The organism is Faecalibacterium sp. 3, assembly GCF_048323735.1.
Lineage (GTDB): Bacteria > Bacillota > Clostridia > Oscillospirales > Ruminococcaceae > Faecalibacterium > Faecalibacterium wellingii.
This window is the reverse complement of record NZ_JBLWFN010000001.1, coordinates 1,162,372-1,219,796: the sequence shown is the minus strand read 5'-3', so window position 1 is coordinate 1,219,796 and position 57,425 is coordinate 1,162,372. Positions and strand designations below refer to the sequence as shown.

Annotated in this window: 51 protein-coding genes, 1 tRNA gene and 2 pseudogenes (2 of these 54 only partly in view); 31 read left to right on the top strand and 23 right to left on the bottom strand. The window is 56.2% G+C overall.

Going from position 1 to position 57,425, the window contains the following annotated elements; genetic code table 11:
• Positions 1-253 carry the 3' portion of an AAA family ATPase gene (locus ACNSPV_RS05705; RefSeq protein ID WP_348584237.1) on the top strand. 1,100 nt of this gene lie to the left of the window's left edge, so the window shows 253 of its 1,353 coding nt (coding positions 1,101-1,353); its start codon lies off the left edge, out of view; its stop codon occupies positions 251-253.
• Positions 254-647: 394 nt separating this feature from the next.
• Here the strand turns inward: ACNSPV_RS05705 and ACNSPV_RS05700 are convergent, their stop codons facing one another.
• Both ACNSPV_RS05700 and ACNSPV_RS05695 read right to left on the bottom strand, forming a co-directional pair.
• A complete protein-coding gene (locus ACNSPV_RS05700; RefSeq protein ID WP_348584238.1) occupies positions 648-896 on the bottom strand; it encodes a DUF6061 family protein in 249 nt (82 codons plus the stop codon).
• A gap of 895 nt (positions 897-1,791) precedes the next feature.
• The gene (locus ACNSPV_RS05695; protein WP_348584240.1) at positions 1,792-3,684 is read right to left on the bottom strand and encodes a BglG family transcription antiterminator; all 1,893 of its coding nucleotides are present in this window, start codon (positions 3,682-3,684) and stop codon (positions 1,792-1,794) included.
• 253 nt (positions 3,685-3,937) lie between these two features.
• On the opposite strand from ACNSPV_RS05695, the gene ACNSPV_RS05690 reads away from it, so the two are divergent.
• The 9 genes from ACNSPV_RS05690 to ACNSPV_RS05650 all read left to right on the top strand — a co-directional run bounded on the left by ACNSPV_RS05690 (position 3,938) and on the right by ACNSPV_RS05650 (position 13,768).
• Complete coding sequence (locus tag ACNSPV_RS05690) at positions 3,938-4,249, top strand: PTS sugar transporter subunit IIB (RefSeq protein ID WP_118529269.1); 312 nt, start codon at positions 3,938-3,940, stop codon at positions 4,247-4,249.
• Between the two features lie 17 nt (positions 4,250-4,266).
• Positions 4,267-5,541 (top strand): PTS sugar transporter subunit IIC, encoded by a 1,275-nt coding sequence (locus tag ACNSPV_RS05685; protein ID WP_348584241.1) that lies wholly within the window; start codon positions 4,267-4,269, stop codon positions 5,539-5,541.
• Between the two features lie 46 nt (positions 5,542-5,587).
• Complete coding sequence (locus tag ACNSPV_RS05680; RefSeq protein ID WP_348584242.1) at positions 5,588-5,926, top strand: PTS lactose/cellobiose transporter subunit IIA; 339 nt, start codon at positions 5,588-5,590, stop codon at positions 5,924-5,926.
• A gap of 3 nt (positions 5,927-5,929) precedes the next feature.
• Entirely contained in the window at positions 5,930-7,456 is a 1,527-nt protein-coding gene (locus tag ACNSPV_RS05675) for a glycoside hydrolase family 1 protein (protein WP_097781092.1), read from the top strand.
• 107 nt (positions 7,457-7,563) lie between these two features.
• Positions 7,564-8,697, top strand: a complete 1,134-nt coding sequence (locus ACNSPV_RS05670) for a M20/M25/M40 family metallo-hydrolase (RefSeq protein WP_348584245.1) — start codon at positions 7,564-7,566, stop codon at positions 8,695-8,697.
• A gap of 196 nt (positions 8,698-8,893) precedes the next feature.
• Positions 8,894-10,231, top strand: a complete 1,338-nt coding sequence (locus ACNSPV_RS05665; protein WP_348584246.1) for a TrkH family potassium uptake protein — start codon at positions 8,894-8,896, stop codon at positions 10,229-10,231.
• Between the two features lie 11 nt (positions 10,232-10,242).
• On the top strand, positions 10,243-10,890 hold the full coding sequence (locus ACNSPV_RS05660; RefSeq protein WP_298638328.1) for a potassium channel family protein: 648 nt from the start codon (positions 10,243-10,245) through the stop codon (positions 10,888-10,890).
• Between the two features lie 279 nt (positions 10,891-11,169).
• A complete protein-coding gene (locus ACNSPV_RS05655; protein ID WP_418268297.1) occupies positions 11,170-13,053 on the top strand; it encodes a DUF4118 domain-containing protein in 1,884 nt (627 codons plus the stop codon).
• A complete protein-coding gene (locus ACNSPV_RS05650) occupies positions 13,046-13,768 on the top strand; it encodes a response regulator (protein ID WP_249237702.1) in 723 nt (240 codons plus the stop codon). The genes ACNSPV_RS05655 and ACNSPV_RS05650 overlap by 8 nt, the downstream gene beginning before the upstream one ends.
• Positions 13,769-13,899: 131 nt before the next feature.
• Here the strand turns inward: ACNSPV_RS05650 and pyrB are convergent, their stop codons facing one another.
• The 5 genes from pyrB to ACNSPV_RS05625 form a co-directional block, all read right to left on the bottom strand.
• Positions 13,900-14,847 carry an aspartate carbamoyltransferase gene (pyrB, locus tag ACNSPV_RS05645; protein ID WP_418268258.1) on the bottom strand — a complete coding sequence of 316 codons (948 nt, stop codon included), beginning with the start codon at positions 14,845-14,847 and terminating at the stop codon, positions 13,900-13,902.
• Complete coding sequence (locus ACNSPV_RS05640; RefSeq protein WP_348584249.1) at positions 14,844-16,145, bottom strand: adenylosuccinate synthase; 1,302 nt, start codon at positions 16,143-16,145, stop codon at positions 14,844-14,846. The genes pyrB and ACNSPV_RS05640 overlap by 4 nt, the downstream gene beginning before the upstream one ends.
• 6 nt (positions 16,146-16,151) lie before the next feature.
• Positions 16,152-17,375, bottom strand: coding sequence for an argininosuccinate synthase (locus ACNSPV_RS05635; RefSeq protein WP_348584250.1), 1,224 nt, complete (start codon positions 17,373-17,375; stop codon positions 16,152-16,154).
• Positions 17,376-17,600: 225 nt separating this feature from the next.
• Positions 17,601-18,401, bottom strand: coding sequence for a YoaK family protein (locus ACNSPV_RS05630; RefSeq protein WP_348584252.1), 801 nt, complete (start codon positions 18,399-18,401; stop codon positions 17,601-17,603).
• A 138-nt stretch (positions 18,402-18,539) separates the two neighbouring features.
• Positions 18,540-19,193, bottom strand: a complete 654-nt coding sequence (locus ACNSPV_RS05625) for an HAD family phosphatase (RefSeq protein WP_348584253.1) — start codon at positions 19,191-19,193, stop codon at positions 18,540-18,542.
• Between the two features lie 241 nt (positions 19,194-19,434).
• Between ACNSPV_RS05625 and ACNSPV_RS05620 the strand changes: the two genes are divergently transcribed.
• The 16 genes from ACNSPV_RS05620 to ACNSPV_RS05545 all read left to right on the top strand — a co-directional run bounded on the left by ACNSPV_RS05620 (position 19,435) and on the right by ACNSPV_RS05545 (position 38,347).
• Positions 19,435-20,511 (top strand): branched-chain amino acid aminotransferase, encoded by a 1,077-nt coding sequence (locus tag ACNSPV_RS05620; RefSeq protein ID WP_339394493.1) that lies wholly within the window; start codon positions 19,435-19,437, stop codon positions 20,509-20,511.
• 342 nt (positions 20,512-20,853) lie between these two features.
• Positions 20,854-21,624, top strand: a complete 771-nt coding sequence (locus tag ACNSPV_RS05615; protein WP_348584254.1) for an alpha/beta hydrolase — start codon at positions 20,854-20,856, stop codon at positions 21,622-21,624.
• Positions 21,625-21,883: 259 nt separating this feature from the next.
• Positions 21,884-22,642: an esterase family protein gene (locus tag ACNSPV_RS05610; protein ID WP_339394495.1), complete on the top strand. Its 759-nt coding sequence runs from the start codon at positions 21,884-21,886 to the stop codon at positions 22,640-22,642.
• A gap of 161 nt (positions 22,643-22,803) precedes the next feature.
• Positions 22,804-24,135, top strand: coding sequence for a carbamoylphosphate synthase large subunit (locus tag ACNSPV_RS05605; protein WP_348584255.1), 1,332 nt, complete (start codon positions 22,804-22,806; stop codon positions 24,133-24,135).
• A 129-nt stretch (positions 24,136-24,264) separates the two neighbouring features.
• Positions 24,265-25,092, top strand: coding sequence for an MYG1 family protein (locus ACNSPV_RS05600; protein ID WP_348584257.1), 828 nt, complete (start codon positions 24,265-24,267; stop codon positions 25,090-25,092).
• On the top strand, positions 25,079-25,384 hold the full coding sequence (locus tag ACNSPV_RS05595) for a GIY-YIG nuclease family protein (protein WP_348584258.1): 306 nt from the start codon (positions 25,079-25,081) through the stop codon (positions 25,382-25,384). The genes ACNSPV_RS05600 and ACNSPV_RS05595 overlap by 14 nt, the downstream gene beginning before the upstream one ends.
• A 367-nt stretch (positions 25,385-25,751) precedes the next feature.
• Positions 25,752-26,984 carry an argininosuccinate synthase gene (locus ACNSPV_RS05590; RefSeq protein WP_348584259.1) on the top strand — a complete coding sequence of 411 codons (1,233 nt, stop codon included), beginning with the start codon at positions 25,752-25,754 and terminating at the stop codon, positions 26,982-26,984.
• Positions 26,985-27,188: 204 nt separating this feature from the next.
• Positions 27,189-28,589, top strand: a complete 1,401-nt coding sequence (argH, locus tag ACNSPV_RS05585) for an argininosuccinate lyase (protein WP_249237717.1) — start codon at positions 27,189-27,191, stop codon at positions 28,587-28,589.
• Complete coding sequence (argC, locus tag ACNSPV_RS05580; RefSeq protein WP_348584260.1) at positions 28,586-29,527, top strand: N-acetyl-gamma-glutamyl-phosphate reductase; 942 nt, start codon at positions 28,586-28,588, stop codon at positions 29,525-29,527. The genes argH and argC overlap by 4 nt, the downstream gene beginning before the upstream one ends.
• Before the next feature lie 157 nt (positions 29,528-29,684).
• Complete coding sequence (argJ, locus tag ACNSPV_RS05575; protein ID WP_339394501.1) at positions 29,685-30,914, top strand: bifunctional glutamate N-acetyltransferase/amino-acid acetyltransferase ArgJ; 1,230 nt, start codon at positions 29,685-29,687, stop codon at positions 30,912-30,914.
• 215 nt (positions 30,915-31,129) lie between these two features.
• Positions 31,130-31,984, top strand: coding sequence for an acetylglutamate kinase (gene argB, locus ACNSPV_RS05570; protein ID WP_249237720.1), 855 nt, complete (start codon positions 31,130-31,132; stop codon positions 31,982-31,984).
• Positions 31,985-32,104: 120 nt separating this feature from the next.
• Positions 32,105-33,307 carry an aspartate aminotransferase family protein gene (locus tag ACNSPV_RS05565; protein WP_339394503.1) on the top strand — a complete coding sequence of 401 codons (1,203 nt, stop codon included), beginning with the start codon at positions 32,105-32,107 and terminating at the stop codon, positions 33,305-33,307.
• The gene (gene argF / locus ACNSPV_RS05560) at positions 33,304-34,218 is read left to right on the top strand and encodes an ornithine carbamoyltransferase (protein WP_348584263.1); all 915 of its coding nucleotides are present in this window, start codon (positions 33,304-33,306) and stop codon (positions 34,216-34,218) included. The genes ACNSPV_RS05565 and argF overlap by 4 nt, the downstream gene beginning before the upstream one ends.
• 244 nt (positions 34,219-34,462) lie before the next feature.
• Complete coding sequence (locus ACNSPV_RS05555) at positions 34,463-35,293, top strand: PRD domain-containing protein (RefSeq protein WP_348584264.1); 831 nt, start codon at positions 34,463-34,465, stop codon at positions 35,291-35,293.
• 210 nt (positions 35,294-35,503) lie between these two features.
• Entirely contained in the window at positions 35,504-36,886 is a 1,383-nt protein-coding gene (locus ACNSPV_RS05550) for a PTS transporter subunit EIIC (RefSeq protein WP_348584265.1), read from the top strand.
• 3 nt (positions 36,887-36,889) lie between these two features.
• The gene (locus ACNSPV_RS05545) at positions 36,890-38,347 is read left to right on the top strand and encodes a glycoside hydrolase family 1 protein (protein ID WP_348584266.1); all 1,458 of its coding nucleotides are present in this window, start codon (positions 36,890-36,892) and stop codon (positions 38,345-38,347) included.
• A gap of 64 nt (positions 38,348-38,411) precedes the next feature.
• On the opposite strand, the gene ACNSPV_RS05540 is transcribed toward ACNSPV_RS05545, so the two are convergent.
• The gene (locus ACNSPV_RS05540; protein WP_348584267.1) at positions 38,412-39,779 is read right to left on the bottom strand and encodes an MATE family efflux transporter; all 1,368 of its coding nucleotides are present in this window, start codon (positions 39,777-39,779) and stop codon (positions 38,412-38,414) included.
• Between the two features lie 415 nt (positions 39,780-40,194).
• On the opposite strand from ACNSPV_RS05540, the gene ACNSPV_RS05535 reads away from it, so the two are divergent.
• A tRNA-Ser gene (locus ACNSPV_RS05535) sits at positions 40,195-40,286 on the top strand.
• A 188-nt stretch (positions 40,287-40,474) separates the two neighbouring features.
• Here the strand turns inward: ACNSPV_RS05535 and ACNSPV_RS05530 are convergent.
• Positions 40,475-40,675 (bottom strand): hypothetical protein, encoded by a 201-nt coding sequence (locus ACNSPV_RS05530; protein WP_339394521.1) that lies wholly within the window; start codon positions 40,673-40,675, stop codon positions 40,475-40,477.
• Positions 40,676-40,754: 79 nt separating this feature from the next.
• Here ACNSPV_RS05530 and ACNSPV_RS05525 point away from each other — a divergent pair, with 79 nt between their 5' ends.
• Positions 40,755-41,507, top strand: a complete 753-nt coding sequence (locus tag ACNSPV_RS05525; RefSeq protein WP_348584268.1) for a DUF4866 domain-containing protein — start codon at positions 40,755-40,757, stop codon at positions 41,505-41,507.
• 113 nt (positions 41,508-41,620) lie between these two features.
• Here the strand turns inward: ACNSPV_RS05525 and ACNSPV_RS05520 are convergent, their stop codons facing one another.
• A complete protein-coding gene (locus tag ACNSPV_RS05520) occupies positions 41,621-42,955 on the bottom strand; it encodes a threonine/serine ThrE exporter family protein (protein ID WP_098924077.1) in 1,335 nt (444 codons plus the stop codon).
• A gap of 199 nt (positions 42,956-43,154) precedes the next feature.
• Between ACNSPV_RS05520 and ACNSPV_RS05515 the strand changes: the two are divergent.
• Positions 43,155-43,265: pseudogene (locus tag ACNSPV_RS05515) on the top strand (LysR family transcriptional regulator); the annotation flags it as partial.
• A 70-nt stretch (positions 43,266-43,335) separates the two neighbouring features.
• Here ACNSPV_RS05515 and ACNSPV_RS05510 read toward each other — a convergent pair.
• The 12 genes and pseudogenes from ACNSPV_RS05510 to ACNSPV_RS05455 form a co-directional block, all read right to left on the bottom strand.
• Positions 43,336-43,617 (bottom strand): annotated as a pseudogene (locus ACNSPV_RS05510) (relaxase); the annotation flags it as partial.
• A 220-nt stretch (positions 43,618-43,837) separates the two neighbouring features.
• Positions 43,838-44,935: a glycoside hydrolase family 172 protein gene (locus tag ACNSPV_RS05505; protein WP_348584270.1), complete on the bottom strand. Its 1,098-nt coding sequence runs from the start codon at positions 44,933-44,935 to the stop codon at positions 43,838-43,840.
• A 173-nt stretch (positions 44,936-45,108) separates the two neighbouring features.
• Positions 45,109-45,852 carry an alpha/beta hydrolase gene (locus ACNSPV_RS05500; protein ID WP_348585203.1) on the bottom strand — a complete coding sequence of 248 codons (744 nt, stop codon included), beginning with the start codon at positions 45,850-45,852 and terminating at the stop codon, positions 45,109-45,111.
• 372 nt (positions 45,853-46,224) lie between these two features.
• A complete protein-coding gene (locus tag ACNSPV_RS05495) occupies positions 46,225-46,416 on the bottom strand; it encodes a hypothetical protein (RefSeq protein WP_348584273.1) in 192 nt (63 codons plus the stop codon).
• Between the two features lie 22 nt (positions 46,417-46,438).
• Positions 46,439-47,047, bottom strand: coding sequence for an HAD family phosphatase (locus ACNSPV_RS05490; RefSeq protein WP_348584274.1), 609 nt, complete (start codon positions 47,045-47,047; stop codon positions 46,439-46,441).
• Between the two features lie 27 nt (positions 47,048-47,074).
• Positions 47,075-47,464 carry a hypothetical protein gene (locus tag ACNSPV_RS05485; protein WP_348584275.1) on the bottom strand — a complete coding sequence of 130 codons (390 nt, stop codon included), beginning with the start codon at positions 47,462-47,464 and terminating at the stop codon, positions 47,075-47,077.
• Between the two features lie 160 nt (positions 47,465-47,624).
• Complete coding sequence (locus tag ACNSPV_RS05480; RefSeq protein WP_348584276.1) at positions 47,625-49,568, bottom strand: hypothetical protein; 1,944 nt, start codon at positions 49,566-49,568, stop codon at positions 47,625-47,627.
• A 15-nt stretch (positions 49,569-49,583) separates the two neighbouring features.
• Entirely contained in the window at positions 49,584-51,263 is a 1,680-nt protein-coding gene (locus ACNSPV_RS05475; RefSeq protein ID WP_348584278.1) for a prealbumin-like fold domain-containing protein, read from the bottom strand.
• Entirely contained in the window at positions 51,260-52,822 is a 1,563-nt protein-coding gene (locus tag ACNSPV_RS05470) for an EAL domain-containing protein (protein WP_249237747.1), read from the bottom strand. The genes ACNSPV_RS05475 and ACNSPV_RS05470 overlap by 4 nt, the downstream gene beginning before the upstream one ends.
• Before the next feature lie 494 nt (positions 52,823-53,316).
• Entirely contained in the window at positions 53,317-55,209 is a 1,893-nt protein-coding gene (locus ACNSPV_RS05465) for a heavy metal translocating P-type ATPase (protein WP_348584280.1), read from the bottom strand.
• Between the two features lie 293 nt (positions 55,210-55,502).
• Positions 55,503-55,724: a cation transporter gene (locus tag ACNSPV_RS05460; protein WP_249238732.1), complete on the bottom strand. Its 222-nt coding sequence runs from the start codon at positions 55,722-55,724 to the stop codon at positions 55,503-55,505.
• A 24-nt stretch (positions 55,725-55,748) separates the two neighbouring features.
• A complete protein-coding gene (locus ACNSPV_RS05455) occupies positions 55,749-56,084 on the bottom strand; it encodes an ArsR/SmtB family transcription factor (protein WP_249237749.1) in 336 nt (111 codons plus the stop codon).
• Positions 56,085-56,505: 421 nt separating this feature from the next.
• Between ACNSPV_RS05455 and ACNSPV_RS05450 the strand changes: the two genes are divergently transcribed.
• A complete protein-coding gene (locus ACNSPV_RS05450; protein WP_044953511.1) occupies positions 56,506-56,895 on the top strand; it encodes a thioesterase family protein in 390 nt (129 codons plus the stop codon).
• Positions 56,896-56,955: 60 nt separating this feature from the next.
• On the opposite strand, the gene ACNSPV_RS05445 is transcribed toward ACNSPV_RS05450, so the two are convergent.
• A complete protein-coding gene (locus tag ACNSPV_RS05445; RefSeq protein WP_256469114.1) occupies positions 56,956-57,090 on the bottom strand; it encodes a hypothetical protein in 135 nt (44 codons plus the stop codon).
• A 111-nt stretch (positions 57,091-57,201) separates the two neighbouring features.
• On the opposite strand from ACNSPV_RS05445, the gene ACNSPV_RS05440 reads away from it, so the two are divergent.
• Positions 57,202-57,425, top strand: the beginning of a protein-coding gene (locus ACNSPV_RS05440; protein WP_348584281.1) for a Na+/H+ antiporter NhaC family protein. The gene runs 1,441 nt beyond the window's last position; only the first 224 of its 1,665 coding nucleotides appear in the window; it begins with the start codon at positions 57,202-57,204; its stop codon lies beyond the right edge, outside the window.

The following is a 57,425-nucleotide window of genomic DNA, read 5'->3' as shown; positions in this document are numbered from 1 at the left end:
ACAGCTTATCATGACGACGCACAACACGCTCTTGCTTGATATACCGGAAATCAAGGATGCGGTTTATATTGTCAGAGAGAACGAAGATGCTGATAGAGAAGTTGTATCGGTATCCGAAAGCGGTGAGCGGATTTTCCAGCAAACAAGTATACGAAATAAGTATTTGACGGGTGCTTATGGTGGTGCACCTCATGTGGAGACAATCGACTTTAAGTCATTGATAGGTGTGATTGAGGATGATGAGAATCCTTGATTCGCAAAACGTATTTTTGAGCGGAAAATGTAAAACACCCGCCTATCTGTGGAAAAACCACAGTGGGCGGGTATTTTCTATGAGAAGAATAGGCGGTTGCACTGACTTTTACGCTGAAAATACGCTGACTTGGCACGGTTTACGCTGAATTTACGCTGAAAACGCGCAATCGCGCGAACAAACCGCAAACAAAAATCGCACGGGTGTGCATTCTTTGTGTGCGTGAAAGTGCGACGTGAAAGTGAAAACTTGCAAAAATAAACTGTAATACGATTGAATTTCGGAAAAGTGGAATCGCACGCTGGAATGCACGCGTGCAATGTTGCCTGAATAAAAGTCAGCGATAAAAACGCGCGTCGCGCGATTAGCGGTTTTGCCGCGCGTTTTCTAAGGCTCAATCCTCCAGTCTGCCGTGGTCACATCCCAGCGACAGGTAGTGCTCCATCTCCCCTCTCAGCACCATCTGTGTATACTCCAATGGCTTGTTCCACAGCAGCCAATCCAGTTCTGCCCGCTGTGCCGGGGTGTTGCCGTACTCGTCCTCCACAGCGATGCAGTCAATGGCAATGATGGTGCCATCCGCGAACCGGGCTTCTACCCGGTTGGTGTTCATATTGAAGCGGCAGGAAAGCAATTTTGTCATAATAGTATCCTCCAAGACTTGGTTTATGGTGTGCGGTCAATCGAACCAATGCCGTCAAGTCGTTGTCGGATGAAGTGGTTTTTAGTTTGTCCGGGAGTAAGTGCACGGTTTCTGCACGGTTTTTGCACGGTTTCAAAACGTGCAAAGGGTGCAAATCGTTGCAAAATCGGACAAAGGGTGCAGAAACTCGAAGTTCAAAACCTGCGATGTATCGCTGATAAATGACGTTAAAACGTAACTTCCAAAAATTGAGGGAATCACTCGGTGTGCGCTACGAATCAGTAGGCCGGGGGTTCGAGTCCCTTCCATCGCACCAAGAAAAACCAGTACACATTGTGTGCTGGTTTTTCTTTTTTGTTTGCGCGATGGAAGGGGCTCGAACAGGGCGGCGGCGCATAGCGCCGCAAGCAATCAGCCCAGTGCAACAACGACGACCGCAGCCTGCGGCTGAAACAGGGAGGAGTTGTTGGGGCCGCGTTCTGATTTTTCAAAGCCCTGCCAAGGGGCTGCGGAAAAATCAGCTAACGCAACCCGTTGCTGTTGCTTAGCCCGCGGGTTCCAACGCGTAGGAATGTCTACCGTGGAAGCTGTAAATCGAAAGATTTCATGGCTTTTTTGTTTTGTAAGCCATGGGTGCACGGTTTTTGCACGGTCGGTGTTTTCCATGTCCGATGATGTAGGGCGCTGTATTGCATTGCAATCAGTGCCCTTTTTTGCATCAGGTAAGCAGTGCCAGGCGGAGCTTTGCCTTCATTTCCGGGTCGGCATCCTTCAGCAACTCCAAAAGAGCCGTCATAGAGATGGTGGGTTCGCCTGCTTTGGCCCCTTTGGAAACCCATCAAAAGAGAAAAGCCGGATGCCATCTTAAAGTAGATGACACCCGGCTTTTTATAGGTTACCGCATTTGTGCACAGAATTCTTCAAAGGTATTGGTTTTAAGCAATTCAAGGGTGCGGGATGTGGAGTTGAACAATTCCACGATCCTGTCGAAGGCGGGTTTAAAGAACTTCATCTCAGCTTCGGTAATGCCGATCATCAGAACGAAATGCACCGTTTTCTTTTTCCACTGAATTGGCATATCATTATGGATAACACAGATGAAGGAACGGTCGGCGTACTGATTGATGGCGTGAGGCACAGCCAGTACATCGGTGAAGGCGGTACTGGAAAACGATTCGCGCTGCAGAACGTCCTGTACAAATTCCTCTTTCGCATAGCCATGTTTGACACACTGTTCTCCCATGAAACGAATGTAGGCTGCGGCATCAGACAGACTCACGTTGCGGAAATACAGTTCTTTGTGCAGCAGGCTCTGCAAAAACTGGTGGGCACGGGCAAGTTCCCGCTCGGTGCTGATGGAGCTTAGCTGGGCGCGGATACTTTCACAGTTGGCTTTGGTCAGGATCGGGCTGATCTGCACCACATGCGGATGCTGTATGCCCAGCGGCAGGGTTGTCAGCACAAGGTCGCATTCCGGCTGACGGTTGAGGTACCGGTTCAGGGGCAGAACTTCCTTTACGATGATCTGGTTGGCAAAAGCAACATTGATCTCGTGGATCAGCTGCCGTGCCAGCATATGGTAGGACTCCACAATCACTACACAGGTGGCGTGTTCCCGGCTCTGCTTGTTGTTCTCCAGATAGGAACCAATGTGAAACGCAATGAATGCGATCTCGTCCTCGCTCACTTCGATATGGTAGATCTGCGCAAAGCGGTGTGCAAAGTAGACCGCCATATCGTAGACAGGGGCATAGTCTTTCTTGAACTGCAGCGCAATGGGATTGGGGTAGCTGATATGGAAGGCACATCGCTGCTGCGCATAATACATGTGCAGGGAGAACTGCAGGATATAGTCGTTGTCAAATTCCGGGGTGCAGTACCGCTGGGACATCATGGAAAGGATGGAAGCCACATTGTGGATGAACTCCGGGCTGATGACGCACTGGATATCCACGGTTTCGTGCTCCACCGAAAGGGCAATCAACATCAAAATCTGTTTATAATCCCGCTCCGGGATGCGGATGCTGTATTTTTGCTCGAAATTTGCCGAGATCATGTCGGCCAGATTCACGATGTCTTCCCGATCCTGAGAGGATGCCAGCAGCTCGTCTACCGAGATGGGCGGTTCTTTGTCGTCCAGCTCGTTGCCGATGTTCAGCCGGATGAGGATGACCAGAATATGGATCAGCAGATTATTCAGCGCAAAATCGTTCAGAAATAGTTTGGACTCCTGACAGGTCGTGAACAGCTCCTGCATAATGCCATCGATATCCTGAGAGGGAAACAGCTGTTCCAACGCATCTTTAGAATTGAAAAAGCCGTAGGTGTTGCGCACGGCAAGGCTGCCGATCATTTTGCGACGGTTCTGCTCGCTGCCACGCAGATAGAACTGGTATTTCTGAGATTCGATGCGCAGGTCGTATTCTTTGGCGATCTCTTTTACCTGTGGGATGACGGTATTCAGAATGGTGCTGGAACTGACATACAGGGCTTCCGCTTCGTCAAAAGCGTTGACACCCTCCTTACTGGTCAATAGATCAGAGAGCACCTTCCAGACGCGGGATTCTGCTTCGTTGGGCAAGGTGTCCAGACTGGCAGTATGGCTTTCCAGACGGTAGCCCTCCCGGGAGGAAGTAATAACGGCCTTGCCCTCCTCGTTGATGGCTTTGATGTAGTTGCGCACCGTCCGTTCACTGGTACCAAGCATATTGGCAAGTGCTGCAGAGGAAATGCTCTGCGATGCGTCGGATAAGATCTTCAGCAGCTGCGTGCGCTTATCGGTTTTCATGCAGAGACACTCCTTCTATAAAAATACAGGTGAAAGACAGAATAAAAATTCATATTATATAGTATAGCAAATGGAAGAAGAAAACAAAACCATACTTTTTTCCGCCTTGTTGGAAAGATGAGGAATTTGCCGGAATCGGGGAAAAACTTTGTTTTGATTTCACAAACGGGCCTGATATACTGGGCACAACGAAACCCGGAAGCGATTCCGGAGAAAAGAATTGTTTCATTGGATATGGAAAGGAGCAATTGTTATGACCCGTATCTTACTTGCCTGCGGCATTGGTGCTTCCACCGGCTTTATGGCCGCCAATATGCGCAAGGCCGCAAAGGCTCAGGGTTTGGATGTTTCCATCCACGCTGTGAGCAAATCTCAGGTGCCGGAGTACGCCGACAAGATCGACGTGCTGCTGCTTGGCCCCCACTTTTCAGCCGAGGTTCCCAAGTATAAGGAGATGCTGAAGGACCACAATGTGAAGGTGACTTCCATTGATCCGGACGACTATGCTGCATTGGATGGCGAAGCCATTCTGGAGTCAGCCCTCGAGTTTTATGAAGAAGGTTGAAATGGGAGGAAAAAACTATGATGGAGAAGATTCAGGCGTGGATCGAGAAACATCTCGTTCCGGTCATTAACAAGATCACGTCGAACTTCTGGTTCGGCATCGTGGCAGATGCGGTCCTGTTCATTGTTCCGTTCTCGATGGTCAGTGCCATCCCGTCCCTGTGGGCCATCCTCCGCCGCTTTGTTCCGGTGCTGCCGGACATCAGCCCGCTGAGCACCTTCTCGTTTGGTCTGATCGGTCTGTTCGTGGTATTTGTGATCCCCTACAACTGCCTGCAGAAGATCGACAAGAAAGACCGCTCCATGATCGCAGGCTTTACCGGCATCGGTGCCTACATGATGTGCATGAACTTTCAAACGGTGGACGGCGGCTCGCTGGTTTCCATGAACAAGTTCGGCGCAGGCGGTATGTTCACTGCTATGGTGGTCGGTCTGATGGTGGCTGTCATCTACAAGCTGCTGGCCAAGTATTCCTTCTTTGGTGAGGACAGTGTGATCCCCGACTTTGTTAAGAACTGGTTCGACAACATCGCGGCCATCCTCATCAGCCTGATCATTGCCTATCTGTTCACCTACATTGCAAAGATCGATGTGTTTGCCATGGTGCAGATCCTCATGAAGCCGGTTACCAGCTTTGCACAGAGCGCACCTGGCGTCATTATGATCGTGTTCCTGCAGAATGTGTTCTACTTCTTCGGTGTCTCCGGCTGGGTGTTTACCCCTGTTACCCGCAGCATTACGCAGGCTGCTATTGCTGAGAATGCAGAACTGGTAGCTGCCGGCCTTGCGCCCAAGAATATCTACGCTTACGGTTTCAGCCGTTATCACCACATCGGCGGTCAGGGCGCTACCCTTCCGCTGGCACTGTTCATGCTGCGTGCAAAATCCAAGAAGTTCCGTCTGCTGGGCAAGGCTACGCTGGTGCCCTCCATCTTCAACATCAACGAGCCTTTGCAGTACGGTGCAGTCGTCGGCAACCCCTTTATGCTGATCCCCACCGTGCTCATCGCCATCATCCTGCCCGGCTTCTCCTACCTGTGGTTCGCCATGGGCTGGGGCACCATCAACTACGTCAACTTCGATATGAACTTTGCCCCCAACGCCGTGTCTGCCTTCTTCATGTCCGGCGGCGACTGGCGCAACGTTCTGCTGATCTGCATCAACTTCGTGCTGGCTGCGCTGATCTGGTATCCGTTCTTTAAGGCAGCGGACAAAGCAGAATGCAAGAAGGAAGCCGAGCGTGAGGCTGCCAAGGCCGCCAAGAAGGCTGCCAAGGCTGCGGCAAAGGCATAATTGTTTCGAGTAAGATAAGAGGAAAATGAGGGAGAGGTAACATCCTATGGAAGAAAACGCAAAGCGCGATATCAATATGGTGGCGATGGAAGTCATCATGAACGCAGGCGATGGCCGCGACAAGATCGACGAAGCACTGGCCGCTATGGCCGAGGGCAAGCTGGACGAGGTGGACAAGCTGCTGGAAGAGGCAGAAGCTCTGATCGTCAAGGCGCACAACGCCCAGACCGAGGTCATTCAGAGTCAGGTCAGCGGTGAGAGCATGGAGTACTCCCTGCTGTTCGTCCATGCGCAGGATACGGTCATGACCATCACCACCGAGCTGCGCATGACCCAGAAACTGCTGCCCATCGTCAAGATGCTGCTGAATAAGAAAGGAGACTAAACCATGGCAAAGACATTCCCGGAAGGATTCCTCTGGGGCGGTTCCACCGCCGCCAACCAGATCGAAGGCGCATGGAACGAGGGCGGTCGAGGCCCGGCTACTTCAGACTTCGCCCGCCTGATCACCAAACAGATCCGTGATACCGAGGGCACCTTTGATGTGCATGTGCCCCACAATGCAGCCTCCAAGGAAATGGTGGAGGACATGAAGGCTCACCCGGAAAATTGGGAGCTGCCCAAGCGCCGCGGCATCGATTTCTATCATACCTATAAGGATGATATCAAGCTGTTCGCCGAGATGGGCTTCAAGGTGTTCCGCATGAGCATCAGCTGGAGCCGCATCTTCCCCAACGGTGATGATGCCATCCCCAACGAAGAGGGCCTGAAGTTCTACGATGCAGTGTTCGACGAGCTGCACAAGTACGGCATTGAGCCGCTGGTCACCCTGTCCCATTTTGATACTCCGCTGCATCTGGCCGAGGAGTACGGCGGCTTCCTCAGCCGCCACACCGTAGAGGCCTTTGAAAAGTATGCCGAGACGGTCATCCGCCGCTACAAGGGCAAAGTTAAGTATTGGCTCACCTTCAACGAGATCAACAATGTGTTGTCCAACCCCTTTACCAGCAGCGGCGTCATCTTTGACGGCGCACCGGAACCCAGCAGCTGCAACCCCTATCTGGGCCACTGGCAGGAGAAGTTCCAGGCTGTGCACAACCAGTTCGTGGCAAGCGCACTGGCCACCAAAAAACTGCACGAGATCGACCCGGATGCCAAGATGGGCAACATGCTCTGCCGTCTGGAGAACTACGCCGAGTCCCCGAAGCCCGAGGATCAGCTGCAGGTCATGTTCGAGGATCACTTCAACTGGTTCTTCACCGATGTGCAGGCCACCGGTGAGTATCCCTACTATATGCAGCGCTTCTTTGATGAGAACAACATCCACATCGAGATGGGCAAGGATGATACGAAGATCCTCAAAGAGGGTGCGGTGGACTTCATTACCATCAGCTACTACATGACCTACATCATGCGCTATAAGGGCAGCCCGGTGCCGCAGCCCATCGGCCGTCTGTTGTCCGATATCAAGAATCCCTACCTGCCCAAGTCCGATTGGGGCTGGACCATCGACCCCATCGGCTTCCGTATCACCCTGAACCGCATTTATGACCGCTACCACAAGCCCATCTTCATCTCCGAGAACGGTCTGGGAGCCGTAGATCACTTTGATGAAAAGGGCCAGATCCAGGACGACTACCGCATCGACTACATGCGCGCCCATGTGGAGCAGCTGCGGGAGGCAATCGCAGATGGCGTGGACGTGTTCGGCTACGCATGGTGGGGCCCCATCGACCTGATCTCTTCCGGCACTTCCGAGATGACCAAGCGCTACGGCATGATCTATGTGGATCAGGATGACTACGGCAAAGGCACCGGCAAGCGCCTGCGCAAGAAGTCCTTCTACTACTATAAAAAGCTCATTGCTTCCAACGGCGCGGATCTGGAAAATGATGTGACGATCCCCGAAGAATAACCTGCATAACCGGAGATCCCCATTCTGCAAAGGAGCAGAGCTGACCAACCACAGCTCTGCTCCTTTTTTGCGGTGGTACGGCTGCTATGCGAAACGGAGGAAACTGTATGATCGAAAAAGAAGAGCTGGATCGGTTTATAGCGTCCTGCAAGGATGAACAGGCAGAACTGCTCATGACGCTGGGCCGCATCCCGGCCCCCAGCCACCACGAGGAAAAGCGTGCTGCGTTCTGCAAAAAGTGGTTCGAGCACGAGGGCTGCAACGAGGTGTGGATCGATGAAGCCAAAAACGTGATCTGCAAGTTCAACTGTGACCGGTACGATGAGATCACCGTGATGATGGCTCACATGGACGTAGTGTTCAATGACACGGAAGAACTGCCTATGCGCCGTGACGGCGACATCCTGCGGGCACCCGGCATCGGCGATGACACTGCCAATCTGGTGAACCTGATGCTGGCCACCCGCTTTCTGGTGCAGCACAAAGACCGGTTGCACACCGGTCTGATGATCGTGGCCAACAGCTGCGAAGAAGGCCTTGGCAATCTGAAGGGCTGCAAGGAGCTCTTCAATAACTACGGCGACCGTATCAGGAGGTTTTATTCCTTCGACGGTTATATGTCCCAGTGCACCAGCATCGCCGTAGGTTCCCACCGCTACCGGATGCAGGTGCAGTGCCCCGGCGGGCACTCCTATCTGGACTTCGGCAAAGACAACGCGATTCAGATCGCTGCCGAGATCATTCACGAGCTGTACCGGATCACCCCGCCGCAGCAGGAATACACCACCTACAATGTGGGCCGCATTGAGGGCGGCAGCACAGTCAATTCCATTGCACAGGAAGTTACCCTGCTGTACGAGTACCGCTCTGCCAGTGAAGCGTGCCTGCAGGTCATGAAGGGAGAACTGAACCGGGTGGTGAATGAATTCCGCGCCAAGGGCAAAAAGATCAATCTGGAAGTGCTGGGCGTTCGTCCGGGCTGCGGCGATGGAGACAAGACCGAGCTGAAAAAGTGGACATCAGAAAACGCCGCCTGCATCCGGCAGTATTATGAGGGCGAACTGGATCTTGGTCCCTATTCCACCGATGCCAACATTCCTCTCTCGCGCAATGTTCTGGCCAATACCATTGGCACCGTAAAAGGTGCCGGTGCCCACACCCGTGCCGAGTGGGTAGACCTGAAAAGTCTCCCGGCAGGACTTGGCATCGTATTGAGCCTGATGAACCGATATCTGGATTAAAAAGCAAAATGCCCGCCCACTGTGGCTTTTCCACAGATGGGCGGACATTACCGTTTTTTGCGCTGGTGATGTCCGGCATTTTTTAGTGTTGGCTGATCGATTTTAATGGAATCTTTATACTTCTACAATTTTCTTTACGGCTCTTTTATCTGTTCCATGCTAATCTTTATGCACACGGATAGGTAAAGGAGCTTTTATGATTCAATATCCTCGTTACAGGCAGCACCGTTTTTCTTCTTTTCAGGTCATTATTGCAGGTTTTGCGGCAGTTGATCTGGTGGGCGCATTGCTTCTGATGCTCCCGATCGCTGCACAGCAGCGGTGCATCACACCGTTCCATGAGGCACTGTTTACCTCCACCTCCGCCCTTTGCGTGACCGGACTTGTGGTACAGGATACCGGCAGCTACTGGTCGGCATTCGGGCAGAGCGTGATCCTTCTTCTGATCCAGATCGGAGGATTGGGCGTCATTACGGTGGGCGCTGCCTTTGCGCTGCTTTCCGGGCGAAAGATCTCCCTCAAGCAGCGCAGCACGATGCAGGAAGCTACGGCTGCCCCGCAGATGGGCGGCATCGTGCGGCTGACAGGCTTTATTCTGCGGATCACCGCCCTGTTTGAATTGGCCGGTGCGGCACTGCTGCTACCGACATTTTGCGCCGATTATGGTTTGCGCGGGATCTGGTACGCACTGTTTCATTCCATTTCGGCGTTCTGCAATGCCGGGTTTGACCTGCTGGGAACAGAGGGAGCAAAATTTGTTTCGCTGACACAGTATGCAGGAAACCCATTGCTTACCACAGTGATTGCGGCCCTGATCGTCTTTGGCGGCCTTGGCTTTCTGACATGGGAGGACATTTGTACATATCGCCTTAATTTTCACCGTTACCGGATGCAGAGCAAGGTGATCCTTGTCACAACGGCATTTCTTCTGGTACTGCCGACGCTGTACTTTTATTGCTTCGAGTTCACGGCAGGCTCTGCCCGGCAGCGCATTTTATTGTCGATGTTCCAATCCGTTACCCCTCGTACTGCCGGTTTTAACACCGCCGATCTTGCTGCGATGGGCAGCACTTCACAGGCATTGATGGTGGTTCTGATGCTGTTGGGCGGTTCGCCCGGCTCCACGGCAGGCGGCATGAAAACCACAACATTTGCCGTTCTGCTGGCCAATATGTGGGCGACCTTCCGCCGCAGAGAAGATGCCGAATTTTTCGGGCGGCGCATAGATGGTTCCGCGGTCAAGAATGCTGCCACCATTGCAGGAATGTATTTGACGCTGTTCTTCCTTGGAGCCTTTGTCATTGCTGCGGCAGAGCAGCTGCCGATGTCGGTCTGTCTGTATGAGACTGCTTCGGCTGTGGCAACGGTGGGTCTGACATTGGGCATCACGCCGCAATTGGGCATCCTTTCGCAGGGGGTGCTGATCGCACTGATGTTTTTGGGACGTGTTGGCGGATTGACGTTGATCTATGCGGCATTTGGCAGCAGCCCTGCCCACTCTCGTCTGCCGCAGGAGAAAATCGCAATCGGATAAAGGAGGCAACTATGAAATCGATTCTTTTGATTGGGCTTGGCCGTTTTGGCCGCCATATTGCGCAGGAACTGAATGAGCTGGGTCATCAGGTCATGGCGATCGACAACAACGAAGACCGTGTGAACGCCGTGCTTTCCTATGTGACGAATGCACAGATCGGTGACAGCACCAGCGAATACTTTCTGCGCTCCCTTGGTGTCGGCAATTTTGATGTGTGCATCGTAACCATCGGCGGTAATTTTCAAAACTCGCTGGAAACCACTTCACTGCTCAAGGAGCTGGGCGCAAAGCTTGTGGTCTCGCGTGCAGAGCGGGATGTACAAGCCAAGTTTCTGCTGCGCAACGGTGCGGATGAAGTGGTCTACCCGGAAAAGCAGCTGGCAAAGTGGGCGGCGATCCGATACAGCTCCGAACACATTCTGGATTATATCGAGCTGCAGGACGACCATGCCATCATGGAAGTGACCATTCCGCCGGAATGGATGGATCGCACGATCGGTGAGATCAATATCCGAAAAAAGTATAACATCAACATTCTTGCACTGAAAAAAGACGGAAAGCTCGATATGAGCATCACGCCGGATACGCAGCTGTGCCGGGACGAAAGTATGCTGGTTTTGGGAAAATACGCATCGATCCAGAAGTGTTTCCGGCTCTGAAAAGATAGGACGGATCGTATGGATGTCGTTTTGTTATTGATGGTTCTTGGAGTCATGTCGAGTGGTTTTTGGGCAGCAGATGCACTGGATCACATGCGACGGGAGATCCTTCAACAGGAAGGAAAAAGACGCGGCTGGTGGTCGTGACCATCAAATTGTGCTATACTGTGGGCAAGGCAGGTGATCTTTATGAATCAGAATGACCCACCCACTGAACATATTCTGGCGTGTCTGTCGTCCTCTCCCTCCAATGCAAAGATCGTGCGGACGGCGGCAACGATGGCAAAGGCGTTTGGCGGGACCTTTACAGCTCTGTATGTCCGGACTCCGGATTCGGATCAGATGGGAAAAGAAGATCGTCGGCGCTTGCAGCAGCACATTCGTATGGCAGAACAGGCAGGTGCCGACATTTCTACGATCTATGGGGATGATATTCCACAGCAGATCGCAGAGTTTGCCCGCATCTCCGGCATTACAAAAATCGTACTGGGGCGCTCCAGCGTACATCGCCGTCATTTCTGGAGCGGGCCGTCACTGACCGAAAAATTGACGCTGACTGCACCCAATCTGGATATTTATATCATCCCGGATGCTTCTGCAGAGAACGGCTACGGTTCGGGACGGAAGCTGTTCACCCGTCCGCTTCTGCCGTCTGTCCGTGATCTGCTGATCACCGCAGGCATCCTGAGCGGCATCACGCTCATCGGCTTCTTTTTCCTGCAGCTGGACTTTGCGCGTTATAACATTATCATGCTCTATATGCTGGGGGTGCTGTTCACCGCATGGTTTACCAGCGGCTACACCTGTGGTGTGCTGGGCTCTGTTGCCAGTGTTGCGCTGTACAATTTTTTTCTGACGGAACCGCGCCTGACATTCCATGCGTATGATCCCGGTTATCAGGTCACATTTGCCCTGATGCTGACCTCTGCAATCATTACCTGTGCGTTGACGACACGGTTGAAAGACCATGCAAAAATGTCTGCGCAGGCAGCGTTCCGGACAAAAATACTGTTTGACACAAATCAGCTTTTACAGAGAGCAAAAAGCGAGGAAGAGATCCTCTCTCAGACAGCTTCCCAGCTGATGAAGCTGCTGAACCGGAGCCTGATCGTCTACCCGGAACAAAACGGAGGTCTTGGGGCAGAACAGATTTTTTCGGTTGACGGAGAAACGGCGCAAAACATCTTTTCCGCACCGGAAGAACGGGATGCGGCAAACTGGACGTTTGCCAACAAAAAGCGTTCCGGTGCAGGCACGGATAGCTACCCGGACGCAAAGGGGCTTTATCTTGCACTTCGGACCGGAGGCGGCGTGTTTGGAGTGATCGGGATCGATCTGTCCGAAAAACCGCTGGATGCCTTTGAAAACAGCGTGCTGCTCTCCATTCTGGGCGAAGGCGCGCTGGCCATCGAAAACCGCAGAAACGCACTGGAAAAAGAGCAGGCAACCGTGCAGGCAAAAAATGAAGAGCTGCGGGCAAACCTGCTGCGCACGATCTCCCATGACCTGCGCACCCCGCTGACCTCCATTTCCGGCAATGCCAGCAATCTGCTTTCCAACGGAGAAACGCTGGATACAGACACCCGGAACAAGATCTGCACCGATATTTTTGATGATGCACAATGGCTGATCGGTCTGGTGGAAAATCTGCTTTCCATCACCCGCATTGAAGATGGGCGGATGAATCTGCAGATCTCACCGCAGCTGATGGACGAAATGATCGAAGAAGCACTGCATCATGTCAACCGGAAAAGCTGCGAACACACCATCACAACACAGTATGGGGACGAGATCCTCCTGGTCAATGTGGATGCACGGCTGATCATGCAGGTCGTTGTCAATCTGGTGGATAACGCCATCAAATACACCCCTGCGGGCTCGGTCATTCAGATCTCGGCTTACCGGAAAGACCATCAGGTCGTAGTGGAGGTGGCAGATAACGGTCCCGGCATTCCGGATCGCGCAAAAGCACAGGTGTTCGAGATGTTTTATACCGGGCAGAGCCGCATCGCAGACAGCCACCGCAGCCTTGGACTGGGCTTGCCCCTCTGCCGTGCGATCCTGACGGCTCACGGCGGAACATTGACCCTGCGTGACAACATTCCCAATGGCAGTGTCTTTTCCTTTGCATTGCCGCAAAGTGAGGTGAACATTCATGAATAAGCCGTCCATTCTGGTCGTAGAGGATGATGTTCCGGTACGGTGTCTGATCACAACGACCCTGAAGACCCACGGCTATAAATATCTGACTGCTTCCAATGGGGAAACGGCGATCATGATGGCCACCAGCCACAATCCGGACATCATGCTGCTGGATCTTGGGCTGCCCGATATAGACGGCATTGAGGTCATCCGCAGCGTCCGCACATGGTCGAACCTGCCCATCATCGTCCTGAGTGCCCGGAGCGAGGATTCTGATAAGATCGAAGCACTGGACAACGGCGCAGACGATTATCTGACAAAGCCGTTTTCCGTGGACGAGCTGCTGGCAAGACTGCGTGTAACGCAGCGCCGATTGAATCTGCTGGCTTCTGACGGCATCAATAGTCCGGTTTTTGTCAATGGCCCTTTGAAGATCGATTTCTCGGCCGGCTGCGTCTGGTTGAGCGAGAATGAATTGCATCTGACCCCCATCGAGTACAAACTGCTGTGTGTGCTGGCGCATAATGTGGGCAAGGTGCTGACGCATACCTCCCTCACGCAGAAAGTATGGGGCAGTACGCAGGAAAATGACATTGCCTCCTTGCGTGTTTATATGGCATCCCTGCGCAAAAAACTGGAACGATGCCCGGATGCGCCGCATCTGATCCAGACCCATGTTGGCGTCGGATACCGGATGCTGCGCGTGGAAAATGATGCAGCCATCCCCGAAGAATAACCTGCATAAAAGGTTCCGGTGCCCACACCCGTGCCGAGTGGATGGACCGGTATCTGGATCAAACGCAAAATGCCCGCCCACTGTGGGTTTTCCACGGTGGGCGGGCATGATCGTTTTCAGGAGAGTGAGGCTCAGCGCTGCAGGACTTTTTTCCCGGTCAGCGGGTCGGGGATGCCCAGCAGGGCCAGAATGATCGCCATGCGGATGTAAACGCCGTCGTGCACCTGATCGAAGTAGGCGGCGCGGGGGTCGTTGTCCACATCCAGCTTGATCTCATCGATGCGGGGCAGCGGATGCAGCACCGGCATATCCTGCGGTGCCTTCTGCAGCAGCGCTTCGTCCAGCTGGTAGCAGCCTTTCAGGCGCAGGTATTCTTCCTCGTTGAAAAAGCGCTCCTGCTGGATACGAGTCATGTACAGCACATCCAGATGCGGCAGCTCGGCTTCAAGGTCAGCCGTTTCCTTATAGATCTGATGGGTCGGCTCCAGCGATTCATTCTTCACATACTGCGGCAGGCGCAGATCTTCCGGCGAGATGAACACGAACCGGTTGCCCTCAAACTGGCTCAGGGCAGCGGTCAGGGAGTGGACCGTGCGCCCGAATTTGAGGTCGCCGCAGAAGCCGATGGTCAGATGATCCAGCCGCCCCCTGCGCTGGCGAATGGTCATCAGGTCGATCATGGTCTGGCTGGGGTGGGCGTGTCCGCCATCTCCTGCATTGATGACAGGCACGCGTGCATACATGGATGCACGCAGCGGCGCACCCTCTTTGGGGTGACGCATGGCAATGATGTCGGCATAGTTGCTCACAACGCGGGCGGTGTCGGCAACGGTCTCGCCCTTGCTGGCACTGGACAGCTGGGCCCCTGCAAAGCCCAGCGTCTTGCCGCCCAGCCGCAGCATGGCCGACTCAAACGAAAGGCGGGTGCGGGTGGAAGGCTCATAGAACAGGGTGGCCAGAATGCGCCCATCGCACAGGTGGGCATAGGGTGCCGGGTCGGCTTCCATCCGGTCGGCAAGATCCAGAAGGGCCAGCTGCTCTTCCAGAGAAAAGCTGTTGGGCTCAATGAAGTGTCTCACAGCCATTCTCCTTTCAGCACGAACTTCTCGCGCTCGGCACCGGTGGAAACGAACTGGATCTCATGACCCAGCTGCTTTTCCAGAAATTCCACGTAAGCCTTGGCCTCTTTGGGCAGCTCATCCCAGCTCTTGCAGCCGGAGATGTCCTTCTGCCAGCCGGGCAGCATGGTGACGACGGGCTCCACCCGGTCCAGATCGGACAGCGGGTCGAAGCTGGGGACTTGCACGCCATCCAATGTGTAACCGGTGATCACCGGGATCTCTTTCATGCTGCTGAGCACATCCAGCTTGGTGAGGGCGATCTTGTCCGCGCCCTGACAGGCCAGACCGTAGCGGCTGGCCACACAGTCAAAGGGGCCTACCCGGCGGGGACGGCCGGTGGCGGCACCGTATTCGCCGCCTGCCTTGCGTAGCTGCTCGTTCCAGCTTTCGCTCATGGCATTCTCGGCGGCAAAGGGGCCTGCACCCACACAGGTGGAGTAGGCCTTCAGCACACCTACCACGTGATCCAGCTTGCAATTGGGGATGCCTGCACCCAGCGGCGCATAGGCGGCCAGCGTGTTGGAGCTGGAAGTGAAGGGGAAGATGCCGTAATCGATATCCCGCATGGCACCCAGCTGCGCTTCCAGCACGATGCGCTTGCCGCTGTCGTGGGCCTGCTGCAGGAATGCGCCTGCATCACAGATGTAGGGAGAGAACTGTCCCGCCTGCATCCGGCACCATTCCAGCAGGGCGTCATAGCTCATGGGCTCCTGATGATAACAGCCTGCCAGCTCCAGATTCTTGGATTCCAAAATCATGTGCAGACGGTCCTGCACCCGCTTTTCGTTCAGGTGCAGCAGATCCCCCAGACGCAGGGTCTTTTTGCGGTACTTGTCGCTGTAGGCGTAAGCGATGCCGCGACGGGTGGAGCCGAAAGCGGTGCCCTTTCGGGCAAGGCGGTCTTCTTCCAGCCCGTCCTGTACCTTGTGCCACGGCATGGAAATGGTGGCCTTATCCGAGAGCTTGAGGTTTTCGGGGCCGACCCGGATGCCGCGCTGCTCGATGGCGTCCATCTCCCCGGCCAGATGGTCCAGATCGATCACCATGCCTGCGCCCAGCACACAAGTCACGTCCGGGTGCAGGATGCCGGAGGGCAGCAGGTTCAGGATGAACTTGCCCTGCTCCGTGACGACTGTGTGGCCGGCGTTGTTGCCGCCCTGATAGCGGGCCACTACATCGGCGTTTTCGGCTAACAGGTCGATGACACGGCCCTTGCCCTCATCGCCCCAATTGATACCAGTAACTGCGGTAAGCATAACTCTTTATTTACCTTCTTTTTCGTTGTTTACAATAGCCTGTACCTTAGTGGGCAGACCATAGATGCTGATGAAGCCGGTGGCATCGCTCTGCTTGTAGTCGCCGCCGGCGGCAAAGGTGGCGATGTCCTCCCGGTAGAGGGAGTAGGGCGACCAGACCCCTGCATTGATGAGGTTGCCCTTGTACAGTTCCAGACGCACCTTGCCGGTGACATGCTCCTGGGTGGAGGTGACGAAGGCACTCAGGGCCTTGCGCAGGGGGCTGAACCACTGGCCGTCGTAGACCAGCTCACCAAAGGTGATGGCCAGCTCGCGCTTCTTGTGGGCGGTGAGCTTGTCCAGCGTCAGGGTCTCCAGCACCTCGTGGGCCTTGTACAGGATGGTGCCGCCGGGGGTCTCGTAGACGCCGCGGCTCTTCATGCCCACCAGACGGTTTTCCACCACGTCGTACAGGCCGACGCCATTGCGTCCGCCGATCTCGTTCAGCTTTGCGATGATGGCGGCGGGCTTCAGCTTCTCGCCGTTCAGGGCCACCGGCACGCCCTGTTCAAATTCCAGCTCCACGAACTCGGACTTGTCCGGGGCGGTCTTGGGGCTGACGCCCAGCTCAAGGAAGCCGGGCTTTTCGTACTGGGGCTCATTGCCCGGGTCTTCCAGATCAAGGCCCTCATGGCTCAGGTGCCACAGGTTCTTGTCCTTGGAGTAGTTGGTCTCGCGGCTGATCTTCAGCGGGATGTGATGGGCCTCGGCGTAGTCGATCTCCTCATCGCGGCTCTGGATGTCCCACTCACGCCACGGGGTGATGATCTTCAGGTCGGGTGCAAAGTGCATGATAGCCAGCTCAAAGCGCACCTGATCGTTGCCCTTGCCGGTGCTGCCGTGGCAGACCGCATCCGCACCCTCGGCGCGGGCGATCTCCACCACCCGCTTTGCCAGAATGGGGCGGGCAAAGCTGGTGCCCAGCAGATAGCCCTCGTAATCGGCTCCGGCCTGCATGGTGGGGATGACGTAATCCTCCACAAATTCGTCGGTCAGGTCTTCGATGTACAGCTTGGATGCGCCGCTTGCCTTGGCGCGCTCCTCCAAGCCTTCCAGCTCACCCTTCTGGCCCACATTGCCGCACACGGCAATGACCTCGCAGTTGTTGTAGTGCTCTTTCAGCCACGGGATGATAATGGAAGTATCCAGACCGCCGGAGTAGGCCAGCACGACCTTTTTGATCTCAGACATAGGAACTGCCTCCGTTCACAAAACTACTTGATATACATTCGATTCCCTCTTGCAACGTTCGATTGCAGTGCTTATTATACGAGCAGACAAAGGATGTGTAAAAAGTATCCTGCACATGGCGACAATATGATTTTTACATAAAAAGAGGGGACAGCTGCAACAGATACGATGCAGCTGCCCCCTGCGCAGAATGCGCTCAGGCGTAAAACAAAAAATTCAGAGAGATCATCTGTGGTGCGGCGCAGCGCTCTCCCTTAATTCCTGCTGCTGTTCCTGCAGCTCCTGCCGGAGGGCGTGGTCGATCTCCCGGGTCTCCTGCCGGATCTCGGCAAGGTCTTTTTCGATCACCGGGTTCTCTTCCAGATCCTCACGAATGAACATCAGCGCAAAGCTGACCAGCAGCAGCCCGCAGGAGATCCAGATGGCCCTGCCGCCAAGCCAGACGCAGCTCTTGCTGCCAATGCCGGAGCCCAGAGCAAACAGCAGAATGATGCCAAAATAGCGCAGCATCCGGTCTTTGGCCTTGGGTTCGCGGGTGCGGCTCCAGACACACAGGGCCTCCACGCCGCTGCGCAGGTCGCCGATGCACATGGTGCTGGCAAAGGCGTAGCCGTTCACCTTGCGGAACGCCTGCACCTGCATGGCGCAGGAAAAGGAGACGATGGCGTTGGCCAGCAGGTTCTGCTCCTGCGGCAGAAAGCCCACAAGGAACAGCAGCAGCACCTCGCCCAGCACCACCAGCTGCCGCCAGTGGAGCCGCTGCATGTTCCGGAAGTGCTCCTGCATCTTTTCGGCGGTCAGCACGCCCAGCGCAAAGGCGCACAGGGGCACCAGATAATGCAGCACCCGCTCCCAGTTCCCATCCATCAGGTTGGAACTGAGCAGCACGATGTTGCCGGTCTGCGCGTTGGCAAATACCTTGCCGCGGAACAGGTAGGTGTAGGCGTCCTGCAGGCCGCCGGACAGCGACAGGAATACGGCTGTAAGAAAAGATTCGGACATTTGTCCGCGATGTTTTGGTTTCATGCTTGCACCTTCTTTTTTTGCTCTCCCATTTTTTTGCTCTCCCATTATAGTACATTTTTGCGGCCCGGCTGATATCAGTTTTACATGGCCGACATGTTTTGGGTGCAAGCTGTGCCGGAAAACGGCGGGGAAACGCCGTTACAGCTTCCCTGCTTCCAGCAGCTTCTTTACCTCGAACAGATCCCTGCACTCGGCGGTGTACCGGCTGCGCATTTCGTCATCGGCGGGGGCAAGGTCCGGCACCATCACGGTGACAAAGCCGCCCCGGGCACCGGCCCGCACGCCGTTGTAGCTGTCCTCCAGCACCAGCGTTTCAGCCGGGACGGTGCCCAGCGCCTTGGCCGCTGTGAGGAAGATCTCCGGGTCGGGCTTGGACGTGGAGAACTGCTCGCCGGAAATAAGGGCCTTGAAGTGATCGGTCATGTGCCAGTTGTTGAGGTGCCGCAGGATGGACGCCATCCGGCTGGAGGAAGCCACCACCATGGGGATGTGCTGCGCTTCCAGATAGGCGATCAGCTCATCCAGCCCCGGCTTTTTGGGCGGCGGTGTCTGAAACGCCGTCTCTGCCTGCTGGTGCAGCGCCTCTATGATGGCGTCGGTATCGCAGTCCGGGCCAAAGAAGCGGCGCAGCACCGCCCGCATGGAGTCGCCTGCCGTGCCCCGGACGGCGTCGTCCAGCCCTTCCTTATAAGAAAGGCCCAGCGTGGCCAGCGCGGGCCGCCACAGGGTGGCCCAGATGCGCTCGGTGTCGAACATCAGCCCGTCCATATCAAAAATAACACCTTTTATCATTGTGCAAAAAGCTCCTTTCTGAGCCTGTAAGATCCGGCTTATGCCCTCATTGTATCATATTTTGGGCAGATTGCACATAGAAAAGCGGGCAATTCCGCGCAACTTAACAGGGGGAAAGATGAAAGATTTTTCGTTTCCTTGTAAAACGATTTCATAATACTATAATAGAAAACAACATTCGGTGTTTGCGGGCGCGTTTTCACTCGCTGCGCCCGAGATCAGGAAAGAGGGAAAATAAATCATGTTGGATATCAAGATCACCCGTACCACTGCTCCGAAGGCAAAGCCTGACGAGAGCAATCTGGGTTTTGGCAAGAAGTTTACCGACCATATGTTCGTGATGGATTACACCGAGGGCGAAGGCTGGCACGATGCCCGCATCGTCCCCTACGGCCCCTTTGAGCTGGACCCGGCTACCGTCGTGTTCCACTACGCTCAGGAGATCTTTGAGGGCATGAAGGCATACCGCACTGCCGACGATACCGTCCAGCTGTTCCGCCCGGACTGCAACGCAAAGCGTTTCCAGGACTCTGCCGACCGTCTGTGCATCCCCAAGATCCCTGTGGAAGACTACATTCAGGCCGTTGAGACGCTGGTGGATGTGGACCGTGACTGGGTGCCCCATTCCGACGGTGCTTCCCTGTACATCCGTCCCTTCATCTTTGCCAATGATGTGGGTCTGGGCGTGCACGCTTCCAAGCACTACATCTTCTGCATCATCTGCGCTCCCTCGGGTGCTTACTATGCCGAGGGCATCAACCCCGTGCGCATCTACGTGGAAGACGAGTACATCCGTGCCGCTCCCGGCCTGACCGGCTTCACCAAGTGCGGCGGCAACTACGCTGCTTCCATCAAGGCCGGCGAGCTGGCCGAGGAGCAGGGCTACGCACAGGTGCTGTGGCTGGACGGCGTGGAAAAGAAGTACGTCGAGGAAGTCGGCAGCATGAACATCATGTTCAAGATCGACGGCAAGGTGTACACCGCTGCTACCGTCGGCACCGTTCTGCCCGGCGTCACCCGCCGCAGCTGCATCGAGCTGCTGAAGGACTGGGGCTATGAGGTGGTAGAAGGCAAGATCGCCATTGCCGACATCATGGCTGCTGCCCGCGAAGGCAAGCTGGAAGAGGTGTTCGGCACCGGCACCGCCGCTGTCGTCTCCCCCGTCAAGGAGCTGGTCTGGAAGGGCGAGCACGCCTACATCGGCGACGGCAAGATCGGCCCTGTCACCCAGAAGCTGTACGACACCATGACCGGTATGCAGTGGGGCAAGCTCCCCGACACCAAGGGCTGGATCGTGCCGGTGGAGAAAAAGAACTGATCCCGATTCTCCGGAGAGAACCTTTTATTCAGAATAGCAGCAAACGCCGCCAGGCCTCCGCTCGGCGGCGTTTGCCGTATATTGCCCCCTCTCAGTCGGCGCCTGACGGCGCTGACAGCTCTCCCGAAGGGCGAGCTTTTACGCATCTGGCGGCCAAGCAGAAAAAAGCTCCCCCCTCGGGGAGCTGGCGAACGAAGTGAGCCTGAGAGGGTTCTTCATCGGCAAACCTCCAAAATTTCCCGGCGCAATTGCTTTCTGTGCCCTGCAGTGCTAAACTGAAAACAGAACAGCGGCCTGCATTGCGGCAGGCCATGTGCAGGAAAGATTGAGAGGAATGGACCCATGGTTAAAAAATGGAGCGTGAGCTACCCTGCCGTCAATGGCACCGAGCAGCGCAGAGTTTATGTCTATCTGCCTACGATGTATGAAGCCGAGCCGGACCGCAGGTATCCGGTGCTGTATATGTTCGACGGCCAGAACGTCTTTTTTGACGAGGACGCCACCTTTGGCAAGAGCTGGGGCGTGGCCGATTATCTGGACTATACCGACACCCCGCTGATCGTGGCGGCGGTGGAATGCAATGCCGGGGCCAACAACGAGCGGCTGGTGGAGTATTCGCCCTACCGGTTCGATGACCCGCAGTTCGGCCACTTCGACGGCAAGGGGCAGGCCACCATGAGCTGGTACATCCACCGGTTCAAGCCCTTCATCGATCACAATTTCCGCACCCTGCCCGACCGGGAACACACCTTCATTGGCGGCAGCAGCATGGGCGGCCTGATGAGCCTGTACGCCCTGCTGCAGTACAATGAGGTCTTCAGCCGTGCGGCGGCGCTGTCGCCGTCCATCTGGGTCTCGCCGGAAAAGCTCTCCGGCCTTGTGGGCCGGGCAAATCTGGCCCCCGGCACCGTGCTGTACATGGACTACGGCTCCCGCGAGATGGGCAACCACGAGGGCATGCGCCGCGGCTTTGCCGAGATGTGCAGCAAGGTACTGACCCGGGGCATCCACCTCACCAGCCGCATCGTGCCCGGCGGCACCCACAGCGAAGCCAGCTGGGAAAAGCAGCTGCCCTTTATGTTCCACACCCTGATGTATGAGGTGGAGGAGTAAAAAGGGTGTAATTGCCCGCTGTAAAAGGGGTACAAAAGCCTTCACCCCTTGGGGACAGATTTCCCCCGCACCGGGGGAAAATGTCGCATAGCGACAAAAGGGGGAGCAGGTGGCGCGTAGCGCCGGATGAGGGGTAATTCCCCGCAAGGTGCTGCACGCCTGCGCCCTCATCAGTCACCTTCGGTGACAGCTTCCCCCGACCGGGGGAAGCCTTTGTCTACCGACACCATTGCACAACAAAACCAAAGGAGGAAACACCATGGAAATGCAGTATTTCAAGGATTACAGCCCGGCTCTGGGCCGTGACATGGAGTGCAAGATCTACGGCCACGCAGGCCGCCCGATGCTGTACATCCCCTGTCAGGATGGCCGCTTCTTCGATTTTGAGAACTTCCACATGAACGATACCCTTGCCCCGTGGATCGAGTCCGGGCAGATCATGGTCCTCTCCATCGATACCATGGACAAGGAGACATGGTCCGACACGCAGGGCGACCCCTATTGGCGCATCCGCCGCTATGAGCAGTGGCTGCGCTACATCGTGGAGGAGGCTGTGCCCAAGATCCAGTATCTGGCCAAGGAGCGCAACGGCTGGGACGACCTGCCCGGCGTCATTGCCTTTGGCTGCAGTCTGGGTGCCACCCATGCGGTCAACCTGTACCTGCGCCGCCCGGATGTGTTCTGCGGCTGTCTGGCCCTCAGCGGCATCTACACGGCCCACTACGGCTTCGGCAATTATATGGACGAGCTGGTGTACATGAACTCGCCCGTGGACTACATGAAGAACTTCCCGGAGGATCACCCCTACATGCAGCTGTACCGCAGCCAGAAGGCGGTCATCTGCTGTGGTCAGGGCGACTGGGAGCGGCCGGACACCACATGGTTCCTCAAGCGCATCTTCGAGGCCAAGAACATCCCCATCTGGGTGGACCTGTGGGGCCACGATGTCAACCACGACTGGAACTGGTGGTATAAACAGACTGCATATTACATGCCGTATATTCTGGGACAGCAGTAAAACAAACCCTCTCAGGCGCTGACGCGCCAGCTCTCCCGAAGAGTGAGCTTTGATGCATCTGACGGTTTGCAGCAAATAAGCTCCCCCTTCGGGGGAGCTGGCAACGCTGTAAGCGTTGACTGAGAGGGTTTTCTTATAGAGGAAAGAGGAATCGTAAAACCATGCAGAATTTCATTTTTATTTCGCCCAACTTCCCCACCAACTACTGGCAGTTCTGCCATGAGCTGAAAAACAACGGGATGAACGTGCTGGGCATCGGCGACCAGCCCTACGATGAGCTGAAGCCGGAGCTGAAGGACAGTCTGAACGAGTACTACAAGGTGGGCAGTCTGGAAAACTACGACGAGGTCTACCGCGCCGTGGCCTTTTTTGCCTTCAAGTATGGCCGCATCGACTGGCTGGAGTCCAACAATGAATACTGGCTGGAGCGGGACGCAGCCCTGCGCACCGATTTCCATATCACCTCCGGCTTCCAGACCGATGATATGCCCCGCATCAAGTACAAGAGCAAGATGAAGGAGTATTACAAGAAGGCCGGCATTGCCACCGCACGCTACCACATGGTGGACGATTACGAGGGCTGCCGGAAGTTCATCGAAGAGGTGGGCTACCCGGTGGTGGTAAAGCCGGATAACGGCGTGGGCGCATCCGATACCCACAAGCTGTCCAGCGACGAGGACCTGAAAAAGTTCCTCGTGCAGAAGACGGCCCATCACCCGGATGTGGAGTACATCATGGAGGAGTTCGTCCGGGCCGAGGTGAACAGCTACGATGCCATCATCGATGCCAACGGCAACCCCATCTTTGAGGCCGGCAACGTGAGCCCCATGTCCATCATGGATATCGTCAACGACAACGACAACTCCATCTATTACATCATCAAGGACCTGCCCGAGGACACCCGCGCCGCAGGCCGTGCCGCCGTCAAGAGCTTTGGCGTCCGGAGCCGCTTCATCCACTTTGAGTTCTTCCGCATGACCGAGGATCAGGCCGGCATGGGCAAAAAGGGCCAGATCGTGGCACTGGAAGTCAACATGCGCCCCTGCGGCGGCTTCACCCCGGATATGATCAACTTTGCCCGCTCCACCAACGTTTACAAGATCTGGGCGGACATGATCGCCTTTGGCGGCACCGATATGCCGGTGGGCGAGCACTTCTACTGCCCGTTTGCAGGCCGCCGCGACGGCAAGCACTTTGTGTACAGCCACGAGCAGATCATGCAGAAGTACCAGCAGAATATGCGCATGGTGGACCGCATGCCGGACGCGCTGAGCGGCGCCATGGGCAACCAGATGTACGTTGCCACCTTCTCCACCCGCGAGGGCATGGAGCAGTTCTACTCCGATGTGCTGGCCGTCACCGACGACAACAACGCCGCTGTGCAGAAGGAGTTGAGCAGCATTCTGGCTCTGGGCGAGCCGGAGACCGCCCCGGCCCAAAAGGCCGAGAGCAAGCCTGCCGCCAAGCCCGCCCGCACCGCAAAGAAAAAGTAAAACAAATGCACTGACTGCATAGATCCTCAGCCCCGGAACGGCATCTGCCGCCCCGGGGCTTTTCGTTGTCCCTTTTGGCAAAGTGTGGTATACTGTTGCCAGAGATTTTATTGGGAACGAGGTACATCTATGAAAATTCCTGCAAACGGCTTTACCCATGCCGGCAAGTTCCACGCCGACGATGTGTTTGCCACTGCGCTGCTGCAGATCCTGCGCCCGGATATCAAGATCACCCGCGGCTTTGTGGTGCCGGACGGCTTTGACGGCATCGTGTACGATGTGGGCTATGGCATGTTCGACCATCATCAGGAGCCCCGGGAGTACCGCGCAAACGGTGTGCCCTACGCGGCTTTCGGTCTGCTGTGGCGGGTGCTGGGCCCCGGCCTTGTGGGCGAGCGGCAGGCCCGGCTCATCGACGAGAACTTTATCCAGCCGCTGGACCTCAACGACAACACCGGCGAGCAGAACAGCCTGTGTGATGCCATCGGCTTTTTTAACCCGGTGTGGGACTCCAGGGAGGATCAGGACGCCTGCTTTTTCAAGGCCGTGGCCGTGGCAAAGCAGATTCTGGAAAACCAGATCGCCAGCGCCAACGCCGTGAACCGCGCCGACGAAAAGGTGCAGCAGGCCTATCAGAACTCCCGGGACGGCATCGTGGTGCTGCCCTGCTACCTGCCGTGGAAAAACGGCCTGTACAAAACGGATGCGCTGTTCGTGGTCTACCCCAGCCAGCGCGGCGGCTGGAGCGCCCAGTGCGTCACCGACCACAAGACCAAGCGCCCCAAGCTCCCCTTTCCTCAGAGCTGGGCCGGTCAGCCGCAGGAGGTCATTGAGCAGAAGAGCGGCATCCCGGGCATCAGCTTCTGCCATGCCAGCCGCTTCCTCATCACGGCCAAGGATAAGGAGACCGCCCTTGCGGCCTGCCGTCAGGTGTTAAAGAACAATGGCCGCATCTGAGCATCCGGCCCGGCCAAAGCCCGCCTTCGTGTACATGGTGCGTTGTACCGGCGGCCAGCTGTACACCGGCTGGACCAACGCCCCCGCCGCCCGCCTGCAGGCCCACAAAAGCGGCAGAGGGGCCCGCTACACCCGGGCCAGAGGTGCAGCGGCCTTTGCCTACGTGGAGCGCTGTGCGGACAAGCGCAGCGCCCTGCGGCGGGAAGCTGCGCTCAAAAAGCTGCCCAAGGCGCAAAAGGAGCTGCTGTGCCGCGCGTGGAGCGCGGCAGGCGGGCCCTTTTCCGGCGCATAAAGACAAAACAACACCCGGGACTCTTTCAGGGCCAGACGGCTCACAAAAGGGTCCCGGGCGTTTTGTTTTTGCGGTGTGAATTCTTTCCGTGTGCTGTAGTCCGCACATGCCTCCGGACAGGCTGCATGTGCCCCGAATATATACTGCGCAAATGCATAAAATGTGAATATATTCTGCAAATAACGCATAAAGATACAAATTGAACCAAAACAGAGGTCAAATCCGTGTAAGGTTTGGCGGTTTTCGGCATTGACGAAAAAGCCGCGCGGCGTATAATAAAAGCATCAACCGAAACGTAACGGAAGAGGATGCGAAGGGAAAGTACGCATCAGAAAACAAAAGTGTATTTTTAAAAGGAGCAATCATCATGAAAAAGGAAAACATCAAAAAAGTTGTTCTGGCATACTCCGGCGGTCTGGATACCTCCATCATCATTCCCTGGCTGAAGGAAAACTACAACAACTGCGAGGTCGTCGCCGTCTCCGGTGACGTGGGTCAGGGCACCGAGCTGGACGGTCTGGAAGAAAAGGCCAAGGCTACCGGCGCTTCCAAGCTGTACGTGCTGGACCTGAAGAAGGACTTTGTGGAGAACTACATCTTCCCCACCCTGAAGTTCGGCGCAAAGTACGAGGACTACCTGCTGGGCACCAGCTTTGCACGTCCCTGCATTGCCAAGGCTCTGGCCGATATCGCCATCAAGGAAGGCGCAGACGCCATCTGCCACGGCTGCACCGGCAAGGGCAACGATCAGGTGCGTTTTGAGCTGACCCTCAAGGCCCTGTGCCCGGATATGGCCATCATTGCTCCGTGGCGTGAGTGGGATATCAAGAGCCGTGACGAGGAGATCGACTACGCCGAGGCTCACCACATCCCCCTGAAGATCAACCGCGAGACCAACTACTCCAAGGATAAGAACCTGTGGCACCTGAGCCACGAGGGTCTGGATCTGGAGAGCCCCGCCAACGAGCCCCAGTACAACAAGCCCGGTTTCCTGGAGCTGGGCGTCAGCCCCGAGCAGGCTCCCGATGTTCCTACCTATGTGACCATCCACTTTGAAAAGGGCATCCCCACCGCCGTGGACGGCAAGGAGATGGGCGCTGTGGAGCTGGTGGAGCACCTGAACAAGCTGGGCGGCGAGAACGGCATCGGCCTGCTGGATATCGTGGAGAACCGTCTGGTGGGCATGAAGAGCCGCGGTGTGTATGAGACCCCCGGCGGTGCCATCCTGTACAAGGCCATCAATGTTCTGGAGACCATCACTCTGGATAAGGAAAGCTCTCACTTCAAGGCTCAGCTGGCCCAGAAGTATGCCGATATCGTCTACAACGGCCAGTGGTTCACCCCGCTGCGCGAGGCTCTGGACGCCTTTGCCGACAGTCTGGAAAAGACCGTCACCGGCGATGTGAAGCTCAAGCTCTACAAGGGCAACATGATCAACGCCGGCGTCACCTCTCCCTACACCCTGTACGACGAGCAGACCGCTTCCTTCGGTGAGGACGAGGACTACAATCAGGCTGATGCAACAGGCTTCATCAACCTGTTCGGCCTGTCCATCAAGGAGCACGCAAAGCTGTCCAAGAACTGGCCGGAGGTCAAGTAATCGGCTGTAACATTTTCCCTTTCGTGTGTTTTCACACTTTCACACGGAAGTTTCATCCAACCGGCATCGTTGCCGGCGGCACCGCCGCAGGAGCGTTTTCCCCTGCGGCGGCTTTGCCGTTTTTAGAAGAAATTGACAACCCTCTCAGTCAAACCCTGACGGGTTTGACTGAGAGGGTTTGGACATAAAGTAAAGGATAAAACTATGGCAGAACAACTCTGGAAGGGCCGTTTTTCCAAGGCCGTGGATTCCCGCGTGAACGACTTCAACTCCTCCATCCGGTTCGACCAGCGCATGATCGCGCAGGATATGCGCGGCAGCGGCGTCCATGCCGCCATGCTGGCAAAGCAGGGCATCATCTCCGAAAAGGACTGTGAGGACATCCTCAACGGTCTGGCATCCATCGCCGACGATCTGGCAGCCGGCAGGCTGGAGATCGACCCCAATGCCGAGGATGTGCACACCTTTGTGGAGCAGACCCTCACCGCCCGCATCGGCGACGCCGGCAAGCGGCTGCACACCGGCCGCAGCCGCAACGATCAGGTGGCGCTGGATATCCGTCTGACCCTGCGGGACTACAGCCACACCCTGCAGGCCTACATTGTGGAGCTCATCAAGGTCATCTGCAAAAAGGCCGGTGAGAACACCACCGCCGTCATGCCCGGCTACACCCATCTGCAGCGCGCCCAGCCCATCACCTTTGGCCACGCCCTGATGGCCTACGCCTCCATGCTGCTGCGGGATCTGCAGCGCTTCGAGGACGCTACCGCCCGCATGGACAGCCAGTGCCCGCTGGGCTCCGGCGCGCTGGCCGGTACCACCTACCCGCTGGACCGCCAGTTCACCGCCGAAAAGCTGGGCTTTGCGGCTCCCTGCGCCAACAGTCTGGACGGCGTGTCCGACCGTGATTTCTGCATCGAGCTGGCCAATGCCATCTCCATCTGCATGATGCACCTGTCCCGTCTTTCCGAGGAGATCATCCTGTGGTGCAGCTGGGAGTTCAAGTTCATTGAGCTGGACGATGCCTTTACCACCGGCTCCTCCATCATGCCCCAGAAGAAGAACCCCGACGTCACCGAGCTGATCCGCGGCAAGACCGGCCGCGTCTACGGCGACCTGAACACCCTGCTGGTGATGATGAAGGGCATTCCTCTGGCCTACAACAAGGACATGCAGGAGGACAAGGAAGCCATCTTTGACGCAGTGGACACCCTTGAGCTGTGCCTCAAGACCGTGACCCCCATGCTGGACACCATGAAGACCCTGCCGGCCAACATGCGCCGCGCCGCCGCCAAGGGCTTCATCAACGCCACCGACTGCGCCGACTACCTCACCAAGAAGGGAATGCCTTTCCGGGATGCCTACAAGCTCACCGGCTGCATGGTGTCGGACTGCATCGCAAAGGACAAGACTCTGGAAGAGCTGACCCTTGACGAGTTCAAGGGCTACAGCAGCCTGTTTGAAAAGGATATCTACGAGGCCATCGATCTGGTCAGATGCTGTGAGGGCCGCACCAGCTACGGCGGCCCCAGCGAAGCCAGCGTGAAGAACCAGATCGAGCTGGCCGCTGCACAGCTGAATGCCTGGGAGGCGAATAACGCATGAGCGTGAAAGTTTTTATTGATGGCTCTTCCGGCACCACCGGCCTGCGCATTGCCGACCGGCTGGCTGCACGCCCGGAGATCGAGCTGCTGTCCATTTCCGCCGAGGGCCGCAAGGATGTGAACGAGCGGGCGAAGGTCATCAACTCCGCCGACCTCGCCTTCCTCTGCCTGCCGGATGCGGCATCCAAAGAGGTCATGCCCCTGCTGCGCCCGGACGTGAAGGTGCTGGACACCTCCACCGCCTTCCGCACCGATGCCGCATGGGACTACGGTTTCCCGGAGCTGGCGGGCCAGAAGGAAAAAATTAAAAATTCCTGCCGCGTGGCAGTGCCCGGCTGCTATGCCAGCGGCTTTATCAGCATTGCCCGCCCGCTGGTGGAGCTGGGCCTTGTCCCGGCAGAGTATCCCTTCAGCTGCACCGGCATCTCCGGCTACTCCGGCGGCGGCAAAAAGATGATCGCCGAGTACGAGAGCCCCGACCGCCCGGCGCACAGCAAGCTGGATGCGCCCAAGAGCTACGGTCTGGGCCTTGCCCATAAGCATCTGCCCGAGATGCAGAAGATCAGCGGCCTTGCCCACACCCCCATGTTCGTGCCGGTGGTGTGTGACTACTACTGCGGCATGCAGGTGCTGGTGCCGCTGGACCTGACGCTGGCGGGCACCACCGCCGAACAGGTGGCTGCAGGCATTGCCGGGTACTATAAGGACGCCGCCACCGTCAAGGTGCACGGGCTGAACGAGACCCTGCCGGAGAACGGCCTGTACTCGAACGCCATGGCCGGTACCGACCGCATGGAGCTGTATCTGACCGTGAACGCCGCCGGCGACCAGATGATGCTGGTGTCTGTGTTCGATAATCTGGGCAAGGGCTCCTCCGGTGCCGCCGTCCAGTGCATGAACCTGATGCTGGGTCTGGAAGAGACCGAAGGGCTGGAATAAAAAACTCCCTTCGTCTGCTCACGGTGTTCGCATCCACCTCCCTCAAAGAGGGAGGCTTTTGCAGTTGACGGTTACGCAAAGGCTCCCTCCATGAGGGAGCTGGCACGGCGAATGCCGTGACTGAGGGAGTATTTCTTTGTGGGAAAGGAAGATCATTATGCAGTATCAAGAAGTTGCGGGCGGCATCTGCGCGCCCAAGGGCTTTGCAGCGGCTGGCGTGCACTGCGGCATCCGCGCAAACCATGCAGAAAAATACGATCTGGCACTCATCAAAGCGGACGTGCGCTGCGCCGCCGCCGGTGTGTACACCACCAACAAGGTCTGCGGCGCACCCATCAAGGTGGACCGTGCCCACCTGAAGGACGGCTATGCACAGGCGATCCTTGTGAACAGCGGCAACGCCAACACCTGCGCCGCCAACGGCGTGGCTCTGGCCGAAGAATGCTGCGAGCTGGTAGGCAAGGAGCTGGGCATCGATCCGCAGGACGTGCTGCCCGCCTCCACCGGCGTCATCGGTCAGCCCATGGTCATCGACCCCTTTGCCCGGGGCATTCCCGCCGCCGCCGCAAAGCTGGCTGCGGACGAGCAGGGCAGCGCCGATGCCGCCACCGCCATCATGACCACCGACACCCACAAAAAGGAATACGCCATCCAGTTCGAGCTGGGCGGCAAGGTGTGCACCGTGGGTGCCATTGGCAAGGGCAGCGGCATGATCGCCCCCAATATGGCCACGATGCTGGCATTCTACACCACCGATGCGGCGGTCTCCCCCATCCTGCTGGAAAAGGCCCTCAAGACCGTGGTGCCCGGCACCTACAACCAGATGAGCGTGGATCTGGACACCTCCACCAACGATACCCTCATCATCATGGCTTCCGGCCTTGCAGGCAACCCGGAGATCTGCGAGGAGAACGCGGACTACCACGCCTTTGTGGCGGCGCTGACTGCCATTGCAGAGCACATGTGCGCCGAGCACGCCGGTGACGGCGAGGGTGCCACCCACCTCATCACCTGCGAAGTGACCCATGCCCCCGACCTGAAGACCGCCCGTGCCGTCAGCCGCAGCGTGGTGTGCTCCAACCTGTTCAAGGCAGCGGTGTTTGGCCGCGATGCCAACTGGGGCCGCATCCTGTGCGCCATCGGCTACACCCCCGGCGATTTCTCCATTGATAAGGTCTGCGTGCGGCTTTCCAGCAAGGCGGGCGAGGTGTATGTGTGCGAGAACGCCGCCTACCACCCCTACAGCGAGGAGGAGGCCGCCAAGGTGCTGGCCGAGCATGATATCCTGGTCAAGGTGGACATGGGCACCGGCGATGCATCCGCCAAGGCATGGGGCTGCGATCTGACCTACGATTACGTCAAGATCAACGGCGATTACCGCACCTGATAACCCTCTCAGGCGCTGCGCGCCAGCTCTCCCGAAGGGAGAGCCTTTGGCAAAACCGTGAACGCTGCGGGAACTGCCAAAGCCTCCCACTTTGAGGAAAGACTCTCCCCGGCCGGGGAGAGATGTCGCAATAGCGACAGAGTGGGGAATGTGGCATCGCGCAAGCGATGACGGAGAGGGCAAGGCTGCTAACGGCAAGGAGCAACAGAAAGTATATGAAAAACGAAGAAATGGCGCGCCTTTTCTCTGAGGCGACACCCTATATCCAGAAGTATCACGGAAAGACCATGGTCGTGAAATACGGCGGCAATGCCATGATCAACGAAGAACTGAAAAATGCCGTCATGAACGATCTGGTCACCCTCACCCTGCTGGGTGTGCGCGTCGTGCTGGTGCACGGCGGCGGCCCGGCCATCAATGAGATGCTGAAAAAGGTGGGTGTGGAAAGCCATTTCGCAAACGGTCTGCGGGTGACCGACGACGCCACCATGGAGATCGTGCAGCAGGTGCTGGCCGGTAAGGTGAACAAGGATCTGGTGGCAAAGCTGCGCGGCCGCGGCGTGGGCCTGTGCGGCATGGACGGTCAGATGCTGCGCTGCACCGAGCTGGACCCCCAGCTGGGCCATGTGGGCGAGATCGTGCATGTGGACGCCACCCTGATCGGCAGCCTGCTGGATGGCGGCTACATCCCGGTCATTGCCACGGTGGGCATGGACGATCTGGGTCAGGCCTACAACGTGAATGCGGACACTGCCGCTGCGCAGATCGCCATTGCGCTCAAGGCTGAGAAGCTGGTGTCCATGACCGATATCGCGGGCCTGCTGCGGGATAAGGACGACGAAAGCACCCTCATCCCCGAGGTGGAGGTGTCCGAGATCGAGGGCTACAAGTCCGCCGGTGTCATTGCGGGCGGCATGATCCCCAAGATCGGCGGCATGGCCGACGCCATCTATCAGGGCGTGCACGAGGCGGTCATCATCGATGGCCGGGTGCCCCACTCCATCCTGCTGGAGCTGTTCTCCAACCGCGGCTCCGGCACCCGCTTCTACCGCCGCAGCCACCGCGAATAAGCATTGCGCAGGTGCCGCGCAGGCGGTATAATAAGAAAAATGACCCTCTCAAGCCTTTGCCAGCATTTTCTGGCGCGTCAGCGCCTGAGAGGGCTTTTATCGTCAGTAGGAGGTACACCTATGGATTCTGAAAAGGTCATCAAGCGGGACGGCGAATACGTCCTGCACACCTATAACCGCAACCCTATCGTGCTGGAAAAAGGCCACGGTCTGCGCGCCATCGGGCCCGAAGGCCAGCAGTATCTGGATTTTACCAGCGGCATCGGTGTCAACAGTCTGGGCTACTGTGATCTGGACTGGGCCGAAGCCGTTTCCGAGCAGGCCCATAAGCTGCAGCACTCCTCCAACCTCTACTACACGGCCCCCTGCGGCAAGCTGGCCAAAAAGCTGTGCAAGCGCACCGGCATGAGCAAGGTTTTCTTCGGAAACTCCGGTGCTGAGGCCAACGAGGGCGCCATCAAGGCTGCCCGTAAGTACAGCGTGGACCACTACGGCAAGGACCGCACCACGGTCATCACGCTGGTGAACAGCTTCCACGGCCGCACCATCGCCACCCTGACCGCCACCGGTCAGGAGGTGTTCCACAACTACTTCGGCCCCTTCAACGAGGGCTTCCTGTATGCTCCGGCAGGCGATATGGAAGCGCTGCAGGAGCTGGTGGACCGCAACACCTGCGCCGTGATGCTGGAACTCATTCAGGGCGAGGGCGGCGTGATGGCGCTGGACCCGGACTATGTGCAGGCCGTGCGCAAGCTCTGTGACGAAAAAGACCTTGTGCTCATCGTGGACGAGGTGCAGACCGGCGTGGGCCGCACCGGCACCTTCCTGTGCTGCGAGCACTACAACCTCAAGCCGGACGTGGTCACGCTGGCCAAGGGCCTGGGCGGCGGCCTGCCCATCGGCGCGGTGCTGATGAACGAAAAGGTGGCCGCAGGCATGGGTCCTGGCACCCACGGCTCCACCTTCGGCGGCAACCCGGTGGTCTGCGCCGGTGCCAATGTGGTGGTGGACCGCATGGACCAGAGCTTCCTTGCCAATGTCAACGAGCGCGCTGTCCAGCTGCGCGCAGGCATCGCAAAGCTGCCCCATGTCAAGAGCATTTCCGGCATCGGCCTGATGGTGGGCATCGAGTTCTACGACCTCAAGGCCGCCGATGTGCTGGCCGCCTGCCGCGAAGCGGGCCTGCTGGTGCTGACGGCCAAGACCCGCCTGCGCCTGCTGCCGCCGCTGACCCTCAGCGAGCACGATGTGGACATGGCGCTGGAGATCCTGGGCGATGTGCTGAGCAAAATGGAGCCGACGGCTCCGAAGGAGCAGGCATGAAAAATCTGCTGAAAATGAGCGACCTCTCCCCTGCCGAGCTGACCCACATTCTGGATGTGGCCGACCAGCTCAAGGCACAGCAGAAGCTGGGCGGCACGGCCCCGCTGCTGGCGGGCAAAACGGTGGCTCTGATGTTCTCCAAGGCGTCCACCCGCACCCGTACCAGCTTTGAGGTGGGTGTGTACCAGCTGGGCGGTCTGGGCAACTACATGAACACCGCCGAGCTGCAGGCCGGGCGCGGCGAGCCTCTCAAGGACACCGCCCGGGTGCTGGGCCGCTACTACGACTGCGTGGTGTGGCGCACCTACCGCCAGAGCGATCTGGAAGAGTTTGCCGAGCTGGCCGGTGTGCCGGTGATCAACGGCCTGACGGATTACGCCCATCCCTGTCAGGTGCTGGCTGACCTGATGACCATTCGGGAGCGCCGGGGCAGCCTTGCGGGCCGGAAGCTCTGCTTTGTCGGCGACGGCAGCAGCATGGCAAACAGCCTCATCGTGGGCGGACTGCTGGCCGGGATGCAGGTCACCTGCGTCTGCCCGCAGAGCTACCGCCCGGCGGCGGATGTGCTGATGTTCGCCCACAAGTACGGCAGCGCCTTCCACCTGACCGCAGACCCTGCCGAGGGCATTCAGGATGCCGATGTGGTGGCAACGGCCGTGTGGAACACCGCCCAGCCCGGCACGCCGGAAAGTGAGCAGCGCCTGCGGGATTTCGTGGGCTACCAGCTCACCGGCAAGCTGCTGGAAAGCGCCAAGCCCGACGTCATGGTGCTGCACTGCCTGCCCGCCCACCGGGGCGAGGAGATCTCCTCGGCGGTGTTCGAGCAGCACGCACCGGAGATCTTTGATGAAGCCGAGAACCGCCTGCATGTGCAGAAAGCCGTGCTGGCCATTCTTCTGGCGGGAAAATAAAATTGCATAAAGTGCAAGAGCCTCTGCCATTGGCAGGGGCTTTTTGTATCCCAGTCCTTGCACATCCTGTCTGAAAATACTGTAAAATTCTTGTGCCCTTTGCCGATTGACGAAAACCGATCCGGTTTGCTATACTGAGCGTGGTCAATCAAGTAAGGTTTGTTACTCTCCGGAGGCTTTCCCTTATCCATTGCAGATAGGGGTGAACTTTCGGTTTTTTTCTTTCTATGGGGGTTGTGGGAAGATGAAGGTCATTAAAAACATCAATAACAACATCTCCCTTTGTCTGGACAGCCGCAACAACGAGGTTGTAGCCTTCGGGAAAGGCATTGGTTTCACAAAGCCACCCTATGATGTACCACTTTCCAAAATCGACCGCACCTTTTACGATGTGGACGAGGAACAGTTGGCCGTGCTCAACCGCATCCCGGAAAATGTGCTGGAAGCCGCCGCCGAGATCGTAGACCTTGCCAACGAGAAGATGGACAACCAGTTCCGGGAGAACGTGGTGTTCACGCTGGCAGATCACATTGATTTTTCCGTTCAGCGCTACCGCAAAAACATCAACATCAAGCTGCCGCTCTTTTACGAGGTGCGCCAGCTTTATCCCAAAGAATCCGAGATCGGAAAACAGGCATTGAACATCCTGAAAAAGCGGCTGGATATCGCCCTTCCTCAGGAGGAAGCCGCCGCCATCGCTCTACATTTTGTCAACTACAAGGCACAGGCGGAAACCACACCGGACATCGACTATGGTTCCATCATTGAGCAGGCTACGGGTATTATTGAACAGGAACTGCAGGTGACGGTGGATCGTGACAGTTTCAACTACTACCGGTTCGTCACCCACATGCACTACATGATGAAGCGTACCTTGGATGACGCCATGATCGACACCCAGAATCGGGATATCTTTGAATCCATGAAAAAAGAGTATCCCTCCATTTATTCCTGCTCGGTCAAGGTAGCCGCCCTGATCGAACAACAGCTGAAAAAATCTCTTTCCGAAGAGGAAATATTATATCTGATCCTACACATCAATCGTTTGTGTGCTCGTGAGGATTGTGACCGATAAAGGCATACCGCCTTTGGAGGGCTTTACCCCAGAGTACCGCAGAAGATGCACCGTGTCTGTCCATCTGGTCAGCCGGTACACGCTTTGCGGTGCGCTGGGGTTTTTATTTGGAAACAGAACCGACCGGGAGCGCGCCCCGAACGGGTTTGTGATAAATCTTCCAGAAAAAACACTTGGAAAACTGTTTTTCAAAAACAGGAGGAGAACAAAATGGCAAACAAATATGATACGATGGTCAGTAGCATCGTTGACCTGGTCGGCGGAAAAGAAAACATCCGCTCTTTTGCACACTGCGTTACACGGCTGCGCTTCAATGTAAAAGACAAGGGGCTGGTGGATGAAGCCAAAATCCGGGAATTGCCGGGTGCGGTAGGCACGCAATGGTCTGGTAATCAGCTGCAGGTAATCATCGGCAATGATGTGGAGAACGTTTACAAGCAGATCGCAAAGGCGAATAATCTTGCCGTGGAGCCGGAAGTGTCTGCCGAGAGTGCAGATGAAAAGAAGAAAAGCATTGTTGTAAAGCTGATTGAAATGCTTTCTGGCTGTGTGATCCCGCTGGTTCCCATTCTGATGGGCGCGGGCATGATAAAGGTCTTTTATCTGCTTGCCGTCCGTTTAGGAATCCTTTCCACGGAAAGCTCTACCTATATGGTGCTGGACTTCGTCAATAACGCAGCATTTTATTTTCTGCCGGTCTTTGCTGGTGCAACTGCCGCAAAAAAGTTTGGCGGCAGTATGAGCATAGGCATGCTGGTGGGTGCGATGCTGATCCATCCCACCTTTATCTCGGCAGTAAGCGGGGGTACGGCACTAACGATTTTTGGACTGCCAATCTACGCAACAAGCTATACTAATTCCATTTTCCCGGTGATCCTGTCGGTATGGGTCATGTCCAAGATTGAAAATTTCCTGAAAAAGCATGTGCCGGAGTGGCTGCGCGCTATTGCTGTGCCGACTCTGACTCTTCTCATCATGATCCCGGTGGCGTTCTGCGTGGTCGCCCCCATCGGTGCATTCATGGGTACCTATCTTGCCAAGGCGATCATGTTCTTGTACAGCACTCTCGGCTTCCTTGCCTATGGCATTTTTGGCGTGTTGTTCCCCATCATGGTCATGTTTGGCATGCACACGGCACTTACACCGTACAGCGTTCAGCTGATGTCTACGGTAGGTTATGAGCCGTGCTCCATTATGAGCTTTGTTTCTACCTGTACCCTGACTGCGATAAGCCTTGCCGTGGCGATCCGGACCAAGAACGAGAATATGCGTTCCACGGGCTATTCCTGCGCGCTGACTGCATTTGTGGGTGGCGTGACAGAACCGGCAATGTTCGGCATTGGACTGCGTTTTAAAAAGCCGTTTATCTGTGCGCTGATCGGTAATTTTGTGGGCGGCTGTGTTGCCGGTCTGTATGGCGTGCAGTGCTATGCATTGGGACCTGCCAATATCCTGAATGTGGCAAAGTTTATTGGCGGCGAGGGCATGGGCAACTTTGCATTTGCTATGCTGGGTGCAGCAGTGGCATTTGTGGTGACTTTTGTGCTGACCTGCCTTGCGTACCGCAGCAGCGACCCGATGACGGAGGGCTGATCCATGAAATTTTCGGAAGGTTTTTTATGGGGTGGTGCAATTTCCTCCAGTCAGGCGGAAGGCGCATATCTGGAGGATGGCAAGGGCCTGAGCACAACAGATTTTATGACATCTGGCACAAAAACAAGCCCTCGCAGAATTACGAAGACACTGGAAAAAGATGCGTACTATCCGAGCCATAAAGCAATTGATTTTTACCACCACTATAAAGAGGACATCCGGCTGTTCGGCGAGATGGGTTTTAAAGTGTTCCGTTTGTCCATTGCATGGTCGAGAATCTACCCGAATGGAGATGAACTCCAGCCGAACCGGGCTGGGCTGGAGTTTTATCACGATGTTTTCCATACCTGCCACGCCTACGGCATCGAACCTTTGGTGACGATCTGCCATTACGATATGCCGCACGCCCTTAGCGTAAAATGGAACGGGTGGGCAGACCGGCGTTGCATTGAACTGTTTGAGCGATACTGCCGGACTTTGTTTGCAGAATACGGTCACGAAGTAAAATACTGGCTGACCTTCAACGAAATGAACATCCTTACGGCACCGATGTGCGGGTACCTGTGCGCAGGCATCCAGCCCGCTGGTGCAGAGGGGACATTCGGTCCTGGAGCAATAGACCAGCACGAAACGCCGGAGCGGAGAAACCTGCGGTTTCAGGCACTACACCACCAGTTTGTGGCAAGTGCAAAAGTAGTGGCTCTGGCACATGAAATGATGCCAGCAGCTAAAATCGGCTGTATGATGTCCAGCCAGTGTACCTACCCGCGCACCTGTGATCCGGATGACCTGCGGGCAGCGCAGGAACAGCGGCAGATCGTCAACTATTTTTGCAGTGATGTTCAGGTACGCGGCAGATATCCGGGGTATATCAAACGGTATTTTCAGGAAAATGATATCCGGATCACGATGCAGCCGGAGGATGCGGAGATCCTGCAAAATGGCTGCGTGGATTTTTACAGCTTCTCGTATTACCAGAGCCGATGTATCAGTGCAAATCCGGGGGATGAGACCGTGGCCGGAAATATGGCAGTAGGTGTCAAAAATCCGTATCTGCCCATGACGCAGTGGGGGTGGCAGGTGGATGAAAAAGGACTGCGTTATTATCTCAATGAAGTCTATGACCGCTACCAGATCCCCCTCATGGTGGTAGAAAACGGACTAGGTGCGCAGGATGTGCTGCAGGCAGACGGAACGGTACATGACCTGTACCGGATCGACTATCTGCGCAGACACATCAGTCAGATGGCAGAAGCAATCAAGGATGGCGTAGACCTGATGGGCTATACTCCCTGGGGCTGCATCGACCTTGTGTCCGCTTCTACCGGCCAGATGGCAAAGCGCTACGGCTTTGTATATGTAGACGCAGACGATTCCGGCAACGGCACCTTTAAACGTTATAAAAAAGACAGTTTTTATTGGTATAAGAAGGTAATTGAAACAAACGGCGAATCGCTGTAACCTGCTCTGAACCAAAAATAACGCCTGCCATTTTCAGTTGGCAGGCGTTATTTTTATGCAGACATCAAACCTTTGCCGCACCCTGATCCAGAATTTTATCGAACCGAGCAAAGAAGGTGATGGTGGTGATGGTTGCGGCCAGAATGTCGCTGACCGGCTCGGCCAGAAACACGCCGAACACCGGGTTCGGCAGCAGGTGCGGCAGGATGAAGATAAGCGGGATCAGCAGGATGATCTTGCGCAGGCAGGCCAGCAGCAGGCTTACCTTGGCCTGCCCCAGTGCCATAAAGCTCTGCTGGCAGGCGATCTGGAAGCCCATGGCAAAGATGCCCGCCATGTAAATGCGCATGGCCCAGGTGGTGTAGGAGATCAGCGCGCTGTCTGAGGTGAAGATACCGGCCACCGCGCCGGGTACCAGCATCATCAGAAGCCAGAACACGCAGGTGTATACGCCGCACAGGGTCAGCTGAAAGCGGAAGGCTTCCTTGACACGGGGCTTTTTGCCTGCGCCGAAGTTGAAGCTTATGACAGGCTGACCGCCCTGACAGATGCCCTGAATGGGCAGGGTGCACAGCTGGGATGCGCTGGTGATGACGGTCATGGCACCCACGGCCACATCGCCGCCGTACCGCGCCAGACTGGAGCTGAAACTGATGGACAGCAGGCTCTCGGTGGAGAGCATCACAAAGGTGGAGATGCCCAGCGCCATCACCGGAAGGATGACATTGCGCTCCGGGCGCAGATAGTCCCTGCGCAGGCGCAGGAGGGTCTTTTTGCCGGTGAGGAAGCGCAGGATCCACACCGCGCCCACAGCCTGACTGAGCACCGTGGCAATGGCCGCGCCCCGCACGCCAAGCCCGAACCCGAAGATGAGGATGGGGTCAAGGATGATGTTGATGACCGCACCGATCACGGTGGTGAGCATACTGGTTTTGGCAAAGCCCTGCGTGGTGATGAAGGGGTTCATGCCCAGCACCAGCAGCACGAACACCGAGCCCAGAATGTAGATGCGGCTGTAGCTCAGGGCATACGGCAGGGTGGCATCGCTGGCACCAAACAGCCGAAGCAGCATCGGCGCCCCGGCATAGAAGCAGATGGTCAGCACCACCGAAAAGAGCAGCAGCATGGTAAAGCTGTTGGAGATGATCTTTTCTGCCTGTTTCTTGTCGCCCTGCCCCAGAGCAATGGCGGTGCGGGGCGCACCGCCTGCGCCTACCAGCATGGCGAATGCATTCAGCAGCATCAAGATGGGAGTGAACAGGCCCACGCCGGTCAGCGCTGCCGCACCGATGCCCGCGATATGGCCAATGTAAATTCGGTCCACGATGTTGTACAACAGGTTCACGACCTGCGCTACCACCGCAGGGATCATGAGCTGCAGCATCAGGCTGCGGACGTTCCCACTGCCCATGTCCTGTTTTGACTGTGCCATGGATGTGATTCTCCTTTTTACTTCAAATTTGAACTATATCCTCTGTATCTCCTCTATTATACTCAAAACCCGCAAAAATACCAGTCTCTTTTCGCAAATTTTTCCATGTTCCGCTCAAAAGTGCAAAAAGCTCCGGGTCTGCCGCACAGCAGACCCGGAGCTTGGAACGCGAAAAAGTGTTGACGCCAACAGGCTTTTTTGCTATACTATATAAGGTTTATCGTGGAGATGTATCGAAGTGGTCGTAACGAGAACGACTCGAAATCTAACTGGCTTTTTGGAAGTGGGTTTCCGATTTTGCTAGGGTTCATGCGGGTTTTCCGACTTCGAGAGTGAACGATTTTCGGTCGTTCTCTCCTGAAATTCTCTCCAAAGTTTTCCCGGAATGCACGGAGCATTCTAAAATTTAATATCTGGAGCATTACTCAAGTGGTCGTAAGAGGTCGCACTCGAAATGCGATAGGCCGGGAGACCGGTGCCAGGGTTCGACTCCCTGATGCTCCGCCAAATCGAATGGACAGATGAATTTTATTCGTCTGTCCATTCTTTTTTGCCGGAACATCGCCCGTCCACCCTGTCTTTGGGGCGTATGGCATCATGCTGATGCATTGCCATAGCCCAGCCCCTCCATCATAGCCTGTGCAGACGAGAGCTTGGAAGCGTAATCGAAAAAGCACAAACTGCTATAAACTACTTCATTCCCCTTCTTTTTCGCTGTTTACGATAGCCTGCACCTTGGTGGGCAGACCATAGATGCTGATGAAACCGGTGGCATCGCTCTGCTTGTAGTCGCCGCCTGCGGCAAAGGTGGCGATGTCCTCACGATACAGAGAGTACGGCGACCAGACCCCTGCATTGATGAGGTTGTGTAAAAAGTGTTCTGCATATAGCAGCAATATGAAAGCAGTATTTCACAGCGGGGCATTATGAATCTATAATAGGTAGTTGGAAATAAACAGAAAGAGGGTCTTTTTGATGGCAACGATATTTCCAAGAGAAGAAAAGGCAGAGGCACTGTTCGGGGAGATCCTGAAAAATCCAGAAGCCTGCCACCGCCTGATGGATACCTTCAACGACTCGCTGGACATGGCAGACGTACTGGATGCGCCGACCGTGAGTGCACAGCAGTTTGCCGCGGCGCTGTTCAATGCCTACGAGAACAAGGATCTGTCTGCCTTTCTGATGGCGATCTGCCAGCACAGTATGTTTGACCTGCTACGGAACGCTGCCCTGATCCCGTTCAAATTCAACGCCGATGGTCAGCCGAACCCGGTGATCCTGACGGATGATGCCGGCGTTCTTTTGCCGAACAACAAATTTGCCGTGAGCAGCAAAGTATACGACCGGTTCATCCGGGTGTTCCAGAAGCAGGAAAAGGTAAAAATGTACCTTGCCAGCGGCTACTGCAAGTATCACGGCTACGACGAAGGCTCGATGGATGTGGTGGAGTACCACTACAACCAGCATTTGGGGCTGCTGCTGATCTACGAACTGCCGGACACCGTGAAGCAGAAGGTAACGGAAGCGGAGGCCTACTCCACCGTCTGGGATATCCAGATGAAGCTGCAGCACGCACTGCCCCGTTCCGTGGTCTACTATGGACAGGATACGCTCAAGGACGGAGGAACCCGCTACGATGAACTTGGCGTTTTTCTGCCGCTGGAACACTTTGCCGACCGGCTGGAACGCCATATGGAAACTGCCACCAAGATCGTTTACGGGGAGTAAGCACCCTGTAAACGGGTTCCCTTTTATGACCTCATACACAGCAAAACAAAACGCAGAGAGCTGAGACAGTTCTCTGCGTTTTGCTTTATAGAGGGAGAGAGGTGACACGCACGTCATGTGCAATAACGGAATGTCTTATCGGTGATGATACGGGCAAAAATCAGACCCAGCGGAAGTGACACGATGATAAGGATGGCATTTGCAAACCATGTGGCTGAGTCGGTCAAAGACATGATGCCCAGATTGTAAATGGCACGGTAGAAATACAGCCCCGGAACCATAATGACGATGGAAGGAACCGTGACCGAGATACGGGGATAGCCTGCGGCACTCTTCAGGCAGGATGCCAGCAGACCGGCCAGCAGCGCACCCAGAAACGCAGCCACAGCGGGCGGGAACCCGGCAAGGCTGACCAGTTCCAGCCGGAATGTGTTCGTCACGGCACCGATGAGGGCTGCACAGACCGCCAGATTCCGGGGGCTGTTGAACATCAGTGAGAAACCGAATACGCCGCCAAAGCTCGTCAGCAGACGGAACACGATCTCTTCCGGAACCGTCAGGCTCAGGGCCGGGAACTGTACCGGCTGTAAATGCAGCAGAAGTGCCATGATCCATGCCGTCATGGTAGCCACCAGAATGATAAGCATGGCGTAGGCAAGGCGTTCCAGCCCGGAACGCATATCTAGCTTGGCAAGGTCGATACCGCTCGTGATGAACGGAAAGCCCGGAATGATAAAGAGCATGGAGCAGATGTAGCCTGCCTCATGCTGTATCGATACGGCAAACAACACCTCAGCCAGCTTCAGCAGGACAGCATACACGAGGCTTGCCGAACAGACTGAAGCCGTGATGCCCAGAAACAGAGTGAAATGGTGTTTTGTCAGCTTGCAGCGCACAAAGTTGCCGATGCCTGCGCCGCAAAAGGCAAACAACATCTCGATTGGGCCGCCGCCCAGTAAAAAGGTGAAGCACCCGCAGGCCAGTGCTGCCGCAAAACCAAGCGCAGTAGGGGAATACAGACCGTGGATGCGCTCGATCTCATCGAGGTGACTGTGCAGTTCTTCGCCAGTCATGAATTTTCCTTCCCGGTCAAAGTCGTTGACGAAATGTTCCAACCGATTCAGGCGGGAGGTGTTCACACCCGTATTTGTCAGGCAGAGCGACTGGGTATAGCACTGATCTCCATCAAAACAGGTGAACTCGATGGACAGCAGACCGATGTCTGCCGTTGTCGTAACGCCCAGTTCCCGCGAGAGGGTATTCATAGAACTTCGGACACGCCATGCACCCGTGCCGCATTCCAGCAGCATCAACCCGGTGCGGCCAATGACAGATGCCTTTTCTACAAGCCCTGCCTCCGTGATGGGGATGCCTTTGCTGGCCGACGCATAGTCGTGCCAGTAGACTTCCATGTGATTTTTGATGATCTCACTTTGCCGTTGTCCCATATCGGAAAGCCTCCTTTGTGACATGGGAATGTTGCAGCCATTTCAAGACTGCGGTGCTATTATAAGGGAAATTGCAGGGCGGGTAAAACGTATCTTGGATATGCCGGCAATGTTCGTTTTGTATTTCAAAGAAGAAAATACGTTGCGTTTTTGGCGGCTCTGCGGTAGGATAGAAAAAACACGCTGAAAGGAAACTGCCGTGACCCTTCAACAACTCCGCTATGTCACGGCTGTTGCCGGCACCATCAGCCATGCAGTGCAGCAGTTCTATATTTCTCAGCCCAGCCTGACCAATGCTATCCGGGAGCTGGCGGCACAAAGTCAGTTTGACCAGGTGGTGCCGTACCATAGCACGGAGATTCGTTGTCAGCAATCGTTTGAACTATGTGAGTTTTCAGCACAGCAATTTCTGTCAACCGTGCTTCTGCCGCCTTGATGGAATCCCCCATGGCATGATAGCGTTCCGTTGCCGCCGCTGTACGTTCTCGCAGTTCCTCGGCACTGCCGATTTTCTGTTCCTGTAAAAACAGCAGCGTCTTGGACATCTCCTTCAGGTTGAATTTGGTTGCCCACTTTTTGTAGCCGAAACTTTTGCCTGCCGCCATTTTCTGCGGAATATCCACCAGAAGCTGGAACGGTTGCTCCTGCGGTGGCTGCTTTTGATAATGAGGGAACGTTAAAGGAACCTTAAAGAACGGACGGAAAATGCGAAAGGCTTGAGAAAAAACAGATCTCTGTAATCCAGATCGTTTTTTGAATACCATATAAAAAAGAAAGAGCCCGTTTCCGGACAAATTCGTTGGAAGCAGATTTGTTCGGAACGGACTCTTGTAGCCGATATGCAAAGTCATGAAACATATAAAATAGGAAAAGCGTCAAAAATCATCTTGGCCAGCGCTCTTTTCTGGACATGAGTGGCGCGAATGGTACATGAGGATGCGTCTGGTACCAGTAAGCTGTGGTAGCGACATCATCCTGACGTTCAAAAAGACCTCCGTGACTGGCACCAATCTGCTGCAGAGTTACCTTAAGGTCCTTCTCAAAAAGGATAGGATCAAGAAGGTGCCAGCGGTAGAAGCTGCGTTGTGGCATCTGATCATCATTGTGGTAATCATTATGAAGGAAGGTATCGTGGCTAGAGTAGTAAGGATAGCCAAGATACGGAGTACAGTACTGATTTTCAACGGTTTGGCCATTTTGCTGTGTTGCAAAGCTCCATGCACCGCCGAAGTAATCTTCTGTTCCGGTTCCGCAAATGGTTGGATAATCCTTGTCTCCATCGATGTAGAATTTCATCTCACCTTCTCCGTACCAGTAGCGTTCGAGGCTGGTAAGCGCAAGATAAGTTCCAACGTACTGGCCTTTCCCTTTGATGTTGTCGAGGACAACGTAGTCTTTTGCCTTTTCCGTTATGCGCTGACGACGCCACTGGGCATGGAAATAGGCAGCATCCTCCGGAACCGTTGTCAGGCAATAGTCGATCTGATAAAAGAAGGCCGGAATCGGCTCATCACACTGATTTTCAATGGTAATACGGGCGTTTTTGTGGAACGGCATCGGGAAATAGCTGTTGAAACCACGGGTCGGATTGACAGCAATCGGGACTGAGTTTACCTGGTAGGAAACACCGAAGCCGCAGCAGAAGAAATCGCCAAGCGGGCATTCAACGGATGGGAATTCTTCATCGTCCCAGTACATGCGCAGAACAAGATCCCGCAGAACATAACGGTTACGTTCACTGGTACGGTCTGTAACGGTGATCCAGATGTGCTGAATCATGCCTTCTCCCTGGATCTCACCAAGTGTTACGGTCTCTCCTGCTTCTATTTTCGGGATACACGGGGAACCTTTTCTGGACGGACCAAGATCGCTGGATGCCATGCCGCCTTTTCCTTTTTCTCCGTTCCGGTTTTCCCAGTTGATGGAACGGGACTGTCCGTTTTTCAGCCGGAAAATATTCTGTAAACCACAATCAAACATCCTATATTCCTCCTACTCACAAATGAGCAACTGTCTTTTATGTTGAATTGTATTCATTCAAACAATTCCGCTTAACGGGTACAGTCTCCACCCATGTTCCAGTTGATTCCTTGAAGGGGATTGCTTGCAAAGTTGTTATTATTGTACACTTTTATTTGTATAAAAGCAATGTGCTACTGCCATAAATCTTTAGCACCACACTCATGAATGCATAAGGAACAATGTACGATATCTGTCTTACCGTTACTGCATGCGTGTTCCTCCATCACCCACCGAAATGCTTTCGCCGTGCGCAAATCGGCGTCTTTGAAGTGCCCGCCGCTGTTCCATTCAAGGGTGCAGTCTGCGCCACGCTCTGCAAGCCGACTGTGCAGGGTGCGGATGTTATCCCCTACCGCAGCCATGACGGTGTTTTTCGTGTGCTCTTCCTTGTCGCCAAGGCTCAGATAAATGTGCTGCGTCTGAATCGGGTGCCGCTGTTCAAACTCCATCCAGCCCGGGAACCACACCGAGGGAGATGCAGCGGCGACACCGTAGAACAAATCGGTCTGGGTGGATGCCCACAGCGAAAACAATCCCGCCAGCGAGTAGCCGCCCAGAATGATTTTGACGTTCTCCGAGAGTTCAAACTGTTGTTTCAGCGTGGGGATGACCTGTTCTGTCAGAAAGCGCAGGGTGCCCGCAGCATTGCCACCGAAACCCTGCTTCCCCCACACGGCAGGAGACTTCCACGGAGAAAGTGCATCGTTCCAGCTTTCCACGGGCACGGCCGCAAACAGAAAGTGGTGCGCACTCTGTGCAATAGCGGCAACCTCGCTTTCCATGCTTTGCAGCTCGTGTTCGCCGGTCATTTGGAGCAGCAGGTATTCTGCATGAGGCTCGCCGTAAATGCGGCAAGGTCTGTTCCCGATTTGCATTGTCTGTGCGGTCATTGCGGCATCCTCCCGAAAAAACTTTGATAAGCCCAGTATAGCAACTGAAAAATCATTTTGCAATTCAAAAAAGCGTTTGCATTCGCAGCAAGCAGGGCTTGTTGGGAAATCCCAAACCCTTGCCTGCATCGTAGGAGGGTGTAGCCATCACGGAAGCGTGATGATTGCAGGAATGCTATGCGGCAGCAATAAGAGCGGGGCCTTGCAAAAGGCTCCGCTCTTATCGCTGCCGTTAAGCAGAAAATGAAGGAGATTTATCTTTCAAAACCGCCTGTGGACTGCTGCAGCGATGGGGAGCCATAACAAATCCATCAACCGGCTTTGGAAGAAGCAAACAGGGACGGGAAAAATGCACTGTCACAGGTTGATGCCGATTCCAAGGATCACGAACAGGATCGCCAGACAGATGCAGCTTACCCCGTTTCTTCGTTCCGTGAAAGCGTCCAGAGAACACTTTGCACGCTGTTTTGCCTGTTCCAACTGGGATGCCCCCGCATAAGCGGAGAATCCGGCACAAATCAAAAGCATCAAACCGATCCAGATCATCATAAGCATTTCTCCAATCAAAACCTTACCATTCCACGCCCAGAGCGTGCAGGCTCTCGGCAAGGGCAGCAACATCCATGTTGAACACGATGCCTGCCATGTTTTCGTAGAGTGCGCCCTCCACGTTGATAGGCGTATCGTCAATAAAGACGCATTCCTCCGGGCGAAGGGCGAACTTGTGCAGGAAGGTGCGGTAGATCTGCGGGTCGGGCTTCAGCAGCTTGACCTCTGCGGAGATCAGGGCACCGTCCATCAGCTTGCTGGCCTCTGCCCGTGCCCAGTAGATGGGCTGACGGGTGGCAGCGTTGGAAAGCAGATAGAGACGGTAGCCCTTTGCTTTCAGTGCCTGCAAAAGCTCCAGCATTCCCTCCACCGGCACAATGGGGTCGTCCCACGTTTCGATCAGCCCGCGGGCTGCATTGTGCAGACGCTCCGGCAGGCGGGGCAGAATGTGCTGTTCTGCAATCTCTTCGTCGATGACGCCCCGGTCCAGCATGGTCCACTCCACCGAGCGGAACACCTCGTTGCGGATCAGCCTGCGGTCCTCGCCGGTGAGGGAATAGCGGTCCATAAACAGCTCCGGGTCAAATCGAACCAGAACGTTTCCCATATCAAATACGATGTTTTTAATCATGTGAAACCCTCTTTCTGCACAAACCGCTTAACGCAGTTCTTCGATGTGATAGATGTAATCCAGTGAACTCAGCGCCTGAATGATTTCCCGGTGGGTCTTGTACTTTTTCAGCTCTGCGCTGAAGATGGTGATGGTGATGGTGTACACGCTCAGACCGGAACCCACATACGCCTGATTCGCCTCGATGTCATCGATCCGCAGACCAAGCTGACGGCTGACGGTAACGAAATCGCGCAGGTAGTTGCTGTTCTTCAGCTCCAGATGAATCTCGGCAAGGATGGACCAAGAACGGTCGATGTTGAACAGCTCGCCGTGGGTGAAATACTTCACCACTTCTTCAAAACGCTGGACGTGCTTTCCGCTGGGCTCGTCGATGCTGTTGTAGAACTCCAGTGCGTCGATCTCTGCGGAGGTCATGGTCTTGACGTTCTGCTTCGTTTTCAGCAGGCGAGGCTCCTGCGTACGATGCCGCCGACCCGGTCTGCCGCTAAACCGGAACAGAACCTGCACGAATATTGCAAAAGCCCACAGGCCGGAAATCCATCTGACCTGTGGGCTTTTTGTCTCTTTTCGGTTCTCAGTGCTTCGGTTTTTTGCCCCAGAGCCCCAGTCCGCTGCGGCTGGATGTTTTGCCGTGCTTGGGCGCTGCAGCCGGCTTCGGTGCACGGCTGCGCTTCTTCTCTGGCTTTGGTTCGGATTCCGGCTCGGTCCAGGGGAGCAGACCGGCCTTGGACTCCGCTTCGGGCTCCGGCTGTACGGGTTTCGGCTTCTCCGCTGGCACGGGCGCAGGCGACGTTTCCGGCACAGGCTGGGGGGCCGGAGCCGACCCCGAAGCCGGCGGTGCATCCGGAACGGACTGCGGCTGCTGGGCAGTGCTGCTGTCCGCCGCCGGTGTCCGCTCTGGCCGCTTCCAGCTTCCGTCTTTTCCCATGCGGAGCAGCTCCCACATGATCTCATCATCGCTCCGGGTATTCTGGCTGCGCTGCAGATCATCGGTCAGCTCGTCCATCACGCTTCGGCCATCTCCTGCCGGTTTCCATGTCGGCTCCAGCGCGGAATCTGCCGGACGGAGCAGGTCCTCCGGCAGAGGGCTGTCGGCATTCTCCGGTTTCTTCTTTTTCTTCCGGATGGGAGCTGCGACGTGCTCCGGATGGAGCGGAAAGATTTCCAGCGACTGCACTTCGTTGACCACACAGCCCAGCAGCTGCACACCGGACTTGTTCAGCTTTCCAATGGCATCCTGTATGACAGACAGCGGGGTGGCATCGTGACGCACAACGAACAGCGCATGGTCTGCCAGCTTGTTCAGGCGCAGCACATCCGAGGAACGTCCCACCGAGGAAGCATCAATGATGACATATTCGTAGGGCTCCATGATCGGTTTCAAAAAGTCGAACAGGGCGGCATCCAGCGGCACCGCATCGGGTTCCAGCACCATCGGCAGAAGGTCCAGATAGCCGGTCAGCGAAATAACCGCTTCCGGCTCGGCAGATTCGCCTTTGTACAGGGCATTCAGCGTCCGGCTGTACGGCAGATCCTGCAAAAACATTCCGCCCAGGCGGGGAGCACGGGTGTTCAGATCCAGCAGCAGGGTGCGCTTTTCCATATCGGACAGCTGCAGGGCCAGATTGGCCGCCACCGTGCTCTTGCCTTCTCCATCCTCAGCCGAAGTCACATAGAACCAGTGCGGCTCTGCCGTGGTGCCGAACCGGTTGATCAGGATATGCGCGGCCGAAGCAAAGTTCTGCACGGCATCGGCATCTGCACGGTGCGTTTCGCTCAACAGCTGCATGCTCTTCTGGAAGTAGCTGTTGTCCTTGGGGATGCTGCCCAGAGTTTCGAGCTTCAGGACGTCCTCCACGTCCTTCACATTCAGCAGGGTGGGCCGCAGGAAAAACTCCAGCACCGCCAGACCCGCACCGGCGGCCAGACCCAGCACACAGAAGATCACCCACAGGCGGACGTACTGGCCGGCACCGCCGCCCGTTGTAGAAGCTGCTTCCGGAGCGTCGATCATGGCCACAGAGCCCATCATCAGCGTTTCCGGCAGGATCTCCTTGATGGCATCCACCAGCGCATTCATCAGCTGGACACCGGCCTCGGCATTGTTCCAGGTCAAAGTAAGCAGCAGCACCTGCGTTTCATTGTATCGGCTCACCTGCAGATTCTGAGACACGTCCTGTGTTGTGACCGATACAAGGCCCGCACGATCAATGGCAGCCTGCAGGGTGCGCTCACTCTTCATCACAAAGATCGCGGCGTCCATCATATCCAGGGTCTGATAAAAGGTGTTTGAACTCAGATAATCGGAATTATTGTATACAACGCCGTTTGCAGAGGGTTGGGAGGTGATCGCAACGGAACAATCGACCGCGTAGTTGGTACGGCTGTTCCGCAGAAAGGAGACGCCGCTGAACACGAATCCGCAGAAAAAGCCCAGCAGGCCCAGCACAAGGATCGTCTTCCGGTGCTTGAAGACGGTGTACAGCAGGTCGCTGATGCGGATCTCGTCATTGTCCATTGTTTCTCACCACCTTTACGATTTATTTTCGCTCTGGTCGAGGGTCTCGTCCTGAGCTGCAGCAGCTTTCTGCGCCTTGCGGCGGCGTGCAAGGATGCCCCACAGGAACACCAGCAGCCAGACCACACCGGCGGCGACCACAGCCAGAACGGCCAGAGCCACCGCACTGCGCAGCGTAAATACCGGCACGGTCCAGTTCTGCGTACTTGCCGTATCCTGTACAGTGAAGGGATATTTCCGGGCATTTGCGGGATCTGCCTTGCCGCGTACCACATAGTAGCTGCCCTCGGTCAGATCGGTGAACAGCTGGCCGGAATCGCTGGACGTCCAGCTCCGGATCAGCTGATCCTGCTCGTTGTACAGGGAGAGCTGTTCGCCCTCCGTATTGCTGCGCAGCACCGTATCCACGGCAGAGATGGATACCCGCAGGAGCCGGTTGGTGATGTCCAGCGTTGTGCTGCCTGCACCGTCAATGCGGCCGTCCGCAGCGACGATCACCGTGTGATCCGTGTCATCCGGACGGTAGTTTTCCGGTGCCTGCTGTTCGCGGATAAGATAGGTCGTGCTCTTATCCAGATCGGTCAGACGGATCTGGCCCGCCCCATCGGTCGCCACCGTCTGGGTGGTGCCGGTGCGCCGGTTGGCCACCGTAAAGACTGCACCCTCCAGAGCAGAGGAAGTGAGCTCGTCCGTGACGTTCAGAATGATCTTGGTCTTTTCGGTATCGATCTTGTGCAGCTCCGGGTCGCTGCCGTTCTTCTTTTCCACTTCTGCATCCAGATCCTGCTGCATGGTGGTGTAGTAGTTGGGGGACGACTGTTGCTGCACCGTGTACTTGCCAAGATACAATTCCACACTTTCGCCGTAGCCGGTTTCGTCACAGGTGATGGTATCCACCTGCTGGCCCTGCGTATAGCGCACCGTGCCATCCTTCGTGATGATATCTTCGGCCGCGATCACCCGGAAGGTGCCGCCGCCTACAGGCTGCTGTGTTTCGGCATCGTTCATCTGCAGCCGGATGATGTTTTTGCAGGGAGCCACCCGGATCTGCACGATGTAGGGCTCCGGCCAGTCGTACATGCGGTCCACATCGTAGTAGGTGTCCGCTGCCGCATCGTATCCTTCCGGCTCACTGAGCTGACGGAAGTAGTAGCTGCCCTGCCAGATCTTTTCCGGCAGATAGAAGGTGCCTTCCCCGGTGGTCTCATACTCCCGGTAGCTGATCTTTTCCGGGTAGTAGGTATTCAGGGTCTGCAGGCTGCCGTTGATCAGATGGGCCGTATCCGTGCGGTACAGCTCAAAGCGCACACCGGCTTCCTGAATGCGCCGCTCGGTCTCCTCATCGATCAGCTCGGCAAACACGGCGGCCTTAACGCCGTCCTCGTCGTAGCCGCCGCCACCACCGCCGCCGGTCTGGATGATCTGCTGATCGTATCGTCCGTCGCCGTCGCCGGGGTCATCATCGGCACCGCCATCGTGCCAGCCGTCGTAGTCATCGTCATGCCAGCCGCTGGATGCAGCCTCCTCACTGGAAGAGGAGGGCTCTTCGAGGCCGGTGTAATCGCTCAGAAGATAAAGGCCCAGCAGTGCAATGATCAGAAGCAGCACATACACAAGGGCGCTCATCATATCGGTTGCCGGCTGCCAGAAATTGTATTCTGCATCCGGATCCTGTCTGCGTTTTCTTGTTTTCATCCGGAGTGCCCCACTTTCAGGATCCTGACAAATTCATCCACCGACAGCGGACGGGAGAAGAGGTATCCCTGCCCTTCGGTGCAGCCGGCTTTGCGCAGCACGTTCAGCTGCTCGGTGCTTTCAATGCCCTCGGCCAGCAGATTCAGCCGGAGCGTGCGGGCCTGTGCAAAAATACCGGGCAGCACATCGGTCTTATTCTGCAGCGCGGCGCTGCGCAGATCCAGCTTGAGCAGGTCGGTGCCAAAGCCGCCCAGTGCGCTCAGTTCCACATAGTCGCCGTCAAAGCCGTCCAATATCACCCGGAAGCCCATCTGCTGCAGCTGTGCTTCCGTATCGCTCAGCGCACCATGGGTCTCCAGATAGGCAGACTTTGCAATATCGATGTTCAGATATTTTGGCGGGATACGGTACTTTTTGAGCATTTCGGAGAAAAACTCCGCCACATCGATGGCCAGAATATCCGTCTTTGTAACATTGACCGCGATGGGGACCGGGCGGACTCCTGCATCGATCCATACGCGGATGGTCTTGCACACTTCCTCCCAGATGTACTGGTCCAGTTTGGTGATATAACCATTGTTTTCCAGCACCGGGATGAACACGGCGGGCGAGATCACGCCCAGCACCGGGTGGTTCCAGCGCACCAGTGCTTCGGCACCGACCACCCTGCGGGTGTTCAGATCATATCGGGGCTGCAGGAAGAAGGTGAACTCGTTCTTGCGCAGGCCATCCAGGATCTGCGGCATCAGTACGCGCTCGTTGAGGCCTGCACTTTGCACCGTCTCGCGGCTCAGAACGCCGTTGCCCGCATTTCTGGGCAGGCGCTCCAGCAGTTCCAGGATCTGCCGCACTTCGCGGCGGCTGCTGTAGCGCGCCTGCTCGTCGGTGGTGGGAATGACTGACTTGTGGAATTCTTCCAGAAACAGCCCGGTCTCACGATTCATGATAGTGCGCAGGACATTGTTTGTGATGTTGAAGAGGATCGACAGGATCACGCCTGCAATAGAGGTATAGAATGCCGTGTTGATGCCGGCCAGAATGGACTGCACGCTGCCCAGCGCTGCTTCCACCGTGACGAAGCTGATGCCCCGCAGGCCCAGCAGCAGACCCACGAAGGTGCCAAGGATGCCCAGACCGGTCAGGGTGCCGGGCAGCTGCGCGATGACGCCTTTCCATGTGTGCAGCGCCAGCACGTCCTCGTTGAGCACTTCGTCAAGATCGCTGACGATCTGCCCGGTCTCACGCTGATGCTGCACTTTTTCGCGATATTCCTCAAACAGTCCGTCCAGCGTCTTCTGCTGGAAAAAGCGTTCGATCTGCAGGGCCGCGACCCATGCGGAGCTGCCTTCGGTCTCAGACGCCTTGCGGATGCTTTTTTGGCCGTTCAGCAGACCGCCCGTAATGGAGATGGTCGGCAAAAGGCCGTGAATGCACCCGGCCAGTGCAATGATGCACATAAGACCAACGATCAGCGCGGAGAGCAGATCCGGGGAGTACGCTGCAAGTGCGATGCTGCTTAGAAGCAGCACCGCCACAGACAGGTAGGAAAACAGCTTCATATTTCCATCCTTCCTCTTGTTTTGAACGGAGAACCGTTTTCGTAAGCAGTGCACACTGCCGGAACGGCCTTTTTGCCCATATCCATTCGGTGCACTCTGCTTACGAAAACGCTTCCAACCGAGCACAAAACACCTGCTCTTCCGAAAACGCTGCCCCAAACGGCCCCTTTATGTAGAAATAGACTGAATTTTTGATGCTTCAGATACACCTTGATAAAAATGTGCATTTTTTGAGTGTCAGACTTTCATTTTACCACGTTCTCGGCGAAAGAGCAATCATTTCCGGAAGAAATTGGAATGCGGAAGTTCCAGCCATGGAGCGGGATTTTGGTGCATGAAAGCCGGCATCCTGCGTCTCTCACAGCGCAGCGCGCGCAGCCATCATGCAGCTGCTGCGGCGGCAAAACAGATGGGGGACACCTTGCGCCGGATAAAAAAATGCCGTGGATCCTTTGCAGGGTGCACGGCAGATCCGCTATGAAACAGGATGGGCCTTACGGTTCGTTTTTCCGGGCAAGGTCCCTGGTGTACAGGGCACGGGTGGCGTTGAGCACGGCCAGCACCATCACGCCCACATCGGCAAAGATGGCGGTCCACATGCTGGCCATGCCAATCGCGCCCAGCACAAGGCAGGCGAACTTGATGGCCAGTGCAAACACGATGTTCTGATACACGATGCGCAGGGTGCGGCGGGCAATGCGCATGGCCAGCGCGATCTTGGCCGGGTCGTCGTCCATCAGCACCACGTCTGCGGCCTCAATGGCGGCATCGGAGCCCAGCGCACCCATGGCGATGCCCACATCGGCACGGGACAGAACGGGGGCATCGTTGATGCCGTCGCCTACAAAGGCGAGGTTCTCTTTGGGCCGCTTTGCGGCGAGCAGCGTTTCGATCTGCTCTACCTTGTCGCCCGGCAGCAGGCCTGCATGGTATTCATCCAGACCCAGCTCTGCGGAAACGGCCTTTGCCACGGGCTCGGCGTCGCCGGTCAGCATGACGGTCTTGCGCACACCGGCGTCCTTCAGGCCCCGGATGGCCTGTGCACTGTGGGGCTTCACCACATCGGCGATCAGCAGATAGCCCGCGTACCTGCCCTCAATGGCAACATGTACAAGGGTGCCCGTCTCGCTGACGGCGGGGACGTTCAGGCCCAGCTTTTCCATCAGGCGGGCGTTGCCGGCAGCAACGGTCCTGCCGTCCACCTTGGCGGTGACACCGTGGCCGCCCAGCTCCTGCACATCGGTGACGCGGTTCGGATCGATCTCCCTGCCGTAAGCGGTCTTGATGCTCAGGGAGATGGGATGCTTGGACCAGCTCTCGGCCAGTGCGGCGGCTTCCAGAAGCTGCTGCTCCGTGGTGCCCTCTGCGGGGTGGATGCCGGTCACCTTAAAGGTGCCCTGGGTCAGGGTGCCGGTCTTGTCGAACACAACGATGCCGGTGCGGGCCAGCTCTTCCAGATAGGTGGAACCCTTGACCAGAATGCCGCAGGCAGATGCACCGCCGATGCCGCCAAAGAAGCTCAGGGGGATGCTGATGACCAGTGCGCAGGGGCAGCTGATGACAAGGAAGGTCAATGCACGGTAGACCCAGTCGCCAAAGCGGGCGGGCTGGCCCATGAGCAGCAGCACCACCGGCGGGATAAAGGCCAGAGCCAGTGCGCTGTAGCACACGGCGGGGGTGTACACGCGGGCAAACCGGGTGATGAAGTTCTCGGCGCGGGCCTTCTTCATGCTGGAATTTTCCACAAGGTCCAGAATTTTGGAAACGGTGGATTCGCCGAATTCCTTGGTGGTTTTCACCTTCAGCAGGCCGGTCATGTTTACGCAGCCGCTGATGACCTCGTCACCGGTCTGCACATCGCGGGGCAGGCTCTCGCCGGTCAGGGCGGCGGTGTTCAGGGCAGAAGCGCCCTCCACGATCACGCCGTCGATGGGCACGCGCTCACCGGGCTGCACCACGATCACGGTGCCGATCTCCACGTCGTCCGGGTCCACCTGCTCCAGTTTTCCGTCCTCGCCCTCAATGTTGGCGTAGTCCGGGCGGATGTCCATTAAACTGGAAATGCTCTGCCGACTCTTGCCCACGGCCACGCTCTGGAACAGCTCGCCGATCTGGTAGAAGATGATGACGGCGCAGCCCTCCATGTAGTCGCCCAGCGCAAACGCACCCACGGTGGCAACGGCCATCAGGAAGCACTCGTCAAAGGGCTGGCGGTTCTTGATGCCAAGCAGTGCCTTGCGCAGCACGTCCCAGCCCACCACGAGGTACGGGATGCAGTACAGCGCCAGCTCCACCGGTGTGGGGAACTGGGGCAGCAGCTTGAGGATGAGCACCAGAATCACCGCAGCGATGATGCGCTGCAGGTTCTTTTTCTGCTTTTTATTCATAGTAAAGCTCTCCTTTTTTGGGGGATCATGGGCCGCACTGCGCTGCGGCAGGCGGGGACTTTTCAACAATTTTTCCCCATGAAAATGGATATTCCACGGTTTTACCCGGGTTTTCCACGCAGTTTTTCTGCCGGAAAAGCACTTTTTCACGTTTCTTTTGCAAGTTTTCCGCAAAAGATGTTGAAAACCGGGTGGAAACTGTTGAAAACAGTCTGTTTTTTCAACACGAAAAACATTCCCTATAAAAAACTCCCCCGAAGGGGAGCGGGGCATTTTGAAGGGAGAAAATGCACTTAGATGTCAAAGATCTCGCAGTCGTCCTCCACCTTCTTGCAGGCGGCCAGAACGTTCACCATGGTGTCGTGGGGGTCTGCACCCTCGGCAAACTCCACCTTCATCTTCTGGGTCATGAAGCTGACGGTCGCACTTGCCACGCCTGCGACCTTGTTGGCAGCGTCCTCCATCTTCTGTGCGCAGTTTGCGCAGTCCACTTCGATCTTGTAGCTCTTCTTCATCGTCAATACCAGCCTTTCTTGGAATCACTCTTCGATATGATCCATCCCCATGGAGAGGATGCTGCGCACATGGTCATCGTCCAGTGCGTAGTATACGGTTTTGCCCTCGCGCCGGAACCGCACGAGCTTGGAATCCTTGAGCACCCGCAGCTGATGGCTCACCGCCGACTGGCTCAGCGCCACCGCATTTGCAATGTCCTGTACGCACAGCTCGTTGTCATGCAGTGCATACAGGATCTTGATGCGGGTGGAGTCGCCGAACACCCGGAACAGGTCGGCCAGCTCGTACAGCACCTCGTCGTCCGGCATATCCGGGCCTTCCGGCTGCAGGGCGGGCGCGGGGTCTTTTGTCTCAGGCATGTTGACAGCTCCTTTCGCAGCAGATTCATATGAACGTCTGTTCATGTGTTCATAGTAGCACGCGGAATGCCCCTTGTCAAGGCTTTTTTCAAAGATTTTGGACATCTGCGCTGAATTGATGAAATTTGCCTTAAAACGCAGGAAATTTGCGTTTTTGAATCGCAAAAAGGGTGCAGATTGGAGCGACGATGAAAACAAAAAAAGAGGACGCCACATGGTCAGCGTCCTCGCTATTTCCGTCACCTTCGGTACCACCTCCCCCCAAAAGGGAGAGGCCATGGCAGCCCGTTTGCGCAAAAAGAAAAAGAGAAATTTACAAAAAAGCGCAAAACAGGGTGCGTTCTGGTGCAAAATGTGGTATCTTATAAAGGTGTTCAAAAATAAAATGCGCCATACGGCGCGCAAAAGGAGAGGAAAGTATATGACATTGGAAACCGGTATCCGCGGGGAACAGAGCGTGCTCGTCACCGCAGCCAATACCGCAAAGACCATGGGCAGCGGCACGCTGGAGGTGTTTGCCACCCCGGCACTGGTGGCGCTGGCTGAAAAGACCTGCTGGATGAGCGTGGCCGACGCGCTGGGCGAAGGCAATGGCTCGGTGGGCACCAAGCTCGAGCTGGAGCACACCGCACCCACCCCCGTGGGCATGACCGTGACCTGCGAGAGCGAGCTGGTGGCGGTGGAAGGCCGCAAGCTCACCTTCAAGGTGGCCCTGCACGACGAAAAAGGCCCCGTGGGCGGCGGTACCCACGAGCGCTTTGTGGTGAACGACGCAAAGTTCGCCGCCAAGGCAGAGGCGAAGAAGGGGTAAAACTCCTTCCGTCATCGCTGAGGAAGCTGGCACGGCAACGCCGTGACGGAAGGAGCCGGCTTACTTCTCGTCCTCCTTCTCATCCAATCGGATCGGCGGCAGGTCTGCTTCCAGCAGCTGCTTTTCGGCCTGCTGCTGCGCGGCCTGCAAAAGCTGTGCGGCCTGCACGCTGGCCCGGAACAGCTCAAAATACATCGCTTTATAATCCGGCGCGGCGCACCCCTCCCTTTGCATTCGATGGGGATAGTTTTTCCTGCGCAAAGAGGGGTATGCATCCCCGGAAATTTGAAAAAAGAGGAATCCGTTATGAAAAACAAGAACCTTTCATGGTTCGCAGCTCTGCTGGTGTTTGCCCTGCTGCTGTGGTGCACAGCGGCAACGCCCGGCAAGATCGCGGACCCGTCCACCTATACCTGTGCGGTGTACAGCACCATCTTTTCGCTGCTGCCGCCGGTGATCGCCATTGTGCTGGCGCTGAACACCAAGGAGGTGTACACCTCCCTGCTGGTGGGCATCGCGTCCGGTGCACT

Bases quoted from the DNA above. Each gene is read 5' to 3' on its own strand.
- ACNSPV_RS05660 (WP_298638328.1), top strand. From the start codon at position 10,243: ATGAAATCGATTCTTTTGATTGGGCTTGGCCGTTTTGGCCGCCATATT.
- ACNSPV_RS05625 (WP_348584253.1), bottom strand. From the start codon at position 19,193: ATGATAAAAGGTGTTATTTTTGATATGGACGGGCTGATGTTCGACACC.
- ACNSPV_RS05665 (WP_348584246.1), top strand. From the start codon at position 8,894: ATGATTCAATATCCTCGTTACAGGCAGCACCGTTTTTCTTCTTTTCAG.
- ACNSPV_RS05455 (WP_249237749.1), bottom strand. From the start codon at position 56,084: ATGCCTGAGACAAAAGACCCCGCGCCCGCCCTGCAGCCGGAAGGCCCG.
- ACNSPV_RS05675 (WP_097781092.1), top strand. From the start codon at position 5,930: ATGGCAAAGACATTCCCGGAAGGATTCCTCTGGGGCGGTTCCACCGCC.
- argJ (WP_339394501.1), top strand. From the start codon at position 29,685: ATGCAGTATCAAGAAGTTGCGGGCGGCATCTGCGCGCCCAAGGGCTTT.
- argB (WP_249237720.1), top strand. From the start codon at position 31,130: ATGAAAAACGAAGAAATGGCGCGCCTTTTCTCTGAGGCGACACCCTAT.
- ACNSPV_RS05595 (WP_348584258.1), top strand. From the start codon at position 25,079: ATGGCCGCATCTGAGCATCCGGCCCGGCCAAAGCCCGCCTTCGTGTAC.
- ACNSPV_RS05650 (WP_249237702.1), top strand. From the start codon at position 13,046: ATGAATAAGCCGTCCATTCTGGTCGTAGAGGATGATGTTCCGGTACGG.
- ACNSPV_RS05690 (WP_118529269.1), top strand. From the start codon at position 3,938: ATGACCCGTATCTTACTTGCCTGCGGCATTGGTGCTTCCACCGGCTTT.
- ACNSPV_RS05495 (WP_348584273.1), bottom strand. From the start codon at position 46,416: ATGATGATCTGGATCGGTTTGATGCTTTTGATTTGTGCCGGATTCTCC.
- ACNSPV_RS05465 (WP_348584280.1), bottom strand. From the start codon at position 55,209: ATGAATAAAAAGCAGAAAAAGAACCTGCAGCGCATCATCGCTGCGGTG.
- ACNSPV_RS05450 (WP_044953511.1), top strand. From the start codon at position 56,506: ATGACATTGGAAACCGGTATCCGCGGGGAACAGAGCGTGCTCGTCACC.
- ACNSPV_RS05620 (WP_339394493.1), top strand. From the start codon at position 19,435: ATGTTGGATATCAAGATCACCCGTACCACTGCTCCGAAGGCAAAGCCT.
- ACNSPV_RS05540 (WP_348584267.1), bottom strand. From the start codon at position 39,779: ATGGCACAGTCAAAACAGGACATGGGCAGTGGGAACGTCCGCAGCCTG.
- argC (WP_348584260.1), top strand. From the start codon at position 28,586: ATGAGCGTGAAAGTTTTTATTGATGGCTCTTCCGGCACCACCGGCCTG.
- ACNSPV_RS05615 (WP_348584254.1), top strand. From the start codon at position 20,854: ATGGTTAAAAAATGGAGCGTGAGCTACCCTGCCGTCAATGGCACCGAG.
- ACNSPV_RS05565 (WP_339394503.1), top strand. From the start codon at position 32,105: ATGGATTCTGAAAAGGTCATCAAGCGGGACGGCGAATACGTCCTGCAC.
- ACNSPV_RS05500 (WP_348585203.1), bottom strand. From the start codon at position 45,852: ATGCAAATCGGGAACAGACCTTGCCGCATTTACGGCGAGCCTCATGCA.
- ACNSPV_RS05525 (WP_348584268.1), top strand. From the start codon at position 40,755: ATGGCAACGATATTTCCAAGAGAAGAAAAGGCAGAGGCACTGTTCGGG.
- ACNSPV_RS05475 (WP_348584278.1), bottom strand. From the start codon at position 51,263: ATGAAAACAAGAAAACGCAGACAGGATCCGGATGCAGAATACAATTTC.
- ACNSPV_RS05485 (WP_348584275.1), bottom strand. From the start codon at position 47,464: ATGACCTCCGCAGAGATCGACGCACTGGAGTTCTACAACAGCATCGAC.
- ACNSPV_RS05480 (WP_348584276.1), bottom strand. From the start codon at position 49,568: ATGGACAATGACGAGATCCGCATCAGCGACCTGCTGTACACCGTCTTC.
- ACNSPV_RS05670 (WP_348584245.1), top strand. From the start codon at position 7,564: ATGATCGAAAAAGAAGAGCTGGATCGGTTTATAGCGTCCTGCAAGGAT.
- ACNSPV_RS05630 (WP_348584252.1), bottom strand. From the start codon at position 18,401: ATGAAACCAAAACATCGCGGACAAATGTCCGAATCTTTTCTTACAGCC.
- ACNSPV_RS05590 (WP_348584259.1), top strand. From the start codon at position 25,752: ATGAAAAAGGAAAACATCAAAAAAGTTGTTCTGGCATACTCCGGCGGT.
- ACNSPV_RS05700 (WP_348584238.1), bottom strand. From the start codon at position 896: ATGACAAAATTGCTTTCCTGCCGCTTCAATATGAACACCAACCGGGTA.
- ACNSPV_RS05555 (WP_348584264.1), top strand. From the start codon at position 34,463: ATGAAGGTCATTAAAAACATCAATAACAACATCTCCCTTTGTCTGGAC.
- ACNSPV_RS05605 (WP_348584255.1), top strand. From the start codon at position 22,804: ATGCAGAATTTCATTTTTATTTCGCCCAACTTCCCCACCAACTACTGG.
- ACNSPV_RS05680 (WP_348584242.1), top strand. From the start codon at position 5,588: ATGGAAGAAAACGCAAAGCGCGATATCAATATGGTGGCGATGGAAGTC.
- ACNSPV_RS05445 (WP_256469114.1), bottom strand. From the start codon at position 57,090: ATGTATTTTGAGCTGTTCCGGGCCAGCGTGCAGGCCGCACAGCTTTTG.
- argF (WP_348584263.1), top strand. From the start codon at position 33,304: ATGAAAAATCTGCTGAAAATGAGCGACCTCTCCCCTGCCGAGCTGACC.
- ACNSPV_RS05640 (WP_348584249.1), bottom strand. From the start codon at position 16,145: ATGCTTACCGCAGTTACTGGTATCAATTGGGGCGATGAGGGCAAGGGC.
- argH (WP_249237717.1), top strand. From the start codon at position 27,189: ATGGCAGAACAACTCTGGAAGGGCCGTTTTTCCAAGGCCGTGGATTCC.
- ACNSPV_RS05635 (WP_348584250.1), bottom strand. From the start codon at position 17,375: ATGTCTGAGATCAAAAAGGTCGTGCTGGCCTACTCCGGCGGTCTGGAT.
- ACNSPV_RS05520 (WP_098924077.1), bottom strand. From the start codon at position 42,955: ATGGGACAACGGCAAAGTGAGATCATCAAAAATCACATGGAAGTCTAC.
- ACNSPV_RS05695 (WP_348584240.1), bottom strand. From the start codon at position 3,684: ATGAAAACCGATAAGCGCACGCAGCTGCTGAAGATCTTATCCGACGCA.
- ACNSPV_RS05460 (WP_249238732.1), bottom strand. From the start codon at position 55,724: ATGAAGAAGAGCTACAAGATCGAAGTGGACTGCGCAAACTGCGCACAG.
- ACNSPV_RS05490 (WP_348584274.1), bottom strand. From the start codon at position 47,047: ATGATTAAAAACATCGTATTTGATATGGGAAACGTTCTGGTTCGATTT.
- ACNSPV_RS05505 (WP_348584270.1), bottom strand. From the start codon at position 44,935: ATGTTTGATTGTGGTTTACAGAATATTTTCCGGCTGAAAAACGGACAG.
- ACNSPV_RS05470 (WP_249237747.1), bottom strand. From the start codon at position 52,822: ATGAAGCTGTTTTCCTACCTGTCTGTGGCGGTGCTGCTTCTAAGCAGC.
- ACNSPV_RS05545 (WP_348584266.1), top strand. From the start codon at position 36,890: ATGAAATTTTCGGAAGGTTTTTTATGGGGTGGTGCAATTTCCTCCAGT.
- ACNSPV_RS05685 (WP_348584241.1), top strand. From the start codon at position 4,267: ATGATGGAGAAGATTCAGGCGTGGATCGAGAAACATCTCGTTCCGGTC.
- ACNSPV_RS05655 (WP_418268297.1), top strand. From the start codon at position 11,170: ATGGCAAAGGCGTTTGGCGGGACCTTTACAGCTCTGTATGTCCGGACT.
- ACNSPV_RS05600 (WP_348584257.1), top strand. From the start codon at position 24,265: ATGAAAATTCCTGCAAACGGCTTTACCCATGCCGGCAAGTTCCACGCC.
- ACNSPV_RS05610 (WP_339394495.1), top strand. From the start codon at position 21,884: ATGGAAATGCAGTATTTCAAGGATTACAGCCCGGCTCTGGGCCGTGAC.
- ACNSPV_RS05550 (WP_348584265.1), top strand. From the start codon at position 35,504: ATGGCAAACAAATATGATACGATGGTCAGTAGCATCGTTGACCTGGTC.